This is a genomic window from Mesorhizobium sp. P3_A8, from assembly GCF_056402995.1.
The window spans coordinates 1-57,671 of the sequence record NZ_JBFUGI010000008.1 but is presented as its reverse complement, the minus strand read 5'-3'; the positions used below and the strand labels follow the sequence as shown (position 1 = coordinate 57,671).

Annotated in this window: 43 protein-coding genes (1 of these 43 running past the window's edge); 22 read left to right on the top strand and 21 right to left on the bottom strand. The window is 63.8% G+C overall.

From position 1 onward, the window contains the following. Positions 1–2,142: the 5' portion of a GcvT family protein gene (locus AC1DX4_RS19610; protein WP_477221858.1), read on the bottom strand. Its footprint begins 285 nt before the window's first position; only the first 2,142 of its 2,427 coding nucleotides appear in the window; its start codon is at positions 2,140–2,142; the stop codon falls past the left edge of the window. 57 nt (positions 2,143–2,199) lie between these two features. Continuing rightward, positions 2,200–3,738, bottom strand: a complete 1,539-nt coding sequence (locus AC1DX4_RS19605) for a trimethylamine methyltransferase family protein (RefSeq protein WP_477221857.1) — start codon at positions 3,736–3,738, stop codon at positions 2,200–2,202. Between AC1DX4_RS19605 and AC1DX4_RS19600 the strand changes: the two genes are divergently transcribed. Next, entirely contained in the window at positions 3,737–3,934 is a 198-nt protein-coding gene (locus AC1DX4_RS19600; protein ID WP_477221856.1) for a hypothetical protein, read from the top strand. The genes AC1DX4_RS19605 and AC1DX4_RS19600 overlap by 2 nt on opposite strands. A gap of 21 nt (positions 3,935–3,955) precedes the next feature. Further along, complete coding sequence (locus tag AC1DX4_RS19595) at positions 3,956–4,546, top strand: transglycosylase SLT domain-containing protein (protein ID WP_477221855.1); 591 nt, start codon at positions 3,956–3,958, stop codon at positions 4,544–4,546. Positions 4,547–4,559: 13 nt separating this feature from the next. On the opposite strand, the gene AC1DX4_RS19590 is transcribed toward AC1DX4_RS19595, so the two are convergent. The 6 genes from AC1DX4_RS19590 to AC1DX4_RS19565 all read right to left on the bottom strand — a co-directional run bounded on the left by AC1DX4_RS19590 (position 4,560) and on the right by AC1DX4_RS19565 (position 19,257). Further along, on the bottom strand, positions 4,560–6,881 hold the full coding sequence (locus AC1DX4_RS19590; protein WP_477221854.1) for a dipeptide ABC transporter ATP-binding protein: 2,322 nt from the start codon (positions 6,879–6,881) through the stop codon (positions 4,560–4,562). Positions 6,882–6,928: 47 nt separating this feature from the next. Beyond that, a complete protein-coding gene (locus AC1DX4_RS19585; protein WP_477221853.1) occupies positions 6,929–8,086 on the bottom strand; it encodes an ABC transporter permease in 1,158 nt (385 codons plus the stop codon). A gap of 12 nt (positions 8,087–8,098) precedes the next feature. Then, the gene (locus AC1DX4_RS19580) at positions 8,099–9,133 is read right to left on the bottom strand and encodes an ABC transporter permease (RefSeq protein WP_477221852.1); all 1,035 of its coding nucleotides are present in this window, start codon (positions 9,131–9,133) and stop codon (positions 8,099–8,101) included. A gap of 227 nt (positions 9,134–9,360) precedes the next feature. Continuing rightward, a complete protein-coding gene (locus tag AC1DX4_RS19575; RefSeq protein ID WP_477221851.1) occupies positions 9,361–11,019 on the bottom strand; it encodes an ABC transporter substrate-binding protein in 1,659 nt (552 codons plus the stop codon). Between the two features lie 253 nt (positions 11,020–11,272). Then, complete coding sequence (locus AC1DX4_RS19570) at positions 11,273–17,326, bottom strand: translocation/assembly module TamB domain-containing protein (RefSeq protein WP_477221850.1); 6,054 nt, start codon at positions 17,324–17,326, stop codon at positions 11,273–11,275. Between the two features lie 2 nt (positions 17,327–17,328). Then, the gene (locus AC1DX4_RS19565; protein WP_477221849.1) at positions 17,329–19,257 is read right to left on the bottom strand and encodes an autotransporter assembly complex protein TamA; all 1,929 of its coding nucleotides are present in this window, start codon (positions 19,255–19,257) and stop codon (positions 17,329–17,331) included. A 280-nt stretch (positions 19,258–19,537) separates the two neighbouring features. Between AC1DX4_RS19565 and AC1DX4_RS19560 the strand changes: the two genes are divergently transcribed. The 7 genes from AC1DX4_RS19560 (at position 19,538) to AC1DX4_RS19530 (ending at position 32,314) form a co-directional block, all read left to right on the top strand. Beyond that, positions 19,538–25,036, top strand: a complete 5,499-nt coding sequence (locus tag AC1DX4_RS19560; protein WP_477221848.1) for an alpha-2-macroglobulin family protein — start codon at positions 19,538–19,540, stop codon at positions 25,034–25,036. 105 nt (positions 25,037–25,141) lie between these two features. Next, on the top strand, positions 25,142–27,232 hold the full coding sequence (pbpC, locus tag AC1DX4_RS19555) for a penicillin-binding protein 1C (protein ID WP_477221847.1): 2,091 nt from the start codon (positions 25,142–25,144) through the stop codon (positions 27,230–27,232). A 211-nt stretch (positions 27,233–27,443) separates the two neighbouring features. Then, complete coding sequence (locus AC1DX4_RS19550; RefSeq protein ID WP_477221846.1) at positions 27,444–28,202, top strand: M15 family metallopeptidase; 759 nt, start codon at positions 27,444–27,446, stop codon at positions 28,200–28,202. A 220-nt stretch (positions 28,203–28,422) separates the two neighbouring features. Next, complete coding sequence (locus AC1DX4_RS19545; RefSeq protein ID WP_477221845.1) at positions 28,423–29,451, top strand: sulfate ABC transporter substrate-binding protein; 1,029 nt, start codon at positions 28,423–28,425, stop codon at positions 29,449–29,451. 80 nt (positions 29,452–29,531) lie between these two features. Continuing rightward, entirely contained in the window at positions 29,532–30,383 is an 852-nt protein-coding gene (cysT, locus tag AC1DX4_RS19540) for a sulfate ABC transporter permease subunit CysT (protein WP_475450021.1), read from the top strand. Next, on the top strand, positions 30,376–31,260 hold the full coding sequence (gene cysW, locus AC1DX4_RS19535; protein WP_477221844.1) for a sulfate ABC transporter permease subunit CysW: 885 nt from the start codon (positions 30,376–30,378) through the stop codon (positions 31,258–31,260). The genes cysT and cysW overlap by 8 nt, the downstream gene beginning before the upstream one ends. A gap of 13 nt (positions 31,261–31,273) precedes the next feature. Next, positions 31,274–32,314, top strand: a complete 1,041-nt coding sequence (locus tag AC1DX4_RS19530; protein WP_477221843.1) for a sulfate/molybdate ABC transporter ATP-binding protein — start codon at positions 31,274–31,276, stop codon at positions 32,312–32,314. A 15-nt stretch (positions 32,315–32,329) separates the two neighbouring features. Here the strand turns inward: AC1DX4_RS19530 and AC1DX4_RS19525 are convergent, their stop codons facing one another. Together AC1DX4_RS19525 and AC1DX4_RS19520 are read right to left on the bottom strand one after the other, a co-directional pair. Next, on the bottom strand, positions 32,330–32,728 hold the full coding sequence (locus tag AC1DX4_RS19525; RefSeq protein WP_477221842.1) for a PIN domain-containing protein: 399 nt from the start codon (positions 32,726–32,728) through the stop codon (positions 32,330–32,332). After that, complete coding sequence (locus tag AC1DX4_RS19520) at positions 32,728–33,000, bottom strand: antitoxin (RefSeq protein ID WP_477221841.1); 273 nt, start codon at positions 32,998–33,000, stop codon at positions 32,728–32,730. Before AC1DX4_RS19520 ends, AC1DX4_RS19525 begins: the two co-directional genes overlap by 1 nt. Positions 33,001–33,232: 232 nt before the next feature. On the opposite strand from AC1DX4_RS19520, the gene AC1DX4_RS19515 reads away from it, so the two are divergent. The 3 genes from AC1DX4_RS19515 (at position 33,233) to AC1DX4_RS19505 (ending at position 36,234) form a co-directional block, all read left to right on the top strand. Then, positions 33,233–34,219, top strand: coding sequence for a sulfate ABC transporter substrate-binding protein (locus AC1DX4_RS19515; RefSeq protein WP_475450017.1), 987 nt, complete (start codon positions 33,233–33,235; stop codon positions 34,217–34,219). Positions 34,220–34,469: 250 nt separating this feature from the next. Continuing rightward, positions 34,470–34,919, top strand: a complete 450-nt coding sequence (locus AC1DX4_RS19510) for an RrF2 family transcriptional regulator (protein ID WP_010910348.1) — start codon at positions 34,470–34,472, stop codon at positions 34,917–34,919. A gap of 292 nt (positions 34,920–35,211) precedes the next feature. Beyond that, complete coding sequence (locus tag AC1DX4_RS19505; protein WP_477221840.1) at positions 35,212–36,234, top strand: hypothetical protein; 1,023 nt, start codon at positions 35,212–35,214, stop codon at positions 36,232–36,234. Here the strand turns inward: AC1DX4_RS19505 and AC1DX4_RS19500 are convergent. The 9 genes from AC1DX4_RS19500 to AC1DX4_RS19460 form a co-directional block, all read right to left on the bottom strand. Beyond that, on the bottom strand, positions 36,229–36,777 hold the full coding sequence (locus tag AC1DX4_RS19500; RefSeq protein WP_477221839.1) for a gluconokinase: 549 nt from the start codon (positions 36,775–36,777) through the stop codon (positions 36,229–36,231). The genes AC1DX4_RS19505 and AC1DX4_RS19500 overlap by 6 nt on opposite strands. A gap of 2 nt (positions 36,778–36,779) precedes the next feature. Continuing rightward, the gene (locus tag AC1DX4_RS19495; RefSeq protein WP_155256506.1) at positions 36,780–37,766 is read right to left on the bottom strand and encodes an ABC transporter permease; all 987 of its coding nucleotides are present in this window, start codon (positions 37,764–37,766) and stop codon (positions 36,780–36,782) included. 14 nt (positions 37,767–37,780) lie between these two features. Beyond that, a complete protein-coding gene (locus AC1DX4_RS19490) occupies positions 37,781–38,761 on the bottom strand; it encodes an ABC transporter permease (protein WP_477221838.1) in 981 nt (326 codons plus the stop codon). Beyond that, positions 38,758–40,305, bottom strand: coding sequence for a sugar ABC transporter ATP-binding protein (locus AC1DX4_RS19485; RefSeq protein ID WP_477221837.1), 1,548 nt, complete (start codon positions 40,303–40,305; stop codon positions 38,758–38,760). The genes AC1DX4_RS19490 and AC1DX4_RS19485 overlap by 4 nt, the downstream gene beginning before the upstream one ends. Positions 40,306–40,387: 82 nt before the next feature. Then, a complete protein-coding gene (locus AC1DX4_RS19480; RefSeq protein WP_477221836.1) occupies positions 40,388–41,515 on the bottom strand; it encodes a sugar ABC transporter substrate-binding protein in 1,128 nt (375 codons plus the stop codon). Positions 41,516–41,823: 308 nt separating this feature from the next. Then, positions 41,824–42,852 (bottom strand): HTH-type transcriptional regulator GntR, encoded by a 1,029-nt coding sequence (gene gntR, locus AC1DX4_RS19475; protein WP_477222107.1) that lies wholly within the window; start codon positions 42,850–42,852, stop codon positions 41,824–41,826. A gap of 132 nt (positions 42,853–42,984) precedes the next feature. Then, entirely contained in the window at positions 42,985–44,214 is a 1,230-nt protein-coding gene (locus AC1DX4_RS19470; protein WP_477221835.1) for an MFS transporter, read from the bottom strand. 189 nt (positions 44,215–44,403) lie between these two features. Further along, positions 44,404–45,180, bottom strand: a complete 777-nt coding sequence (locus tag AC1DX4_RS19465; RefSeq protein WP_477221834.1) for a FadR/GntR family transcriptional regulator — start codon at positions 45,178–45,180, stop codon at positions 44,404–44,406. Between the two features lie 102 nt (positions 45,181–45,282). After that, on the bottom strand, positions 45,283–46,179 hold the full coding sequence (locus AC1DX4_RS19460) for an NAD-dependent epimerase/dehydratase family protein (RefSeq protein WP_477221833.1): 897 nt from the start codon (positions 46,177–46,179) through the stop codon (positions 45,283–45,285). Positions 46,180–46,297: 118 nt separating this feature from the next. Here AC1DX4_RS19460 and AC1DX4_RS19455 point away from each other — a divergent pair, with 118 nt between their 5' ends. Then, complete coding sequence (locus tag AC1DX4_RS19455) at positions 46,298–47,236, top strand: NAD(P)-dependent oxidoreductase (protein ID WP_477221832.1); 939 nt, start codon at positions 46,298–46,300, stop codon at positions 47,234–47,236. Between the two features lie 5 nt (positions 47,237–47,241). Here the strand turns inward: AC1DX4_RS19455 and AC1DX4_RS19450 are convergent, their stop codons facing one another. Next, entirely contained in the window at positions 47,242–48,024 is a 783-nt protein-coding gene (locus AC1DX4_RS19450; RefSeq protein WP_477221831.1) for a FadR/GntR family transcriptional regulator, read from the bottom strand. A gap of 186 nt (positions 48,025–48,210) precedes the next feature. Then, positions 48,211–49,200 (bottom strand): sugar-binding protein, encoded by a 990-nt coding sequence (locus AC1DX4_RS19445; protein WP_477221830.1) that lies wholly within the window; start codon positions 49,198–49,200, stop codon positions 48,211–48,213. A gap of 450 nt (positions 49,201–49,650) precedes the next feature. On the opposite strand from AC1DX4_RS19445, the gene AC1DX4_RS19440 reads away from it, so the two are divergent. The 9 genes from AC1DX4_RS19440 to AC1DX4_RS19400 all read left to right on the top strand — a co-directional run bounded on the left by AC1DX4_RS19440 (position 49,651) and on the right by AC1DX4_RS19400 (position 57,623). Continuing rightward, positions 49,651–50,391, top strand: coding sequence for an ATP-binding cassette domain-containing protein (locus tag AC1DX4_RS19440; RefSeq protein WP_475450007.1), 741 nt, complete (start codon positions 49,651–49,653; stop codon positions 50,389–50,391). Between the two features lie 36 nt (positions 50,392–50,427). Further along, a complete protein-coding gene (locus tag AC1DX4_RS19435; RefSeq protein ID WP_477221829.1) occupies positions 50,428–51,426 on the top strand; it encodes an ABC transporter permease in 999 nt (332 codons plus the stop codon). A 180-nt stretch (positions 51,427–51,606) separates the two neighbouring features. Continuing rightward, positions 51,607–52,434 (top strand): helix-turn-helix domain-containing protein, encoded by an 828-nt coding sequence (locus AC1DX4_RS19430; RefSeq protein ID WP_477221828.1) that lies wholly within the window; start codon positions 51,607–51,609, stop codon positions 52,432–52,434. Between the two features lie 120 nt (positions 52,435–52,554). Then, the gene (locus AC1DX4_RS19425; RefSeq protein WP_477221827.1) at positions 52,555–52,998 is read left to right on the top strand and encodes an SRPBCC family protein; all 444 of its coding nucleotides are present in this window, start codon (positions 52,555–52,557) and stop codon (positions 52,996–52,998) included. 11 nt (positions 52,999–53,009) lie between these two features. Next, positions 53,010–53,804 (top strand): FAD binding domain-containing protein, encoded by a 795-nt coding sequence (locus tag AC1DX4_RS19420; protein WP_477221826.1) that lies wholly within the window; start codon positions 53,010–53,012, stop codon positions 53,802–53,804. A 61-nt stretch (positions 53,805–53,865) separates the two neighbouring features. Continuing rightward, positions 53,866–54,348, top strand: a complete 483-nt coding sequence (locus tag AC1DX4_RS19415; RefSeq protein ID WP_477221825.1) for a (2Fe-2S)-binding protein — start codon at positions 53,866–53,868, stop codon at positions 54,346–54,348. Between the two features lie 11 nt (positions 54,349–54,359). Then, positions 54,360–55,727: a xanthine dehydrogenase family protein molybdopterin-binding subunit gene (locus tag AC1DX4_RS19410; RefSeq protein WP_477221824.1), complete on the top strand. Its 1,368-nt coding sequence runs from the start codon at positions 54,360–54,362 to the stop codon at positions 55,725–55,727. 1 nt (position 55,728) lies between these two features. Then, positions 55,729–56,733 (top strand): xanthine dehydrogenase family protein molybdopterin-binding subunit, encoded by a 1,005-nt coding sequence (locus tag AC1DX4_RS19405; RefSeq protein WP_023779827.1) that lies wholly within the window; start codon positions 55,729–55,731, stop codon positions 56,731–56,733. 8 nt (positions 56,734–56,741) lie between these two features. Further along, on the top strand, positions 56,742–57,623 hold the full coding sequence (locus AC1DX4_RS19400) for an AAA family ATPase (RefSeq protein WP_477221823.1): 882 nt from the start codon (positions 56,742–56,744) through the stop codon (positions 57,621–57,623). The last annotated feature ends 48 nt before the right edge of the window (positions 57,624–57,671 follow it).

The following is a 57,671-nucleotide window of genomic DNA, read 5'->3' as shown; positions in this document are numbered from 1 at the left end:
CTCGGCCAGTGCCGCCGCCTTGCCGATGAAATCCGCCTCCTTGCCATAGGCGACGAAGCGGTCGAGTCCGGCTTCCAGCGGCCCATAGATCGGCCGATATTCGCGTCCCCATGAGCCATAATTCTTCTCCAGCCTGAGCGCATTGAGCGCGCGCGAGCCGAACAGGCCGATGCCGAATTCTTCGCCCGCCGCCATCAGCGCGTTGAACGCCGCGCGCTGGTATTCCGGCGCCACCCAGATCTCGTAGCCGAGATCGCCGGTGTAGCTGACGCGGCCGACCAGGCACGGCGCCATGCCGATATCCATCTTCGCCACCGCCATGAACGGAAACGCCACATTGGAGACATCCGCGCGGCTGACCTTGGCCAGCACCTCCCGCGCCTTCGGGCCGGCAATCGCCAGGCCGGTGAGTTTGGCGCCCAACGCCTCGATGTGGACCGAGCCATCGCCAGGCAGATGCGCCTCGAACCAGCGCATGTGATACTGCTCGGCGATACCCGAGCCGGCGAGGAACCAGCCGTCAGGACCGAGATTGGCCAGCGTGAAATCGCCGATCAGCCTGCCGTCCTGCTTCAGCATCGGTGCCAGCGTCATGCGGCCAGGGTTCGGCAGTTTGCAGGCGAGCATCTTGTCGAGCCAGGCAGACGCCCCCTCGCCCGTCACCTTGTATTTGGCGAATGACGAGATTTCCGACAGGCCGACGCCATCGCGTACCGTTGCGACCTCCCTGGCGACATGAGCGAAGTCGCTTGAACGGCGCCAGGAGAACTCATCCTTGATGCCTTCCGGCGCATACCAGAGCGGCACTTCCAGCCCATAGGCGACGCCGAACTGCGCGCCCTTGGCCGACAACAGATCGTAGACCGGCGTTGTCTTGAGCGGCCGTCCGGCGGGCAACTCCTCGTTCGGGAAACGGATTGAAAAACGCCTGGAATAGTTCTCACGCACCTTGGCGTTGGTGTAGGCCATCGTCGCCCAGTCGCCATAGCGCGCCACGTCCATGGCCCAGATGTCGGCACCGGGATCGCCCTCGATCATCCAGTTGGACAGCGCCAGCCCGACGCCGCCGCCCTGCGAAAAACCGGCCATGACGCCACAGGCGACCCAAAAACCCGGCAGGCCGCGCACCGGCCCGACCAGTGGGTTGCCGTCCGGCGCGAAGGTGAAGGGCCCGTTGATGATTTGCTTGATACCTGTGTTCTGGAAGGCCGGGAAATGCCTGAACCCGACCTCAAGCGATGGCGCGATGCGGTCGATATCGGGCGCCAGCAATTCATGGCCGAAATTCCAAGGTGTCTGGTATTCGGACCATGGCTTGTTGGCTTTCTCATAGGTGCCCATCAGCATGCCGCCACGCTCCTGGCGCAGGTAGAGTTCACCGTCGAAATCGACGGCATGCATGATCTCTTCTCCGGTCTTGGCGTTCCAGGCGGCGACTTCCGGCATGTCTTCGGTGATCAGGTACATGTGCTCCATGGCCAGCACCGGCAGTTCCAGGCCAACCATGCGGCCGACCTCGCGCGCCCACAGGCCGCCGGCATTGACGACATGCTCGGCCACCACCTCGCCCTTGTTGGTAATGACGCGCCACAGCCCGTCGGGTCGCCGCACGATATCTTCGACCTTGGTGAAGCGTTCCACTTCGGCCCCAAGCTTCCGCGCGGCCTTGGCATAGGCGTGGGTGACGCCGGAGGGATCAAGATGGCCGTCCTCTTTGTTGCGGACAGCGCCGACGAATTGCTTGGGGTCGAGCAGCGGCATCAGTTCGGCCGCCTCCTTCGGCGAGATTTCCTCCAGCTCGATGCCGAGATAGCGGCCCTTGGCGACGACGCCGCGCAGCCAGTCCAGCCGCGCCTCGGTCGCCGCCAGCAGCACGCCGCCGGTCAGGTGCACGCCGGTCGCCTGGCCGGAAAGCTCCTCGATCTCCTTGTAGAGGTTGATGGTGTATTTCTGCAGCTTGGCGACGTTGGGGTCGCCATTGATCGTGTGCATGCCGCCGGCCGCGTGCCAGGTCGAGCCCGATGTCAGCTCATCACGCTCCAACAGCACCACGTCGGTCCAGCCATGGCGCGCGAGATGGAACAGCACGGAGCATCCGACGACGCCACCGCCAATGACCACGACCTTTGCATGCGATTTCATGGATTTTTCTCTGATATCAATGGATTGGATGGGGGAATGGATTCAAGACGGGAGGCGTCACGGTTCGCCCTGCCCGATCGCTTCCTTGCGCCTGGCGACATAGGCCTCGAGCGCTTCGCGCACGGCGACATCCATCGCCGGCTCGACATAGTCTTCCAGCGCCTTCTTCCACAGCCGCGTCGCGCGTGCCGTGGCGTCGAGGCTGCCGGCCTCCTGCCAGGCCTCATAATTCTGCCAGTTGGAGAGTATTGGCTGGTAGAAGGCGGTGGCGTAGCGCTCCAGCGTGTGCGGCTCGCCGAAGAAATGGCCGCCGGTGGGCACCGCGCCCAGCGCTTCGATGGCAAGCTCGGCCTCGTCGACCACGATCGGGCGCAGGAACTCCATCATGTGCTGGATCATCTCGACATCGATGATGAATTTTTCAAACGACGCCGTCAGCCCACCCTCCTGCCAGCCGGCGGCGTGGTAGACGAGATTGCCATGGCCGAGCACCGCGCCCCACAGCGCCATCAGCGTTTCATAGGCGCCTTGCGCATCGGCGGCGTTGGAGGCCGAACCGGGCGTGGTGCGGTAAGGCAGCCCATAGCGCCGAGCCAACTGCCCCGAAGCGACGTTGGCCTTGGTGTTCTCCGGCGTACCGAAGGCCGGCGCGCCCGACTTCATGTCGACATTGGAGGTGAAGGCGCCATACATCACCGGCGCTCCGGGACGCACCAGCTGCGTCAGCACGACGCCGAACAGCGCCTCGGCATTCTGCTGCGCCAAAGCACCCGCCAGCGTCACCGGGCTCATCGCCCCCATCAGCGTGAACGGCGTCACCGCCACCGACTGGCCGAACTCGGCCATGGTCATCAGGCCCTCGGCCATCATCTCGTCGAAGCGGCGCGGCGAGTTGACCGAGATGATGGTGGCGATACCGGGATCGTCGCGCAGCTGGTCCAGCGTCAATCCGCGCGCGATCGCCATCATCTCGATGCCGTCCAGCGCCCTGCCCCGGCCGATCGCCGAGACATGGAAGCTCTTGTCGGTCAGCGTCAGATTGGCGAAATAGGTGTCGAGATGGCGCGAGTTGGCCGGCAGCTCGACCGGCGCGCAGACCTGGTTGCCGAGCATGTGGACGCAGTTGAAATGCTGCGCCAGCCGAGTGAGATCCGCATAGTCGCGCAGATTGCCGGCGCGGCGGCCGCGCTCCATGTCGTGCACATTGGGTGGCCCGGCAACCAGCGTGAAATTGATGGTGTTGCCGCCGAGATGGATCGTGTTGGCCGAGTTGCGTGGTGTCAGCGTGTAGGTGGACTGTGTGGTCTTCAGCGCCGCGTCGACCATGCCGCGATCGATGCGCACGTTTGCTGTGGCGTGATCGACCCTGGCACCCGCCTTCTCGAACAGCGAGAGCGCCCGCGGGCTCATCACCTCGATGCCGAAATTTTCCAATATATGCATCGACGCCTGGTGGATCGCCTCGATCTGATCGGGCGCCAGCAACGCCATCGGTGGATAGGGATTGGTCACCCGCCTTTGCGGCAGTTGCGGGATCGGCACTGGCCCCCGGTTGCTGGTGCGCTCGGCGCCGCGCTTGCGTCTTGGTTCGTTCATGCCAGGCATCAAAGCCTTGGCAAACCGGGCAAGCTGTCAGAAATACGCCGTTTACAGGCGTGATTTTAGCCACGGCGGCATTTATGCAGTTTCATTTTATAAAAGGCGACAAGAAGAGTCGGAATATCAATACGGCATTTTGCCGAGCACTCGTGCCGACGAAGCGTTAACGGACGCAGCAAGATTCCTTTTATGATTTCGGCCTATTGCTCATCCCATGCGTAGGTCGAGTTTTAGTAAAATTGTAGCGGTTGGCGTTCTGCTGGCATTGTCGGCCTGCGCCACCGCGCCCAGCCACATCAACAATGTCTGTGCCGTCTTCGACCAGAATGACGGCTGGTTCGACAACTGGCAGTCGGCTGCCGAACGCACCTCGCAGAAATACGGCATCCCCGTGCCCGTGCTGATGGCGACGGTGCGCAAGGAATCCGGCTTCAAGAGCAACGCCCGGCCGCCGCGCACCAAGCTGCTCGGCTTCATTCCGTGGAAGCACGTCTCCACGGCCACCGGCTTCTCACAGGCGCTGGACGGCACCTGGTCGCAATATCAGCGCGAAACCGGCAATTGGGCGGCGCGGCGCACCAAGTTCGCCGATGCCGTCGATTTCGTCGGCTGGTATCATTCCAAGACGGCAGACACGTTCGGCGTCGCCCGCAACGACACTTACAATCTCTACCTCGCCTACTATCTCGGCTGGACCGCCTATGGCCGCGGCAATCGCGGCGATGCCGGCGTGCAGGGCTACGCGCGGGCGACCGACAAGATGGCCCGCGACTACGCCGTCCAGCTACAGCAATGCGAAAACTAGCACCCTTCCCGGTTTAGTGCCGCCTTGTCGTATCTTTCGGCTTCTTAACACCGGTTTCGGAAGCCTCGTCGACTACTTTGTTGCGACGGGCTCGCATCCCAGCCTGGCCCTGCTCCACGGCCTCGCCGATCTCGTCCGCTTCCGCGGTCGACGCTTTGCCACGCGGACGGTTGGGCGCTGTTCCTGTCGAAACCGGGCCGCTGCCATGCGGCGCATCTTCCGGCACGCCTTCATGGGCAGCGTGCTCCTTGTCGAACTTGATCACCGGCTCCATCGTCGCCAGCACGTCGTCGGACAGCCAGCACAGGCTCATATGGCCGTCGCCGAGGTGCTTGACCGGCGGCACCTTGGTCTCGCACAGATTGTCCGGCACCAGCTTCTTGTAGCCGCAGCGTGTCTGGAACGGGCAGCCGGACGGCGGGTTCATCGCCGAGGGGATGTCGCCTTCGAGCACGATGTGTCGCTTCACCACGCTGGTGTCGGCGATCGGGATCGCCGACAAAAGCGCCTCGGTATAGGGATGATAGGGCGGCGCGAAGATCTGGTCAGTCGTGCCTTGCTCGACGATGTAGCCGAGATACATGACGACGACGCGGTCGGCGATGTAGCGCACGACCGACAGATCGTGGCTGATGAACAGCATCGTCGTCTTGTTCTTGCGCTGGATGTCCATCAGCAGTTCGGTCACCGCCGCCTGCACAGACACGTCGAGTGCGGAGACCGGCTCGTCGGCCACCACCACCTTGGCGTCGCCGGCAAAGGCGCGTGCCACGCCGATGCGCTGCTTCTGGCCGCCAGACAGCTGGCGCGGCTTGCGCGTCTCGAAGGCGCGCGGCAGCTTCACCAGGTCGAGCAGTTCCAGCATCCGCTTGCGCCGATCAGCAACCGTCTTGCCGACATTGAATTTCTCCAGCGTGCGGATGATCTGCGAGCCGACCGAATGGCTGGGGTTGAGCGTGTCGAAAGGATTCTGGAACACCATCTGGATCGACGACACGGTTTCGACACTGCGGCTCTCGATGCCGGTCGACTGGATCTGCTTGTTGCCCAGCGTCACCGTGCCGGCACTGGCCGTCTCCAGGCCGAGCAGCACCTTGGCCAATGTCGACTTTCCGCAGCCGGATTCGCCGACGATGGCGACGGTCTCGGATTCGCGCGCCATGAACGAGATCGTCTCGTTGGCCTTGACGACGCGGCCTTCACTCGAGCCGAACACCTCGCTGCCGCCGACCTTGTAGTATTTCCTCAAATCCTCGATCTTGAGCACCGGCGCGCCGGGCACAACGCGCTCATTGACCTTCTTGGCGCCGGGCGGCAGCGCTTCCCAGTCGATCTCGTTGAAGCGCACACAGCGCGAGAAATGGCCCTCGTGGCCAGCGACCTCGATCATCGGGATCTCGGCGGCGTTGCAGACGCCCTCGACGAAATGGTGGCAGCGCGGGCCGAAATTGCAGCCCTTCGGCCGCTCATGCGGCAGCGGCAATTGCCCCGGGATGGAGATCAGCGGCCGCGAATTCTTGTCGGCGCCAGGCAGCGGGATCGAACGGAACAGCCCTTGTGTGTAGGGATGGCGCATCCGGTCGAACACGTCCTTGATCTTGCCGGTCTCCACCGCTTCGCCCGAATACATCACGGTGATGCGGTCGCAGGTTTCCAGGATAAGGCCGAGATTGTGCGACACGAAGATCATCGAGGTGCCGAACTTCTCGCCGAGCCCCTTGACCAGTTCGACGATACCCGCTTCCACCGTCACGTCGAGCGCCGTCGTCGGCTCGTCGAGCAGAAGCAGCGCCGGCTTCGACAGCAACGCCATGGCGATGACGATGCGCTGCTGCTGGCCACCGGAGAGCTGGTGCGGATAGGAGCGCATCATGCGCTCGGGGTCCGGAAGCTTGACCGCGCGTACCATGTCGAGGGAGCGTTTGTAGGCCTCCTCCTTCGACACCTTGTCGTGGATCAGAGGCACTTCCATCAGCTGCTGGCCGACCTTCATCGCCGGGTTGAGGCTGGCCATCGGCTCCTGGTAGATCATGGCGATCTTGTTGCCGCGGATGGCGCGCAGCTCCTCGTCGGACAGCTCGCCCATGTCCTTGCCCTGGAACTTGATCTTGCCGCCGACGATCTTTCCGATGTTGGAAAGGTCGCGCATGATGCCGAGCGACACGGTCGACTTGCCGCAGCCGGATTCGCCGACGATACCCATCGCCTCACCCGGCATGACCGTGCAGGAAAAATCCATGACGGCCGGTATCTCGCCCTTGCGGGTGAAGAAGGAGATCGACAGGTTCTCGATCTCGATGATCGGCTCTGCGGGATTTCGAACTGCCTCGTTCATGGGTCGCTCCAATCCAATTTTACCAGATGCGGGCCGAAGCCCGTCAATCAGTCTTTCATCGATTGCTCACGCAACGAGTCGGCCAGGAGGTTGAGCCCCAGCACGAACGACATCAATGCGATCGTTGGCGGCAGCGCCGGGTGGATGAAGGAGCGCAGCAAGCGGCTGGCGTCCTTGATCGCCGTGCCCCAGTCAGGACTTTCCGGCGCCAGGCCGAGGCCGAAATAGCCCAACGTACCGAGCAGGATCGTTGTGTAGCCGATGCGCAGGCAGGCATCGACGATCAGCGGTCCGCGCGCATTGGGCAGGATCTCCCACAGCATGATGTACCAGGGCGATTCACCGCGCGTCTGCGCCGCCGCCACATAGTCGCGCGTCTTGATGTCCATAACCAGGCCGCGCACGATGCGGAACACGCCGGGGCTGGAGGCGAACACCACCGCCACGAAGATGTTGAGCTGGTTGGGATCGATGTGGACGATGTGCAGCGGGTCCTTGTCGAACACCAGGCCGAGATAAATCCAGCCACCGACAATCAGGGTGATGCCGAGCAGGATGTAGATCCGGTCGGGCCGGTTCTTGTAGCGCGTCCAGAACAGCACGCTGAAGAAGATGATCGGAAACAGGAAGAACACCCCGGCCATGGCATAGGGGATTGGCGTGTCCATGATGCCCGGCGTCACCAGCAGGTAGAACAGCAGGATCACCGGGAAGGCCAGCACGAGGTTGGCCAGGAACGACAGCACGGTGTCGATCTTGCCGCCATAATAGCCCGCCGGCAGGCCGAGCGTGATGCCGACCATCAGCGCGAAGCCGGTCGCCGCCGGCGCGATGATCAGCACGATCTGGCTGCCATAGACCATGCGCGAAAACACGTCGCGCGCAAGCTTGTCGCCGCCGAACAGATAGACCAGACCTGACTGCGGCTCGACCGCGCCCGGCAGCACGTCCTTCATCACGGGGATCTGGGCCAGCGGATCAAAGGGCGAGATGGTCGCCGCGAAGATCGCCGTGAACAGCCAGAACAGGCAGATACCGACACCGACGATGCCGACGCCGCTGTCGAACAGCTGGCCGTAGAGCGCGAGCTTCTTCTTGTAGGCGAAGCTCGCCCCCATGACGATGATGAGCGCGATCCAGACCGGCCAGAAGCGCGACAGCACTTCGAGAACGACGGTGAAGGCACTGATATATTGGACCTGCATCCGCTTCGCCCCCTACTGAACTCTGATACGCGGATTGAGAAACGCGTAGCCGACATCGGAAATGAGCTGCGTGATCAAGACGATGAACACCGAGACCAGCGAGCAGCCGAGCAGCAGGTCGATGTCGTTGTTGCCGGCGGCCTCGACCAGCGTGTAGCCAAAACCCTGATAGCGGAACATCACCTCGACGATGACGACGCCGGTGAGCAGCCAGGGAAACTGCAGCATGATGACGGTGAACGGCGCGATCAGCGCATTGCGCAGCGCATGTTTGACCACCACGCTGCGGAAGGAGAGACCCTTCAACCGGGCGGTGCGGATATATTGCTGCGTCATCACCTCGACCATCGAGGCGCGCGTCATGCGGGCGATATAACCGATGCCGTAGATCGCCAGCGTCATGACCGGCAGCGTGAAATTGTAAAAGGTGATGCCTTGGCTCGCCGACGCGGCCGAGCCGTTCAGCCAGCCAAGCCAGGAGGCGAAGATCACGGTGAAGATGACGCCCGACACATATTCGGGTGTCGCCGTCGACGCGATCGAGGCCACCGACAGCACCCGGTCGGTTCGCGAACCCTCGCGCATACCGGCCAGGATGCCGATCAAGAGCGAGATCGGCACCATCACCACCAGCACCCAGAACATCAGGATGCCGGTCGCGCCAAGTGCCGGGAACAGCTTGGAGGCGACCGTTGCCTTGAACTTGGTCGAGCAGCCGAAATCACCCTCGAAAACGCCGGCGAAGGTCGGCACGATCGGATCATTGCAAAACGAGAAACGCTGCGCCGGCTTGCCGGTCGCCGGATCGGTCACCGGCTGCTTGGGCATGACGCCCAGCCATTGCCCATAGCGGACGAAGAAGTTCTGCCGGTAGCCATGCCCGGCCAGCCAGCTCTCGAGCTGCTCGGCCGACGTATGCATTTCGGTCTGGCTGATCGCCAGCTTCTTCAGATTGGGCTCAAGGTTGATCAGGAAGAAGACGACCATGGTCAGGCACAGCATCGTCAATGCCATGGTGCCAAGACGCCTGATAACGAAGGAAAGCATGGCGGCCCCCTGCCGATGGGTTGGGGTTTGAGCCGGCTATGAAAGCCAACCCTGCCGTGACCGGCGAGGCTGGCCGTCAAACAGGCCTTCGGATGCGATCAACCCTGTTTTTGTTGCATGACCTTGCCCGGGAGTCCGCAACTTTTTTAGAGAAGCGCGGACCAACGGGGACAGATGATGCAAACAGCAGGGAAAGAGGCTGACGCCCCTTTCCCTTGTCGGTGCGATCAAGCCTGGTCGAGCCAGATCTTGCCGTAGTCGCGCTCGAAGGTCGGGTGCATCTTGTAGTTCTGCACCGCCTTGACCGAGTGGCTGTAGAGCTTGCGCCAGTAGGGTTGGATAATGATGCCGGAATCCTGCAGGATCTGCTCGATATCCTTCATCATTTCCTTGCGCTTGGCGGCGTCGGCAACGGCGAGCGCCGCATTGAGCTTGGCATCCCACTCGGGGTTCGACCAGCCAGCCTCGTTCCAGGCCTCGCCGGTGCGATAGGCCAGCGCCAGAACCTGGACGCCGAGCGGCCGCATGTTCCAGTTGGTCATCGACAGCGGATACTTCAGCCAGTCGTTCCAGAACGTCGAACCCGGCAGCACGGTGCGCTTCACCTTGATACCGGCGTCGCGCAACTGGGCGGCGATCGCATCGCCGGTGTTCTTGTGCCAATCCTCGTCGACGGTGATCAGTTCATGTTCGAAATCGGCCTGCCCGGCTTCCGCCATCAGCGCCTTCGCCTTGGCCGGATCACGGGCAACCTTGGGCAGCTCGTAATATTCCGGATGGATCGCGCAGACATGGTGGTTCTCGGCGACCGAACCGGCATTGCCGTAGCCGAGCTGGAGGACGACGTTGTTGTCGACCGCAAGCTGCAGCGCGTTGCGCACCTTCTGGTCGCCATAAGGCTTGTTGTTGACGTTGGTGCGGCAGACGATAGTCGAGGCGGTGACGACCTCGGACTTGACCAGGTCCATCTTGTCGAGGATCGAGACATAGTCGGCCGAGGTCTCGAAATTGGTGTGCACTTCGCCTGCTTCGAAAGCGCTGACCATGGCTGCCGGATCGGTGCCGTAGTCAATGAACTCCAGGCCATCGAGGAACACTTCGCCGTCCCACCATTTGTCGTCGGCGCGGCGCTTGTAGACCACTTTCTGGCCGACATCATAGGAGACGAGTTCGAACGGGCCGGTGCCGATCGGGCAGGCCTTGAAGTCACCGCCCTTTTCGTCGAAGGACTTGTGGACGATGAGAGCAACATAGTCACAAATGCCGGGGATGATCGAGATGTCGGGCTTGGTGAGCGACAGCTTGACGGTCATGTCGTCGACCTTGGTAACCGCGCCTTCACGCAACTTGCCCGTCTTGTCGTCGAACAGCGTGCCAAGACGGCCGGGCATGGAATTGCCTTCGGCGGCCTTCTCGCCCCAGCGGTTGAAGTTGTGCACCACGTCATCGGCGGTGAAAGCATCGCCGTTGTGCCAGGTCACGCCCTTGCGCACATGCAGTATGTACTGCGTGGCGTCGTCGTTGACGTCCCAGCTTTCAAGCAGATAAGGGCGGAACGTGTATTCGGTGGTGTACTTGACCAGTGGCTCAAGCGCCTGGCGCTCGGCATTGGCGATTTCCGACCAGTCGGCCTTGCGTGGGTCCTTCGGATCCTTGATCCACTGGGCGATCTTGAGAGTGCCGCCCTTCTTGCCCTTTACCTCATCCGCCTTTGCCGGCGTCGGATCGGCGAGACCGAGCAGGCCATAGGCCATCGCCGTCGAGGCGCCGAAGACGCTGGCGAGCGCCAGGAATTCGCGGCGATCGACATTACCTGCCTTGGCTTCTTCGGCCATGGCCAGGATGTGATCCGGAACGCTGTCGCCATTACTCTTATAGATTGTCATGACTAACTCCCATTGTTGGCTTTCCGCCGATTAACATTCCGCATCCAGGCCATGATGTCAAAGACGGCTTGGATTGGGAACATGTTAGCGAATGTGCAACTTTGAAAAGGGAGCGGTACGCGCGATAGCGACAGTCTTGACGCAAAATTGCTAGTGCGCCCAGATTCCGCCAGAATCTACTCAGGGCGATTAAACTGAGACTTTTGCACTGGTTACGACAGCGCCAGTCCGGGCCATGGTGGAGGGCCAGCCCTCAATATTCTTTTTCGTAGAAGATGCCGCCCTTGGCCTCGCCGGCATCAGTCGCCTCGCCGCGCAACTTGACGCCGCGCCCGACATTGAGGTCGATGGTCGCCTTGCCCGAACCCGGCTTGTCGCCCTTCTGGATGGTCACATAGGTGCGGTCGTTTAGATACTTGCCGGCCGAGACCGCCGTGCCGCCCTGGTCGTCGGTGGTGACATCGAGATCGTCGACGCCGATGGCGCTGCGCAGGTTCTCCAGCAGCGACGTCGAGCCGCCGACGCCGGCCAATTGCCCGGCCGCTTCGGCCAGCTGCGCGATCTGCAGCGGCGACAGGTTCGACATCGAGCGACCGAAGATTAGTTGCGCCAGCACCTCGTCCTCGGGCAGCGCCGGCACCGATGAGAAGGTGAATTTCGGATTGGTCGCCTCGCCCGACACGACGATGGTGACGGTGGCGCCGGTCGTCGTCGTGGTCGCGGTCAGGTTGAGGTAGGGCACCAGCGAGCCGGAGAAGCCGACGGTACCCTCGGTGAAGGTCAGCCGCTTGCCGAGGATCGACAGCCGCCCGCGCTGCAGGGTGAAGGTGCCGACGGCCTGCGGCGACGAGGCCGGGCCGGTCAGCTTGAGCGAGCCGCCGAGCTCGGCATCGACGCCCCTGCCCTGGATGAATATCTGATTCGGCGCATTGACGGTGACGTCAAGCACAAGCCCGCTGCCGCTGCCCTTGCCGCCGGCCGTCGCCGGCCGCAGCGCCTTGTCCTGCGCCTTGACCGCGCCTGGCGCGTTCTTGTGCTTGACGTCGAGCGCCGAGAGCGAGCCCGGCAATTTGTCCGGAACCGTAATGACGGTCTTGGCGAGGTTGACGGTGCCGGCAATCACCGGTGCCGATGTCAGCGGCCCCTTGATCGTCAGGTCGCCGCCAAGATTGGCGGTCACCACGCGCCCGTCCGTATAGCGGCCGTCGGTGAGCTTGATCGACAGGTCGGCCGGAAAACCTTGCGCCGGGTTGATGCCGACCGTGCCACTGGCCGACAGGCTGCCGCGCGTCGACAAGGTTCCGGTGAGCCGGTTGATCCTGGCGACGCCGCCGCCGATCGAGACATCGGCTGTGAGATCGTTGACGGCGAGCCCCGAGCGCGCATCCACCAGCCGCGCACCCGAGGTGCTGATGCTGCCGCCGATGCCGGGCGATGTCGCCGGACCGCGCACCTGGACATTGACATTGGCGGTTCCCGTCAGCGCCAGGCCTTGCGCGGCCAGCTTCTGGCTGAGCATGCCGAACGGCACGGCGCCGTTGAAGTCGAGCACCAGCGCCGGCGTACCTGCCGTCGTCACCGTGCCGCCGCCCTTGAGACCAAGTCCGCCGCCATCGCTGAGATTGGCGTTGAAGGTCAGCTTGTTGCCGGCAAAGGTGCCGGACGAGGAAACACTCACTGCGCTAACACCGGCGCCTCGGGTCTGCGATGTCTGCACGCCGGCCGCGTCAATATTGAAGGCAACGGCCGGACTGGAAGGCGCGCCGGTCACCTTGACCGTGCCGGAAATCGAACCGGCGGCATCGAGGCCAGGCGAGAAACTGTTGGCGAGCGACATCGGCACCCGCGCCAGCGTCGCGTTGATGTCGAGCGCCTGCCCGACCTTGCCGGTCACCGTCGCCGTGCCGCCGCCGAGATTGAGCACCAGCCGGTCCAGCGACGTCGTGCCATTGGCGATACTGATCGTCGAAGCCTGGGCGATGGCCGCCTTGATGCCCTGGACGGTCGCCTGGCCGGAAGCAAGCTCGATGGTGGTGGTGCCATTGGCCACCTTCACCCGGCCGGCGGCCTTGGCCGGAATGCCCTTGACCGTGGCGCCGCCGGAAAAGCCGGTCCAGTCGCCGTCGCGCTTCAAATCGACATCGATGCCGCTGATCACGGTGCCGCCCGATGTCACCGTGTCGGCGCGGATCTTGCCCGAGATCACCGGAGCGGCAAGATAGTTGGCGATCAGCGCGTCGATGGAAACGGCCTTCGCCTGCAGGTCGCCGCGTGTGATCGAACCGGTCGCTGCCTTGATGGCGACCTGGGGTGCCGCGCCGTTTTTCGAGAAGGCGATCGTGCCGCGCACATCGCCTTCGGCCTTTTCCAGCGCCAGCGCGGCGAGCGGCCCGATGTCGGGCAGGTCGAGCGAGATCGTGCCTTCCGGCACGAACTTGTCGTCCAGCGCCAGATCGCCGGAGATCTTGTTCTTGCCCAGCGATAGAAGCAGGCCATTGATGGCGCTCTTGCCGTCCGCCGTTGCCAGCACAGCGCTGCCTTGCAAGGCCTGTCCCGCGACATTGCCGGTCAACTGCACACTCGCCGCTGGATTGGCGGCATCGGCCTTGCCGGTTGCCGTGAGCTTCAGTCCGGTGATCTCGCGCTCCGCCACCAGCAGCCGATCGCTGTTGATGGTCAGCGACAGATCAGGTGCGATGGCCGGCCCCTGTGCATTGAGCGCGAAGGCAATGGCGCCCTTGGCGTCCTTGGACAGCAGCGAGATGTCGCTCAGAGCGCCTTTGATGTCGGCGGCCAGCTTGTTGTCGGCAAGGCTCGCTTGCCCGCCGGCCGTCAAAGCGCCAGAGGTCAGCTTCAATCCATCTATATTGATACTGCCGTTGGGGTCGCGCTTCAGCGTGGCGCTGATCTGCGCGCGTTCGCCGAGCATGCCGCGCGCCGCCGCCGGCAAGGCCGATGATGGGGCATCCGCACTCAGCTTGAGATCGATGGTGCCGTCGCGCAGTGACACCTGGCCGGCGACCTGGCTGTTGAGCGCATCGCTCTTGAGCGAGCCGCTGTCGATGGCGACGCCGTCCGATGTCAGCCGGGCATTGAGCGCGGCCGTGACCTTGCCGGCGATCAGCGGCGCGATCGCGGCATTGTCGAGCCCGACCTTGTCCACCGACACCGTGCCCGAAACCGGTCCAGCGCGGTTCTTGAGGTCGAAAGCGTCCGAATGCAATGCCAGGGCAAGTCCTTCCACCTTGGCCGGGCTGGTGGTGACCGAAGGCAGGATCGCGGAGACATCGAGGCGGGCCTGCGTGCTCTCGCCCGCCACCTTGGCCGACAAGGACCGGACCTCGATCTTCACCGGGCTCGCGGCACTTCCGAACGTCAGCGGCAGGCTGGGGCCGGATGAGGTGAGATCCAGTGCAAAATCGCTGGCGCCGTTCGGATTGATGGTGCCGGTGGCCGTGCCGGAAATCTTGTCACCGGACAGCGTCGCATGGTCGAGGGCGACGCCGCCGGCCAAGGTATAGGTGCCGGCCGCATCGACCGCGAGCGGCCCGAGCCCGGCCTGGCGGGTCTGGCTGGTTTCGACGCCGGCAAGCTGCGCATTGAACCGAACCTCCGGAGCAGCCGGCATTCCCTTAACTTGCGCCGTGCCGCCGAGCGTACCCACTGCATCGAGGCCGGGCACGAAATCATTGGCAAGCGCCGCCGGCAGCGCCGAGAACTGTGCTGCAAGATCGAGCGTCTGGCCGGCGCTGCCCGATAGCGTCACCGTGCCGCCGCCAATGTCGAGCGCCAGCTTCTCGATGCTGGTGGTGCCATTGGCGATGGTCAATGTCGAGGCTTCAGCGATTGCCGCCTTGATGCCGCGGACCGTGGCTTCGCCCGAAGCGATCTCGACGCTGGTGGTGCCCTGGGCGATCTTGACCCGACCGGCAGCGGTCGCTGGAATGCCCGCTATGGTGGCGCCACCAGTGAAATTGGTCCAATCGCCGTCGCGCTTCAGGTCGACGCCGATGCCGCTGATTTCGGTGGCGCCCGAGGTGACCGAGTCAGCCTTGATGGTGCCCGAGATTGCCGGCGCCTTGAGATAGTTGGCGATCAGCGCGTTGACGGCGATGGTCTTGGCCGTCACCTCGCCGCGCGCAATCGACGTGCTCTTGGCATCGATGGTGACCGACGGCGTCTCGCCGTCCTTGGCAAAGCCGATGGTGCCGTTGATATCGCCGGTCACCGCCTGGCCGGCCAGTGCCGCTAACTGGTCGATGGCGGGTGCGGCCAGCGTCAGCGTGCCCAAAGGCATGAACTTGTCGTCCAAGGCCAAGTCACCCGAAACCTTGTTGTCGCCAAGCGAGACCAGAAAGCCGTTGATCGAGCGCTTGCCCTCGCTCGTCACCAATGCCGCCTTGATGTCCAGTGGCTCGTCGTTGACGGTCCCGGTCAGCGAAACATCGGCCGAGGGGCTTACTATGTCGGCCTTGCCGCTCGCCGTCAGCTTGATCGCCTTCACCGTGCGGCCCGAGGCTGTCAGGCTGTCGCTGCCGGCGGAGACGCTGAAATCCGGGGCCGAGCGCGGGCCGCTTGCCGTCAGGGCGAAATCGACACCGCCGGCAACCGGCACGCCGACCATCGGCGACAGCACCGAGACGTCGCCCAGCGTGYCCTTGATGTCGGCCTGGATGTCGCTGCCTTGTGCGCTGGCGGTGCCACTGGCGCTGAGCGAACCGGAGGTCAACGAGATCGAATTGGCGGCAAAGGAGCCCTGCGGATCGCGCGTTGCGGCGGCTGAGAATTTCACCCGCTCGCCGAGCACCGAGCTGATCTGCGGCGGCAAGGCGGTCGACACCGCATCGGCATTCATCTTGAGCTGCATAGAGAGATCGGCAAGCGCCACCGTCATGGTCAACGAGGCGTTGAGCGCATCGGAGCGCAAAGTGCCCTGGTCGATGGTGATGGCGTCCTTGCTCAGCGATCCGCCCAGATCGACATCGACCTTGCCGGTGATTAGCGGCGCCAGCGTCGCCACGTCGGTCTTCAGCCCACCCGCCGTCAGCTTGACGGCAAACGGCCCGGCGCGGTTCTGGATGTCGAAGCCGTCGGAATGGATCTGCGCCGCCAGATCGTTCAGCTGCGTGCCGCCCGCGACCACCGAAACCAGCGCGGCACCAATGTCGATGATCGGCGCCTTGCCGTCGCCAAAGGCGCGGGCGGTGATGTTCCGGATGACCACCGTGATTGGCTGTGCCGCATTGCCCACGATGATCGGCACAGGTGCGCCCTTGGCGGCAATTTCAACCGAGAGATCGCTGGCGCCGGCAGGGTCGGCGATGCCGGCCGCGGTGCCATGGATCGCATCGCTTTCGATGTTGGCGTGGTCGACGCTGATGCCGCCGGCCGATGTCGCGGTGCCGGCGACATCGAAGCTGGTCTTGCCGGCAAACAGTGGCCTCAGATTTTCCGGCAGGAAAGGCGCGAACTCGCCATCGCCCTTGGCCTCGACGTGATTGCCCTTGTCGGTAAGTTGATGACGGCCCGTCAGCTGGGTGACGATCTTGCCGTCGACCGTGAAGGTGGCGATGCCGTTCCAGTTGGCAAGCGGCCCCGTGCCCGAGACGGCTATGTCTACCGGCGGCGCATCGGGCAGCTTGAGCAGATTAGCAATGATGCCGCCTGCTGGCTCGGAAGCCTTGAGGTCGAGGTCAAGCCTGTTGTCATCAGGCGCAAAGTGGATCTTGGCGTCGACATTGCCTTGCTTGCCGTCATGGCGGGTGACGTTAAGTGTGGTCTCGACCGCCAGCGGCGCGGCATCGGCCTTGAGCATCCCCTTGGCGGCGAGTTCGGCAATGCCGCTGCCGGCCAGTTGCTGGCCAAGCGCGATTTCCGGCAGGTCGATCTGCTTGATGTCGATGGAAACCGGCAGCGTCGTCGTGCCGCTCTGCGCCGGCGGCTGCTGACTTGCCACCGGCAGCCGTGCGAGTTCGATGCGCTCGGCCGCGATGCGGTCGGCGCTGAAGCTTTTCGACAAGAGCGAAAGCGGCGACCAGTCGACGGCGACCTTGCGCGCCACCAGCCAGGCGCCTTGGCGGTCTTCCAGCACGACATGGTCGACGCTGAGGTTACCCGACCAGATGCCGTCAATGCCGCTGACGGTGATCTTGCGGTCGTCGGTTGAGGCGAGCCGCGAGATGATGCCGGAGAGATTGTCGCGTCCGCGCTCGGTTTTGGTCAGCACGACTAGCGCGCCGATGGCGCCCGCGACCACGATCAGCAGCGTGTAGAGGACAATGCGAAGGATGCGCCGGACCGTTTTCATCGTCAGAATGCCTGTCCGATGCCGGCATAGATGCCGAAACGCGGGTCACCGGGATCGCGGTTGAGCGGCACGGCGGCATCGATGCGCAGCGGCCCGAACGGCGTCACATAGCGCAGGCCTACGCCGGCGCCGACCTTGACGTCGGAGAAATTGGGCACCGACTTCGTCGACACCGTGCCGGCGTCGACGAACGGCACGATGCCGATCGTGTCGGTGACGGCGATGCGCATTTCGACCGAGGTCTCGAAGAAGGACAGGCCGCCGATCGGCTGTCCGTTGAAGTCTTTCGGGCCGATGCCCTGATAGGCATAGCCGCGCACCGAACCGCCACCGCCGGAATAGAAACGCCGGTCGGCCGGAACATTCTGCAACCCGGTGCCGACGATCGAGCCGGCGGCGACGCGCTCGGCCAGCACGAACTTCGAGGCTGTATCCAGCGACTGATAGGCCGATCCCTCGCCCCTCAGCTTGAGGAAGGCCGCACCATTCATGATGTCATAGCTCGGTTCGGCATAGGCCAGCACCCTGAAGCCGCTGGTCGGGTTCAGCCGGTTGTCGCGGTTATCGTAGACATATTGCAGCGGAATGCTGGCGATCAGGTACTTGTGCTTGCCGAAGGCGTCGTGGATCCGAGAGTAGTCGAGCGCGACCTCGGCCGAGACGGTCTGCTTCTTGTCGAGTTCATAGGACAGGCCGGTGCTGCCCTTGATCGAGAAATGGTCGTAGGCGTCCGGATGCTCGAGCACGGTCTTCACACTGGCAAAGAATTTCGATGCCGGCCCGATCACGCCGGGTTTCTCGAACATGATGCCGGCATTGTAGTTCAGATCGGACAGATTGTTGCTGCCGATGCCGCTAATGGCGCCGTCGATGCGCAGCTTTTCGGCGTGACCAAACAGGTTGCGGTGCCCCCAATAGCCTTCCAGGCCAAGGCCCTCGGTGTTCGAGAAAGTGCCGCCCAGCCCGAAATAGCGCGGCTTGCGCTCGCTGACCTGAACGCCGATCGGAATGTTGCCGTCGGCGTCGAGCTTGTCGGCTTCCTTGAACGTCACGCTGTTGAAGACCTCGAGCGCCAGCAGCCGGTCGCGCGCATCGCTGATCTCCTGCGGCGAGTACTGCTTGCCGCGCTTCAGCCCGGTCATGTATTCGGTGAAGTCGCGGTCGACCTTCTCCGTGCCTTCCACCGTGGTCGCGCCATAGCCGGCGACCGGTCCGGCGGCGACAGTCAGCGTCACGTCGAGCGTCGAGGTGGCATGGTCGGCGACGATCTGCCGGTCGGTAACCTTGGCCAGCGGCCTGCCCTGCTCCTTCAGCGTCCGCACGATCAGCGCCTCGGCCTTGAGCACCGCGCCGGACCCAGCGTCGCCGCCTGATATCAGGCCGTAATCGGCGCTCATCAGCCCCGCCGCGTCGCCTTCCAGCCTGATGTTGCCAAGCGTGAATTTGGGCCCTGCGGCGATGACAATCGCCACTGGAATCGGCTGCGGGCCCTTGAATTCGGCGTCCGGCGGCAAGTCGTCGAGCGGCTTGCCGTCGATGGTGATGGTGACCACGCCTTCATAGCGGGCATCGGCATAAAGTGCGGCGACCAGCTGTTCACGATCGCTTCGCGCCTTGGCCATCAGCCCGAGCGAGCCTGAGACCGGCCGGTCCTCATCGCCTTTCAGTGCCGAGGTGTTTTCAAGCTTCTTGACCAGGGCCTTGTCTGCATCGGGCGCAGTGATGGTCACGGCATAGCGCAGCGGATCGACGATATCGGCGTCCTCGTCGTTGGACGATCCCCACAGCTTGATGCCGAAAAGCTCGAAAGCGGCGGCTGGCTGTGATTCGGCGGCCAGCGCGCTCGCGCACATCATGGCCAAAAGCAGGGCGCGCGGAAGAACGCGCCCTGGCGCGGTCCTTCCTGACATCTGCTTTTCATGCGCCGGCATTAAGACAACCTAGGTTACAAAACTAAAATTGGAATGAAGTTCTGAAGCGCTCGTAAAGGGGCCACAATCCAATTGTCTGAAATAGGACGGGCTTGGAATTCACACCTTCTGCGTTTCCGCAAGAATGCGTGATCCCCTGTCCCGTGGAGGTTACTGTTCGCATACCGGTCCTTGGCCGGGAAATAAACCGTTGGCAGGCGGAACCTGCCGCGTTCGCGCGTTGACAAGCTTGACTGAAGCTTGAACATGCCCGGACGTCTGCACTTGTCTGGAGGGTGTTATGGCAATGCGCGCGGCTCGTGGTCTGTCTATCCTTATCCTTCTTTTCCTTGCCTGGGCCAATGTCTTAGCCTGGAACAGCGTCGCGCAAGCGGCCGAAGCCCGGCGAATCGCAACAACAGACAATTCCGACTATTTCGGCTTTGATCTCAGATCCGACCAGAATGTCACCCTCGACCAGTGCAAGACGACATGCCTTGGCGATCCGGCCTGCCGCGCCTTCACCTACAACACCAAGGCCAAATGGTGTTTTCTCAAATCCGACTATAACCAGCTGAAGCCCTTCAGCGGCGCGGTTGCGGGCAAGATCGTCAACATTGACGGCGATCCCGATATCGGCGCGCCGCCGGAACTCGCCTTCTTCCCCAACTGGATGGCCGACCAGGCCCAGCAGTACCGCAACAAGCTGCTTGGCCCCGCTTTTGACAAGCCGACCGAAGGCATGGCGGCCCTGATCAACGCGGCCGAGCAGGCCGTTTTGACCGGTGACCATCGCTCCGCCATGCAGAAATACGAAGCCGCTGTCTCGGTGATGCCCGATGACGGCCAGCTCTGGCTCAATCTGGCGCGCGAAACCCTTGCCGTGCAGCCCGCAGCCAGCACCGCGGAAGTATCCACTTTCCCGATGAACGGCACTTCCGCTGCCTTCAACGCCTATAAGCTTTTGCGCACCACCAAGACGCGCGCCGACGTGCTGGCGCTGCTCGGCAATGGCCTCGACAAGCGCGATCTCTACCGTCCTGCCCTGCAGGCCTATGAGGCGAGCCTTGCGCTTGTCACCTCGCCGGCTGTCCAGGCCGATTATGCCGACCTCAAGGCCCGCAAGGGTTTCCGTGTCGTCGACCACAGCGTCGATGCCGACACCAGCGCGCCGCGCATCTGCGCACAATTCTCCGAGGAACTGGTCAAGACCGGCGTCGACTATGCGCAGTTCGTCACTGTCGACAACGCGCCGCCCAAAGGCGTCGAGGCCAAAGACAAGCAGATCTGCGTCGAAGGGCTCGAACACGGCCAGCATTATGATGTCACCTTCCGCGCCGGCCTGCCGGCGGCCATTGGCGAAGTGACCGCCGCTCCCGTGGTGCTGTCGATCTATGTGCAGGACCGCGCCCCATCCGCCCGCTTCACCGGCGACAGCTTCGTGCTGCCGGCCGGCGCACGCCGCGGCATTCCGGTCGTCACCGTCAACATGAACGCCGCCCAGATGAAGCTCTACCGCATCGGCGACCGCTCGCTGGCGCAGCTTCTGTCGGGCTATCAGTTCCTGCACCAGCTCGACAGCTATGACATCTCCAACATTTCCGAGCAGATGGGCTCGCCGGTCTGGCAAGGCCAGCTCGACATCGTCAACGACCTCAACAAGGAGGTCACCACCTCCTTCCCCGTCGACGAGGCGGTGCCGCAGCGCAAGCCCGGCGTCTATGTGCTGACCGCCCAGCCGGTCAACGATAAGAGCGACGACTATGGCTCGATGGCCACGCAATGGTTCGTCGTCTCCGACATCGGCCTGTCGACCTATACCGGCCAGGATGGGCTCAATGTCTTTGCCCGTTCGCTGGGCTCGGCCAAGCCGATTGCCGGCGCCGAACTGACGCTGGTCGCCCGCAACAACGAGGTGCTCGGCACCGCGACATCGGATGCCGACGGCCACGCCGTCTTCAATCCCGGCCTGACACGCGGCGACGGCGGCATGGTGCCGGCCGTGCTGATGGCCAAGCAGGGCGACAATGATTTCGTCTTCCTCGACATGTCCAAGGCCGGCTTCGACCTCTCCGACCGCGGCGTCACCGGGCGCGCGGCGCCCGGCGCGCTCGACGTCTATGCCTGGACCGAACGCGGCATCTACCGCGCCGGCGAGGATGTCCATGTCGCCGCCCTTGCCCGCGATGGCGCGGCCAAGGCGGTCGAGAACCTGCCGCTGACCTTCATCTTCTCGCGCCCAGACGGCGTCGAAGACCGCCGCATCGTCAGCGACGGCGCTTCGGCCGGCGGCCATGCCGTCGACCTGCCGCTGGAACCCAACGCCATGCGCGGCACCTGGTCGGTGTCGATCTACACCGATCCCAAGCAGCCGGCGGTCGCCAGCCAGATGTTCCTGGTCGAGGATTTCGTGCCGGATCGCATCGAATTCGACATGAAGGCCGACAAGCAGGAAATCGAGCGTGGCGAAACCGCCAACATCAACATCGACGGCCGCTTCCTCTATGGCGCGCCGGCGGCGGGCCTGGCCCTGGAAGGCGAGTTGACGCTGTCGACGGCGCGCGACTGGGACCGCTTCCCCAACTTCTCCTTCGGCCTCGCCGACGAGCAGTCGGCGGAGCCCACGGTCACGCCGCTGACCAACCTGCCGGTGGTCGGCGATGACGGCAAGGCGACCTTCCCGGTTACCGTCGACCAATTGCCCTCGACCACCAAGCTGGTCGACGGCAAGGTGACGGTGCGCATGCGTGAAACCGGCGGCCGCGCCATCGAGCGCTCGCTCAACATCGGCATCCGCCCGCAAGGCCATATGATCGGCATCCGTCCGGATTTCGCCGATGGTGAAGTGCCGCAGGGCGGCACGGCCAAATTCAGCCTGATCGCGGTCGATCCCTCCGGCAAGCGCGAGGCGCTGAAAGGCGCGCAGTGGACGCTGGTCAAGGTCGAACGCAATTACCAGTGGTACCGCTCCAGCAATTCGTGGAACTACGAGCCGGTCACCCTCACCAAGTCGATCGCCAACGGCCAGATCGACCTCAACGCCGATGGCGACGCCACCGTCTCCGTGCCGGTCGACTGGGGCCAGTACCGGCTCGAGGTCGAAACCTCCGATCCAGAGGGACCTGCGACCAGCTATGAGTTCGACGCCGGCTGGTATGTCGCCTCGACGACCACCGAAACGCCCGACGGCCTGGAAATCGCCCTCGACAAGGACAATTATGCCGCGGGCGAAGTGGCCAAGCTGAAAGTCTCGCCGCATTTTGCCGGCGAACTTCTGATCAATATCGGTTCCGACAAGCTGTTGAAGACCATCACGGCGACCGTGCCGGCCGGCGGCAGCACCGTCGACATTCCGGTCGGCGACGACTGGGGCGCCGGCGCCTATGTCACGGCAACCCTGTTCCGGCCGGGCGATGCGCAGGAAACGCGCATGCCGGCCCGCGCCATCGGCGTGAAATGGCTGACGGTCGATCCGGGCGCCAAGAAGCTCGCGGTTACGCTGACGCCGCCGGACAAGACCATGCCGCGCCAGCAGCTGTCGATCCCGGTTTCCGTGGCCGGCGTGCAGCCGGGCACCAACGCCTATGTCATGGTTGCCGCCGTCGATGTCGGCATCCTCAACTTGACCAACTACAAGGCGCCGGACCCGGAGAACTGGTTCTTCGGCCAGCGCATGCTGGGCATGGAGATACGCGACATCTATGGCCGCCTGATCGATGGCTCGCTCGGCACCACCGGCAAGCTTCGGACCGGCGGTGACGGCGCCAACATGCAGGCGCAAGGCAGCCCGCCCACCGAAAAGCTGGTCGCCTTCTTCTCCGGCCCGGTCCAGCTCGACGCCGACGGCAAGGCACGGATCGACTTCGACATCCCGCAGTTCAACGGCACCGTGCGCGTCATGGCCGTCGCCTGGACCAAGGAAGCGGTCGGCCATGCCCAGTCGGATGTCATCGTGCGCGACCCGGTGGTCATCACCGCCGGCCTGCCGCGCTTCCTGGCGCCTGGTGATGCCGCCGTCATGCGGCTCGACGTGGCCGACACGGACGGTCCGGCCGGCGATTATGCCTTTTCGATCGACACGACGGGCGACCTGTCGACCGGCGACAAGCCCCTGCCCCAGAAGCTGACGCTCGCCCAGGGCAAGCGCCAGACGCTGACCGTGCCGCTGATCGCAAAGACGCCGGGCAATGCCTCGCTCACCATCAAGCTGGCGCATGCCGACGGCACCAAGGTCGAGCAGACGCTCTACGTGCCGGTGCGCCCGGCGCAATTGCCGGTCACCACGCGCCTTGTGGTCGACCTCAAGGGCAATGGCGGCGCGCTGCGCGTCGACAAGGAGCTGCTGGCGGCAAGCCTGCTTGAGGGTGCCTCCGTCAGCGTCGGCGTTTCGCAGGCGGCAGCCTTCGACGTGCCCTCGCTGTTGATGACGCTCGACCGCTACCCCTATGGCTGCGCCGAGCAGACCACCAGCCGCGCCATGCCGCTTCTCTACGTCAATGAGATGGCGTCGGGCGTCGGCATGGAGAGCGACCCCGACCTGCACGGCCGCATCCAGGATGCCATCTACAAGGTGCTGAGCTACCAGTCCTCGTCTGGCAGCTTCGGCCTGTGGGGTCCGGGCTCCGGCGATCTGTGGCTCGACGCCTATGTCAGCGAGTTCCTGACCAGGGCGCGCGAGCAGAAATACGACGTGCCGGCGCTGGCCATGAACCAGGCGCTGAGCAATCTGCAGAACTCGCTCGGCTACGACCAGAGCGTACAGGACCGCGGCAGCGAGATCGCCTACGCCCTCTACGTTCTCGCCCGCAACAAGAAGGCCTCGATCGGCGACCTGCGCTACTACGCGGACACTCAGCTCGAAGCCTTCACGAGCCCGATGGCCGTTGCCCAGCTGGCGGCGAGCCTTGCGCTCTACGGCGACACGCAGCGCTCGGAGGCGACGTTCAAGACCGCGCTGCAGCTCGAAAAGTCGCAAACCGACTACGACTGGTACCGCTCCGACTACGGCTCGGCGCTGCGTGACGGCGCGGCGATGCTGTCGCTGGCGGCGGAATCGAAGCCGGTGTCGACGATCGTGCCGGAGCTGATCAAGCTGGTGACCAGGGAACGCGCCGAAGTGCGCTGGACCAGCACCCAGGACGATTCCTGGATGCTGCTGGCGGCCCGCGCGCTGAAGGAAGGCAATGACTCGATCACGCTGACCGTCAATGGCGCGCCGCATTCGGGCGGCTATTCCAACCAGGTCAACGGCTCCGAACTGGTCGACAGCCCGCTCGAAATCGCCAACACCGGCAAGACCCCGCTGCAGGCCGTCGTCACCACCGTGGCGTCGCCGATCCAGCCCTTGCCGGCCGGCGGCGACGGCTTCACCATCGACCGCACCTACTACAAGCTCGATGGCACCGAAGCCAATGTGACGGAGGCCACCCAGAACGAACGTTATGTCGTCGTGCTCAAGGTCACCGAACAGAACAGCTGGCCGTCGCGCCTGCTGGTCACCGACCTGTTGCCCGCCGGCTTCGAGATCGACAATCCCGGCCTGGTCTCCAGCGCGCAATTGACGAACTTCTCCTGGCTGGCGCAGACCGACGCCGCCCATCTCGAATTCCGCGACGACCGTTTCGTCGCGGCGTTCAACCCGGCCGATGGCGAGCACGACCACAATCTGACGCTTGCCTATGTCGTGCGCGCCGTGACGCCGGGCACCTACGCCCATCCGGCGGCAACGGTGGAAGACATGTACCGGCCGCAATTTTCGGCCCGCACCGCCACCGGCATGATGGAGATCAAGGCGCCGTAAGGCACCTGTCGTGACGATCATGCAAATGGCGATTGCGCAGACGACAGTTCCCTTCTCCCCGTTCTACGGGGAGAAGGTGCCGGCAGGCGGATGAGGGGCAGCGCCATGCTCTCCAGAAAATTTCTCCGTCGAACAGGCATCGCCGCCGCCTCCCTGGTGGGTTTTGCGGCGGTCGCCACAGCTACCTTGTGGGAACTCGACCGCGCCTTCCCGCCGCCACTCCCGGCGACGTTGACGGTCTCCACCGAGGTCCAGGACCGCGACGGCCAGTTGCTGCGCGCCTTCGCCACGCCGGACGGCTACTGGCGGCTGGAAACCCGGCTCGACCAGGTCGACAAGCAGTTCGTCGACATGCTGGTCACCTATGAGGACAAGCGTTTCTGGGATCATCAGGGCGTCGACGTGCTGGCGCTTGGCCGCGCCGCGGGGCAGCTCATCACCAGCGGCCACATCGTCTCCGGCGGCTCGACCCTGTCAATGCAGCTTGCCCGCCTGATCGAGCCGCGCGAAAGCCGCAGCCTCGGCTCCAAGATCAAGCAGATGCTGCGCGCCATCCAGATCGAGCGGCGGCTGTCCAAGCGCGAGATCCTCGAACGCTACCTGACGCTGGCGCCCTATGGCGGCAACCTCGAAGGCGTGCGCGCCGCTTCGCTCGCCTATTTCGGCAAGGAGCCGAAGCGGCTTACCGTCTCGGAAGCCGCCCTGCTCGTCGCCCTTCCCCAATTGCCGGAAAAGCGCCGGCCCGACCGCAATCTCGGAATCGCCCACGCCGCCCGCGACCGCGTGCTGACCCGCATGGTCTCATCAGGCCTGATCGGCGAACGCGAGGCGGCCCGCGCCGCGCTCGACGACGTGTCGGGCCTGCGCCGCACTTTGCCGGCGCTCGCCGCGCACGCCGCCTATGCGATGCTGCCCAGGGCCGTTCCCGGTCAGCCGCTCAAGCTGACGATCCGCAAAAGCGTCCAGCAGGGGCTGGAACAGGTGGCGCGCGATGCCGCCATCAAACTTGGACCGCGTCTCTCCGTCGCCATGGTGCTGGCCGACTCCCGCACCGGCGACATTCTGGGCGAAGTCGGCTCGGCCAATTTCTTCGACGCCAGCCGCTCCGGCTGGATCGACATGACCAAGATCGTGCGCTCGCCCGGCTCGACGCTGAAACCGTTCATCTATGGCCTCGCCTTCGAACAGGGACTGGTGGCGCAGGAAACGCTGATCGAGGACAGCCCAGTCGATTTCGGCGGCTACCGGCCAAAGAATTTCGACATGGGCTATCAGGGCGATGTCTCGATCCGCCAGGCGCTGCAACTGTCGCTCAACGTGCCGGCGATCCGCGTGCTCGACGCGGTCGGCCCGGCGCGGTTGACGGCGCGCTTCCGCCAAGCCGGCGTCAACCCGATCCTGCCGATCAACGAAGCCCCGGGCCTGGCGATAGGCCTCGGCGGCGTTGGCGTCACGCTGCGTGACCTCGTCCAGCTCTATACGGGGCTCGCCAATGGCGGCAAGACGCACACGCTGCATGATGGCACCGAGCCGGCCAATGCCGAACGCACCACCGCCACCATCCTCAACGAGCAGGCGAACTGGCAGATCATCGACATCTTGTCGGGGGTAAAACCGCCGGAAGGCGCCTTGCAACGCGGCATCGCCTACAAGACCGGCACTTCCTACGGCTATCGCGATGCCTGGTCGGTCGGCTTCGACGGCCGCTATGTCCTGGGTGTCTGGGTCGGCCGTCCCGATGCCGGGGCGGTCCCGGGCCTCTCCGGCTATGTCTCGGCCGCCCCTATCCTGTTCGAAGGCTTTGTCCGCTCGGGCCTTGCCACCGTGCCGCTGCCGGGCAAGCCGCCCGGCGCCTTCACCCCCAAGCGCGAGGATCTGCCGGTGACGCTCGCCCGCTTCGGCGCCGGCGCCGACGGGCTGGTGCAGGCAACGCCGACCGAACCCGCCCCGACCATCATCTTCCCGCCGGACGGCGCCCGCGTCGACCTTGCCACAAACTCCGCCGACGCCACGCCGCTGGTGCTGAAACTGCAAGGCGGCCGTGCGCCCTTCCGCTGGCTGGCCAATGGCAAGCCACTGGCTGGTATCGACCGCCGCCGCACCGCGACCTGGCAACCGGACGGTGCTGGCTACTCGACACTGACCGTGATCGACGCGGCGGGGCGGGCGGCGAGCGTGAAAGTCTTCGTTGAATAGACCGAGCCAAGCGATTCTGCGCGTTGGCATTCTACAAGGTCAGCCGATAGCAGGATACTTACCCATGCCTGTTCCGAGGCACCCCCCTCTGGCCTGCCGGCCATCTCCCCCGCAAGGGGGGAGATCGGCAGCTCCGGCGTCTAGTCCACTTCTACAATGGTGGAGATTGGCGAAAGCGGCTGAGCGCTCAATCTCCCCCCTTGCCGGGGAGATGTCTGGCAGGGCAGAGGGGGGTGCCTCGCGCAGACCTCGACTGTCGGCAGCCTCAGCCCTGGCAGCAACGATCCTTGTCGCGGCAATCCCTCTCCCCGTTTCCGCCGATCCCCTCCCCGCCGGCTTCGTCCGCCTCGCCGATATCGCCCCCTCGATCCGCCAGGACATCCGCTACGCCGGACCGGACGATTTCCTCCACCGCAAGGTGAGCGGCTACGACGCACCGGTCTGCATTCTCACCTTGCAGGCGGCGCAAGCCCTGGCTGGCGTCCAGCAGGCAATTGCCGTGAAAGGCCTGACACTGGTCGTGTTCGACTGCTACCGCCCTGCCCGAGGCGTCGCCGACATGGGCAAATGGACACGAGAGGGCGGGCCGCCCGATCCGCAATGGTACCCGAAGGTGCGGCGTGGCGACCTCATCGCCAAGGGCTATGTCGGTGAACTGTCAACCCATTCGCGCGGCTCGACCGTCGATGTCGCGATTGCGCAGGTCGACGGTCCATCCGTCTCCAAGCCGGCCTGCGGCGCCATCGATGCCGATACGCTCGACTTCGGCACCGGTTTCGACTGTTTCGACCCAATGAGCGAGACGTCGCACCACCCGCTCGGCAGTGAAGCGGCGGCAAACCGCAAGCTGCTTGTCGCCGCCATGCGTACCGCCGGCTTCAAGAACTATGCCCGCGAATGGTGGCACTTCACGCTGGCAGACGAACCGTTCGCCAAGGAGCGTTTCGACTTTCCCGTTACCGCCGAGTAATTCGCGCCATCGATTCCCTGCGGCCTTGCCCCGACACCTCACATTTCTACATAGGTCAGCTAGCGGCGTGGATTCGCTGCGGTCGCGCGCAGCGGAAGATATTTCTACAGGATGAAAAATTTCGTCGAAGATTTTCTCCAATGGGGCAAAAAAGGCAACATTCGATGCATCTAATTTCTATCAATTCGGTAGATTTGGCGCGGGTTCAACGGAGGCAGAAATGACCAAACCTCATTTCAGGAAACTGCTCGGCGCACTGGTCGTCACATCGGTTCTATCAGGCACGCTCGGTTTCGCGTTTGCCGACACCACCATCCTCAACGTGTCCTACGATCCGACACGTGAGCTCTACAAAGCTTATGACGAGGCCTTTGCCGCGCACTGGAAGGCCGAGACCGGCGAGACGGTGACCATCCAGCAGTCGCACGGCGGATCGGGCGCCCAGGCGCGCGCCGTGATCGACGGCCTCGATGCCGACGTGGTGACGCTGGCGCTTGAGGGCGACATCAACGCCATCGTCTCGAAGTCGAAGAAGATCAACCCCGACTGGCGCAAGAAATTCGAAAACAATTCAGCACCTTACACCTCGACCATCATCTTCCTGGTCCGCAAGGGCAACCCCAAGGGCATTCACGACTGGAGCGATCTGGTCAAGGACGGCGTCCAGGTGATCACGCCGAACCCCAAGACTTCGGGCGGCGCCCGCTGGAACTACCTCGCCGCATGGGCCTACGCCAACGCCAATGATGGCGGCGACGAGGCCAAGACCAAGGAATTCGTCGGCAAGCTCTACGCCAATGCCCCGGTTCTCGACACCGGCGCGCGCGGCTCGACCGTGACCTTCGCGCAAAAGGGCATCGGCGACGTGCTGATCGGCTGGGAAAACGACGCCTATCTGGCACTTAACGAATTCGGCGCCGACAATTTCGAGATCGTCTATCCGCCGACATCGATCCTGGCCGAGCCGCCTGTGGCCATTGTCGACGCCAATGTCGACGCCAAGGGCACGCGCAAGGTGGCCGAAGCCTATCTCGGCTGGCTCTATTCCAAGGAAGGCCAGACGATTATCGCCAAGAACCACTATCGCCCCGCCAAGCCCGAACTGGTCGCGCCGGCGGATATTCCGAAGACGCCTGACATCAAGCTGATCTCCATCGACGACCCGCTTTTCGGCGGCTGGAAGAAGGCACAGCCTTATCATTTCGGCGACGGTGGTATATTCGACCAGATCTACAAGCCGGCCCAGTGAGGTTCGGCAGTCCCGAGGAAGCCCGCGAATGGGCTTCTTCGGCAAGTCTGGTTGAGTAAGAAGGGACAATCCAGAACTCCATGACCACAGCACCCGCGCAGGCGGGGTGGCGATTCAGGCAGCCGAGTGTCATTCCGGGTTTCGGATTGACGCTCGGCTTCTCGCTTGCCTACCTCACCCTCATCATCCTCATTCCGCTTTCCGGGCTGGTCTGGCGCTCGGCCTCTCTCGGCTGGGCTGAATTCTGGGCGATCGCCAGCGACCGCCGGACCCTCAACGCGCTGGAAATCAGCTTCGGCACCGCCTTCCTCGCGGCGATCGTCAATGTCGTCTTCGGCACGCTGGTCGCCTGGGTGCTGGTGCGCTACCGCTTTCCCGGCCGCCGCATCGTCGATGCCATGGTCGACCTGCCCTTCGCCCTGCCGACGGCGGTGGCGGGCATTGCGCTCACCACGCTCTATGCGCCGAACGGCTGGATCGGCAAATTGCTGATGCCGCTCGGCATCAAGGTCGCCTACACGCCGCTTGGCATCGTCGTCGCACTCGTCTTCATCGGCCTGCCCTTCGTCGTGCGCACGGTGCAGCCGATCATGGAAGAAATCGACAAGGAAGTGGAGGAAGCGGCCGCCACGCTTGGCGCCAGCCGCTTCCAGATCATCACCCGCGTGCTGTTTCCGGGCCTGGCGCCGGCCATCATCACCGGCTTTTCGCTGGCCTTTGCGCGCGGCGTCGGCGAATACGGCTCGGTCATCTTCATCGCCGGCAATCTGCCCTACAAATCCGAGATCGCACCGCTTCTGATCGTCATCCGGCTGGAGGAATACAACTACCCGGCAGCGACCGCGATCGCGGCGATCATGCTGGCTCTGTCGTTCGTCATGCTGCTGGTCGTCAATCTCGTGCAGACATGGAGCCGCAAGCGCTATGGCTGATCCCGAGATCAAATCCTACGAACCCTACCATGAGAGCCGCTCGGCGGCGGTGACCGAAAGCCGTCCGGCGCAGGCCGTGCTGATGGCGATTGCCTTTGCCTTCCTCGGCATCTTTCTGCTTTTACCGCTCATCATTGTCTTCCATGAGGCGCTGGCGAAAGGCATCGGTGCCTATACGCAAGCGCTGGTCGAACCGGATGCGCGCTCGGCGATCCACCTGACGCTGCTTGTCGCGGCGATCTCGGTGCCGCTCAACGTCGTCTTCGGCATCTCCGCCGCCTGGGCGATCGCCAAGTTCGAGTTCAAGGGCAAGGCATTTCTGACCACGCTGATCGACCTGCCTTTCTCGGTCTCGCCGGTCATTTCAGGCCTGGTCTATGTGCTTTTGTTCGGCGCTCAAGGGCTGCTCGGAGCGTGGCTGAAGGGACATGGCATCCAGATCCTGTTCGCCGTGCCGGGCATCGTGCTGGCCACCGTCTTCGTCACCTTCCCCTTCGTCGCCCGCGAACTGATCCCGCTGATGCAGGAACAGGGCAATGGCGATGAGGAGGCAGCACTCTCGCTCGGCGCCAATGGCTGGCAGACCTTCTGGTACGTGACGCTGCCCAACATCAAGTGGGGACTGCTCTATGGCGTGCTCCTGTGCAACGCCCGCGCCATGGGCGAATTCGGCGCGGTGTCCGTGGTTTCGGGCCATATACGCGGCCTGACCAACACCATGCCGCTGCACGTCGAAATCCTCTATAACGAGTACAACGCGGTCGGCGCTTTCGCCGTCGCCTCACTGCTTGCCGGGCTGGCACTCGTCACGTTGGTCTTGAAAACACTGCTCGAGATGCGCTACGGCGCCGAGCTTGCCGCGACGCGCGGACATTAGCAGAGGGATTTGTATGGAAGTTCGCGTTGCCAACGTGCGCAAGGAGTTCGAGCGGTTTCCGGCGCTCCACGATGTGTCGCTCGATATCAAGTCGGGCGAGTTGATCGCGTTGCTGGGGCCATCCGGCTCCGGCAAGACGACGCTGCTCAGGCTGATCGCCGGGCTGGAGCGGCCGACCCGTGGAAAAATCTTCTTCGGCGACGAGGACGCTTCGCAGAAGTCGATCCAGGAGCGCAATGTCGGCTTCGTCTTCCAGCATTATGCGCTGTTCCGGCACATGACCGTGGCCGACAACATCGGCTTCGGCCTGAAAGTCCGGCATGGGTCCTCGCGGCCGCCGGCTCAGGAAATCCGACGTCGCGCCTCCGAGCTTCTCGACCTCGTCCAGCTTTCGGGGCTTGAAAAGCGCTATCCGGCGCAGCTCTCCGGCGGCCAGCGCCAGCGCGTGGCGCTGGCACGCGCCATGGCGATCGAACCCAAGGTGTTGTTGCTCGACGAACCGTTCGGCGCGCTCGATGCGCAGGTGCGCCGCGAACTGCGCCGCTGGCTACGCGAGATCCATGACCGCACCGGCCACACCACCGTCTTCGTCACCCACGACCAGGAAGAGGCGCTGGAACTTGCCGACCGCGTCGTGGTGATGAGCCAGGGTCGCATCGAGCAGGTCGGCACCGCCGACGACATCTACGACACGCCGAACTCGCCCTTCGTCTATGGCTTCATCGGCGAATCGAGCTCGCTTCCCGTCAAGGTCGAGCATGGCGAGATCTGGCTCGCCGATCGCCCCATCGGGCTGTCCGCGCCGCATGCGCCCGAGGGCGACGCGACGCTGTATTTCCGCCCGCACGATGTCGAACTGCTCGATGGCTGCAGCGGCTGCATCGCCGGCACGGTCGCCGCCAGCCGCCGCGTTGCCGGCACGCGGCGCGTCGAACTCGAGATCGGCGGCGAGCGCCAGCGGGTCGAGATCGAACTGCCAGTCGACCATCCGGCGGCGCAGAAGAGCCGGGTAGCCTTCCGACCGGGGCGTTGGAAGCTGTTCCCGGCGGCTTGATCCTCGGGTCAGGCGCTATTCCAGCCAGTTCTCGACCTTCAGCTTCCGTATCCGGGTGAACTCCCCGATGTTGGCGGTCACCAAAATGGTGCCCAGCACACAGGCGTGAGCGGCAATAAAAAGGTCATTGTGGCCAATGGGTTGACCAACGGACTCCAGCTCGGCGCGAAGTGCGCCGTACTCGGCATCCACTGGCACATCGAGCGGCAAGACAGGGATCTCAGCCAAAAGGTCCTCGACCTTCTTGAGCAGCTTGGTCGACCCTTTCCTGGCGCAGCCATATCTTAGCTCCGAGGCAACGACGATGCTGGTGCACACAGCGGCGTCTCCCTCACGCACCATTGCAATGGCGGCCTTGCCCGCCGGGTTTCGGATGATGTCGCTGATGATGTTCGTATCCAGCATGAACCGCATCAAAAAATGTCCTCGGACTGGACCGGCGCATCTTTGATCTCGGGGAAGTCGTCCTCAGGACCGAGCGGTGGCTCCTTCGCCCATTGGGCGAGCAACGCCGTCAGGCCGGGCTTGCGGACCGGCTCGATGATCAAGCGGTCGCCTTCACGGCTGATCAGGACCTTGTCACCCGAAAGCTCGAACTCGACAGGAATGCGCACCGCCTGGCTGCGGTTGTTGCGGAAGAGCTTGGCCTCCTTGGGTGGCGTTGTTGAACGACGATGCTGGGGCATAACGATCTCCCTTTGTATATGCCATATGTATATGCCAAAAGGTGCCACAAGGCAAGGAACAGAAAAACCCAGGCTGAAGCGAAAGTCATCTGGAACAGAATTCTAAGGACCGGCAGTATTGTTCACATCTTTTCTCGCGGCGAGGCTGCGGAACCGTCGTGCATGCCTCGCCCTGCCCCATGCCTCACGGCTATTGTCAGCCATTAACGCATTGCATCCGGAGCCCGTTTTTATGAAGCGATTTTTCCTTGGCGTTGCCACTGTCGCCGGCCTGTTCCTCGCATCCTCCCAAGCCTGGTCCGCCGACAAGCTGCTCAACGCCTCCTATGACGTCGGTCGCGAACTGTTCGTTCAGGTCAACAAGGCCTTCGTCGCCGGACATCCGGGCGTCACCATTGACCAGTCGCATGCCGGTACCTCGGCGCAGGCGCGCGCCATCGCCGAGGGCCTGGGCGCCGATGTCGTCACCTTCAACCAGGTCACCGACATCGATTTCCTCGTCAAGAAGGGCCTCGTCTCCGCCGACTGGCAGAAAGACTTTGCCAACAACGCTTCGCCCTTCTATTCGCTGCCTTCGTTCCTTGTCCGTGCGGGCAATCCCAAGCACATCAAGGACTGGAACGATCTGGTGCGCGACGATGTGCAGGTGATCTTCCCCAACCCGAAGACGTCGGGCAATGCGCGCTACACCTATCTGGCGGCCACCGCCTACGCCAAGGAAGCCTTCAAAGGCGATGATGCCAAGGTGAAGGAGTTCATCACCAAGCTGTTCAACAACGTGCCGATCTTCGACACTGGCGGCCGCGCCGCGACCACCACCTTCGTGCAGCGCGAGATCGGCGACGTGCTGATCACCTTCGAGTCCGAGACGCGCGGCATCCGCAAGGAGTATGGCGACGACAAGTTCGAGCAGGTCACGCCCTCGGTCAGCCTGCTGGCGGAATTCCCGGTGGCCATCGTCGACAAGGTCGCCGACGAGCACGGCACCCGCGATCTGGCCAAGACCTACCTCGATTTCCTCTACACGCCCGAGGGCCAGGACATCCTCGCCCAGAACGGCAACCGGGTACGTGACGCGGCCGTCGCCGCCAAATACAAGGCCGACTTCCCGGAGGTGCGCCTGCTGACGGTGGAAGACGTCTTCGGCGGTTGGGACAAGATCCAGAAAGAGCATTTTGCCGCCGGCGGCCTGCTCGACCAGGCCTATGGCAGCCGCTGACGGCTACAGCATACAAAGAATAGATGATGGAAAGCCGGCAACAAGCCGGCTTTCTTCGTTTTTGCCGTCAGTCATGGCGAATGCGGCACCATCCCGGCAAAACGTTACAAAGAATCAACGCGTTTGTGCCTAACGTGCCATTTGGCGTCTTGTTTTCGCGAAATGCCTTCGCGCGGCGAAATCGTCATTATTTGCACACAAACAGCCGCCAGATGCGAGGTGGTTGGGGCTTCAACGGGTTGACTCGGGCATGCTGACAAAAAAAGGCAAATACGGCCTCAAGGCCCTCGTGCATCTTTCCAGTCTTCCGGTTGGCCAATTGGCTTTCGTCAACGACATCGCGGTCGCCAACAACATCCCGAAGAAATTCCTCGACGCCATCCTCGGCGAATTGCGCAATGCCGGCTTTGTGCAGAGCCGCAAGGGCAAGGAAGGCGGCTATCGCCTCGCCCGCCCGGCCTCCGAGATCAAGATCGGCCATGTCGTGCGCGTGCTGGACGGGCCGCTGGCGCCGATACCCTGCGCCAGCCGCACGCAATACCAGCGCTGCGAGGATTGCGACGAAGCCACCTGCCAGGTCCGGCACATGATGCTGGAAGTGCGCCAGGCGATCGCCGAGGTGCTGGACAACCGCAGCCTCGCCGCCATGCGGGATGCCGACAACGACGATTTCCCGGTCGAGCTGTCGTCGCAAATCTAATGCATGTCGCCCAAAAGTGACCTCGGTTTTGGGAGAACGACATGCATAACAACAAAGATCTAAAGCGCGTAGCATGACGTGCTTTAGATCGACGGCTGGCGATCGGCGTTCATCACTGTAAGATTGCGCAATGCGCGCAGGCGCATTGCAGCAACAGGAACGGATGGACGCCCGCTGGATGAGGCTGTCGAAGTTCGCGAGATCCCGAAAAACTGCTCGTAGGCCGACCGCCACGGCCAGGTTCCAGACTGAGATCATCGCCGACGTCCCGGTCCCGGAAAGGGCTGAGGACGTGCGCTTCTTCAGCCGCAAGGTCGTGCACCCTGGCAGGGTGCGCCGGCTCTCGAACCAGGACCTGCGCGAAAGCCTGATGGCCGTGTTCTACGTCGTGGTCGCGGCCTCAGTGCCGGTGCGCTGGTGGGCGTCGATCTGCGATCGGATGTCCAGGCTTCGCCTGAAACGCCATATGCGCAAGCAATTTCCGGCCTATGCCGCCGCGACGCGCGCTGTGCTTGGCAACGGCATCGACGCGCGCAAGCTGTTCGAGGCATTGCTCGCGTCGCGCCACCGCCGCCGGCTGCAGCTTGCCGCGCATCTGGTCGCCAAACGCTGGTCACCAACGATCCGGCTGGAAGGGGTCGAGGGGCTGCAGGCTGCCCTGCAACGTGGCCGCGGCGCCATCATCTGGTGCGATCAGTTCACCTCGCAGACCATCTTCGGCAAGCGTGCCCTGCATGAGGCGGGCATCGAAGCGCATCAGGTGAGCGTCAACACCCACGGTATTTCCGAATCCGCGTTCGGTCTGCGTTTCCTGAACCAGCCGCTGGTCAAGGTCGAGAATCGCTACCTCAAAAGCCGCATCGTCTTCGAACGCGACGACGCCTATCAGGTCACCATCCGCATCCAGAAAATCCTCAGAGGCAATGGCGTGGTGCTGATGACCAACAACATCCACGCCGGCTCGACCTTCACCGAAGTCGCTTTGGGCGAGAACGGCTGGACACATCTTGCCTCGGCCCCGGCGAATTTTGCCGCGAGGGGCAAGGCGGCGCTGTTTGCCATGTCGACCTTTGAGACCCTTCCCTTCCGCGAATACAGGGCCGTCATCAGCCCGGAGCTGTTGCCGGCTGAAGCGGAGATGGGACGAGACGGTGCCAAGGACATGGTGCTGCAGGCACGCTATATCCTGCTCAAGCGCGACCGGCTGCTCGAAGCGCTGAAACTGTTCCCCGAACAGATGCTGATCTGGTCCGGCGGCCGGCGAATGACGGAAGCCTCGGATGACGCCCTGACCGGCGACGATATCGGCTCATGACCTGGCCAGCAGCCGCATCGCGTCGGCAACGACATCGGCAACGGGACGAGTCGCGTCGATTGTCAGGGCCCGCTCATCCCTCCCAGGCGGCTCCAGGATGGCGAACTGGCTGTCGACCAGGCTTGCCGGCATGAAATGGCCCTTGCGGCTGGCAACGCGCCGCCGCGCGGTGGTGGGATCGATCTCCAGATAGAGGAAGACGATGTCAGCGCAAAAACCGCGCAGTCGGTCGCGGTAGCTGCGCTTCAGCGCCGAGCAGGCCGCGACCACGCTCTGCCCTTTGCCGAGCGACGCAGCGATCCGCTCGCCGATCGCGTCGAGCCAGCCTTCGCGCAACCGGTCGGTGAGCGGCTCGCCGCTGGCCATGCGCGCCACGTTTTCCGGCGGATGGAGCCGGTCGCCCTCGATGAAGACGGCGTTCAGCGTGGCCGCCAGCGCGATACCGACAGCCGACTTGCCGCAGCCGGCGACCCCCATCACCACGATGGCCGGAGATGCCGAACCAGGAACGCCCACCAGCGCCTGCACTGCCTTTTCGTCCACGGTCAGCGGCTTGCCGGCGCGCGGCCGTAGAGCAGCAGCATGGCGACGATGACGACGCCATAGATAATCTGCCGCCCCGCCTCCGGCATCTGCATGACCGACAGGATGGATTGCAACAGCGTGATCAGGATGACGCCGGCGACGGTGCCGAGATAGGACCCGCGCCCGCCGAGGATCGAAGTGCCGCCAAGCACCACGGCGGCGATCGACGGCAAGAGATAGGCATCGCCCATCGACTGCGCCGCCTTCGAGGCATAGCCGGCCAGCAGCACGCCGCCAAAGGCGGACAGCCCGCCGGAGACGGCGAAGGCGATCATCACCACACGCCTTGTGTCGATACCCGAGAGATAGGCGGCGCGCTCGCGGTTGCCGATGCCATAGACGGTGCGGCCAAAGCCGGTGCGGGTCAGCACGAACACCATCGCCGCACCGATGACAGCCCAGATGATGACCGCGTTGGGCACGCCCGGAATGGTAAAACCCGTGGCGAGATAGCGCATGGCGCGGGTCGCCGAATCCTGGGGCGAGAAGCCGCCGGTGTAGACCACCATCAGCCCTTGCGCGACGGCGTTGGTGGCGAGCGTGATGATCATCGAGGGAATGCGCAGATAGGCGACGCCGATGCCGTTGACGACGCCGATCAGCACCCCGCAGAAGATGCCGAAAGGGATGGCCAGCGCCACGCCGACCGGACCGTAGGCGGCGGCCGCGCAGGCCATCATCGCGCCTGCGGCCACCGACCACGGCACCGACAGGTCGATCTGACCGAGCAGGACGACCAGCATCATGCCGGTGGCAATGACGCCGAGGAACGAGGCCACCTTGAGCTGCTGCAGCAGATATTCAGGCGACAGGAAGCTTCGGGAATAGAGGCTGCCGAGGAACAGCAACAGCACGATACAGGCGAATGCCGTCAGCACCGCCGGATCGGCGCGGCGGATGAATTTCGGCATGCGGCCGGCAATGCCGCCGTCGCTCTTCCCAACCATCGGCGTCGTTTCGCTCACAGGAACCACTCCAGCCGGTTGCGGACCCGAAACAGGGCGAAGGCGCCGAGGCTGACCGCGATCAGCAGGATAACGCCCTGGAACAGCGGCTGCCAGAGCGGATCGAAATCGAACACGAACAACAAATCGCCGATGGTGCGGAAGGCGAGTGCGCCGAAGATCGCGCCGATGGCGCTGCCCTTGCCGCCGAACAGCGAGACGCCGCCCAGCACCACGGCGGCGATGGAAAACAGCGTGTAGGCGTTGCCGCTGGCATAGGCCGCGTCGCCCGTATAGGTGAAGAAGGTCAGGAACAGCCCGCCGATCGCCGCCAGCAGCCCGGCCAGAGTGTAGGCGGCGAATTTGCCCCGCCTTATCGGTACGCCGGACATATAGGCCGCCGTCTCCGACGATCCCGCCGCGTAAGCGGCCCGCCCAAGCACCGAGCGGCTGAACGGCACCCAGATCACCAGCACGATGGCGAGCAGCACGACGAGGCTCGCCGGCACCACGCTGAACACACGGCCGGTCAACGCATCGGCCAGATCCTCATTGACCGAACCGCCCGGGAACGGCCGCAGCAGAAGACCGATGCCGTAGAAAACGGCTCCGGTGGCGATGGTGGCGACGATCGGCTGCAGCCGTCCGTAGATGACGATGGCGCCGTTGATGGCGCCGCACAAAAGACCGACCGCCAGCACGGCGATGACACCGAGCGTCGTCTGCATCGGCGTGCCCACCACCAGCCAGGAGGCCAGGCAGTTGGTGAGGAGAAAAATCATGCCGACGGACAGGTCAATGCCGGCGGTGATCACCACCAGCGTCTGCGCCATGGCGACAAAGGCGAGCAGCACGCCCTTGTTCGCCGCCGTCTGCACCACATTGGCGGTGAAGCCGGCCGGATGGTTCGATGTGTAGATGACGAACATGACGATGAAGATGCCGAGCGCCAGCAGCGTTCCGCGTTGCTCGGCCAGCCAATAGCGCCAATCTTTCACGCACTTGCTCCCAGGCCCACCGGGCTCTCCTCGCCATGGATGTTGAGGGCGCTTGAAATCAGCGCCCGCTCGGTGATCTCGGCGCCGACCAACTCGCGCTTGACGGCGCCGTCATAGAGCACCAGCACGCGGTCGCAGCAGCCGATCAGCTCGTCATAGTCGGTCGAATAGAACAGGATCGCCGCCCCCGCGTCAGCGAGCTTGCGCATCAGCTGGTAGAGCTCCTGCTTGGTGCCGACATCGATGCCGCGCGTCGGATCGTTGAGCAGGATGATGCGCGGCTGGCGCATCAGCCATTTGGCGATGACCACCTTTTGCTGGTTGCCGCCAGACAGCGCGCCGACCGGAATGTCGAGCCCCGCCGTCTTGATCGCCAGAAGGCCGACCATGTCGTCGATCAGCCGCTGTTCGGCGGCGCGGTCGATGACGCCACCCCGCGACAGCCGGTCCAGCGCGGCGAAGGACAGGTTTTCGCGCACCGTCATCGGCAACATCAGGCCTTCGGTCTTGCGGTCCTCTGGAATGAGCGCCATGCCGATACCGTCCTCGCGGGCAGCAGCGGGGCTGGCGATCTTGACCGGCTTGCCGTCGATAAGGACCTGACCCGACAGGCCACGCAGCACGCCGAAGAAAGCCAGCAGCAATTCGCGCTGGCCCTGGCCGTCGAGGCCGCCAAGGCCGACGACCTCGCCGGCCCTGACCGTCAGCGAGATATTGTCGAGCCGGTCAGTCCAGGACAGCTTGCGGGCTTCAAGCCTGGGTGCGGCTGTGGCTGGCACCGCCGCCGGCTTGGGCGGAAAAATATGGCTGTATTCGCGGCCGATCATCAGTTCGACCACCTCATTGTCGCTCTTGGAGCCGGCCTTGTAGCTGGCAACGTTACGGCCGTTGCGGAACACTGTGCACTGATCGGCGAGTTCCGCGATCTCATTCATGCGATGCGAGATGTAGAGCAGCGCCAGCCCTTCTGAGCGCAGCCGCTTCAGCACGCCAAAAATGTTCGAGACATCCGCCGCGGCGAGCGCGGACGTCGCCTCGTCCAGGATCAGGATGCGCGGCTTCCTGGCCAGCGCCTTGGCGATCTCGACCATCTGCCTTCTTGAGAGGGGAAGATCCTTCACCAGCGCCAGTGGATGGATGTCGGCCGCGCCCGCGCGGGCAAGAGCTTCCTCCGCGATGCGGCGCTGCGCCTTGCGGTCGATCATGCCGAAGCGTTTGGGCGGGTCTGATATGACGATGTTGTCGGCGACGCTGAGTTCGGGAACCAGCGACAGTTCCTGGAAGATGCAGACGATGCCGGCCTTGTTGGCGGCAGCCGGCGAAGCGAAGCTCACCTCGCGACCATCCAGCATCATGCGGCCTTCGTCGGCCGCGACGACGCCCGCCATCACCTTGATCAGCGTCGATTTGCCGGCGCCGTTTTCGCCAAGGATAGCGTGGATGCTGCCGGGCGTGACGACAAGCTCCGCCTTTTCCAGCGCCCGCACGCCGCCATAGCGCTTGGATATGCCTTCCATCTGGAAGAGCGGAACCGCAGCGTCCATCGGCCCTCCCGAGGCACTTTGACGACCAGAGATATCGAGTGGCCGGCGCCGTGGGGGGATCCCACGGCGCCGAGTGTACAGCCTACTGGTCAGCCTTGGTCTGACCCATGATTTCCTGCGCTGTGAAATTGATGCCGCAGGTCGGGAAGGAATTGCCGACGAAGAAATTGTCGGACTGGTCGGGGAAGAAGTCCTGACCGGCCTTGAAGTTGGGATCCTCGACGATCGCCAGCGGCAGCTTGACCGACTGCGGGACGACATTGCCTTCAAGCGCTGCGATCGCAGTCTTGATGGCAACCGCCACCTGCGCCGGGCCGGTACCGGCTGACGAGCATTTCAACCCGTCGGCTGCATGGGCGGCGCAGAATTTGCGGAAGCCGTTCTCGGTCTCGCCGCCGAACGGCACGAACGGATGCTTGGCATCGATCATCGCCTGCACGATGCCGGTGTCGCCGCCCTGTCCCGTGACGGCGTCGAAGGGGCCGTTGGTGGCGATTGCATCGGCAGAAGCCTTTTGCGCAACGCCGTCATCCCACTTGCCGACGACCTCGGTGACGGCCCATTTCTTGCCGGAGGCGTCGAGAGCCTCATGGATGCCATTATGGCGGTCGGTGTCGACCGATGTGCCGGCAACGCCGCGCACCTCGAGCACCTTGCCGCCGTTCGGCACATGCGAGACCAGCCATTTGCCCCACAGTTCGCCAAGACCCTTCTGGTCGACGTTGACGTTGATGGCGTCCTTGGTGTCGAGAATATTGTCGAAGGCAACCAGCACGACACCGGCTTCCTTGGCGCGCTTGATCACCGGCCCGAAGGCGGTCGGGTTCTGCGCGTTGACGACGATCGCGTCATAGCCGGAATCGATGAAGTTGTTGATCGCCGAAATCTGCGCCGGCACGTCTTCGCCGGTCGAGACGACCTTGAATTCCTTCAATTTCGCCGCAACGTCCTTCTGCGCCGCATAGGCCTTCGCGGTCTGCACCATCTGGATACGCCAGGTGTTGGCGATATAGCCGTTGGCGAGCGCAATGCGGTATGGGCCGGCCTTCTTGGGGAACTTGAAGAACAGCGTGTCCGCGGCCCAAGGTGCGAAGCAATCCGGCTCGGCAGCCGGGCCCTTGACGACTTCAGGGCCTGCGGCAATCGCCGACGAGCTCAACATGACGAATGCAGTGGCGGCAACGATGCCACCAACAAGTGACTTGATCATCGATAATCCTCCCGATTGCAGTTCTGATTTGTCTGTTCAGTTTTTATGAAATTTTCGCGTTTCCGGCTGGCCCCTCCGCCTTGCCCAGTCACGCCTGCCAGGTGCTGAAGACCTCCGCGATCCCTCCCCTTACCGCCCCCTTCAGCCAGGTGAAATCTATCATATTATCCATAATAAACAAGCTTGAGCTGTTGCTTATGTATAATAAACAGGCTCGGCGTCTAAGCGACGATGCCGGTCCAACGAAAATGGTAGCGCTACCATGACGTTGTGTAAAGCGCCATTTGCGGGCGATCCCGAAAGCGCGTTCAGCGCGCCGTGCTCTCGCGGCGCTTGAGCTCGAAGCCAAGGTCGACGATCCGCTCCTGCGGCCGGTCGCCAGCGATTGCCGCCAGTGCCATGGCGACGGCGCGCCTGCCAATTTCGTAGCGATAGGTGCGGATGCTGGTGATGGAGGGAAAAGCCACCTGCATCATGTCGAGATCGTTGAAGCCGACAATGCCGATCGTCTTCGGCACGTCGATCGCGGCCCGATGGCACTCGAACAGCACGCCGAGCGCGATGTCGTCATTGTTGCAGAACACGCCATCGAGCGTCGGCATCTTGGCCAGTGCGTCGCGGAACAGTTCGCGGCCGAGCGGCACGCTGGACAGTACCGGCGTGGTGGTGACCAGGCGCGGATCGAACAGGCCGGCTTTTTCCATCGCCGCGCGATAGCCGGCAAGGCGCCGCTGCGAGCGTGGGTCCATGCGCGCGCCGATGAAGCCGATGCGGCGATAACCCGCCTCGATCAGGTGCTCGGTCGCCGTCCTGCCGCCTTCGAGATGCGAGAAGCCGACCAGCATGTCGACGGGATCGGGCCCGGTCTCCATCACCTGCACCACAGGGCAACCGGCATTTTCCAACAGTTTTCGCGAGGTTGGCGTCTGGTCAATGCCAGCGACGATGAGCGCTGCCGGCCGCTGCGAACCGAACACCTGTAAGAGCCGCTCTTCCTCGAGGCCGGAATAATGCGTGTTGCCGAGCTGGATGCGGAACGGGCTGTCCGACAGGCTGTCGTAGATGCCGCGTACCACCTCGGCGAAGACGTTGTTGGTGAGCGACGGCACCAGCACGCCGAACACCTCGGCGCGCGCCGAGGCCAGCGCCCGCGCATTGGGGTCCGGCACATAGCCGAGTTCGTCGACGGCGGCCTGGATCTGGCGGCGCAAATCCTGGCTGACGCGCTCCGGCTCGCGCAGCGCGCGCGACACGGTGATGGCCCCAACGCCGGCCTTGCGCGCGACATCCGATATGGTCGGGCGACCGCCACCCCGGCGCGAGCGCGGCTTGATCAAGGCCACTGCCCGCTGCCGCCGATGCGCACCTGCAATACGATCATCTCAGCTGTCGCCATCTCACCGGCCTGTTGCCGCACCCCTGGGCCTCTGGGGTCGCGCAGTGCCTGCCCGTTGTCAAGCCGAGGTGCCTCAGGCTGCCATGACTGCCCTGTCCCTTGCCTTCCACATGAACAGCCCGACGGCCAGTATGTTCAGCAGATTCCAGGCGATGCCGTTGAGGAAAGCGGCAGCGTAGGAACCGGTCAGGTCGTAGATCCAGCCCGACATCCAGCCGCCGATCGCCATGCCGAAAATCGTCGCCATCATGACGATGCCGATACGCTGGCCGGCCTCCTTGGCAGGCAGATATTCGCGCACGATGATCGCATAGCAAGGCACGATGCCGCCTTGCGACAGGCCGAACACCAGCGACACGACATAGAGCGAGGCGAGACCGTCGAATGGGATGTAAAACAACAGCGACAGGCATTGCAGCACCGAACCGATGATCAGTGTTTTCGCGCCGCCGATGCGATCGGCGATAAAGCCGGAGGCAAGCCGGCTGACGACGCCAGCCGCCATCATGATCGACAGCATGTCGGCGCCATGCGCGATGCCGTAGCCGAGATCCATGCAATAGGCGACGATGTGCACCTGCGGCATCGACATCGCCACACAGCAGCCGAGGCCGGCGACGACCAGAAGCACCTGCAATGCCGCAGGCGACATCGGAATCGGCTGCACTGGCCGGCTTCCCGGCGAGCCGGCGGCTGCCGCATCCGGGGCACCGCGGCGCAGCAGCAGTACCAGCGGCACCATAGTGACCAGGCAGAAGATACCGATCGCCGCATAGGTGAAGCGCCAGCCTTCCGCCTTGATCAGAGTCGGCATGATGGTCGGCCAGAGCGCGCCGGCGAGATAGTTGCCGGCAGCAGCCGCAGTGACCGCGACGCCGCGCCGGCGGTTGAACCAGTGCGAGATATCGGCGATCAGCGGCCCGAAGATCACCGACGTGCCGACACCGATCAGCATCCCTTGCGCAAGGGTGAATTGCAGGATCGAGGTCGACAGCGCGGCAAGCAGCAGGCCGGCCGAAAGCGCCACGGAAGAGATCAGCGCCGGGATCCAATAGCCCATGCGATCGATGGCGCGGCCGACCAGCACGTTGCCGGCGGCAAAGCCCACCATGGTCGCGGTGTAGGGCATGGATGCCGCCGCGCGGTCGACACCGAACTCGGCTTGCACGGCGGGCAGCACCACGACGACGGCCCACATGCCGACCGCCCCGATCGTGGCCAGCACCATCGAGATGGCCAGCCGCATCCAGGCATAAGAGCTGTCGATGCCGGGGCTGGCCTGGCTCAAATCGGTTCGGGTCAAAGGCGTTTCCTGTCGGCGGTCTCGAAAACCGGCCGCCGTTTGCGCCACTATCGGCACATTCTCAGGAAGCAGCAGCGCCACGGCGGGCAAATCCGTGGCTCCAGACCCTAACTATGTGGAAAGACCTTCCGCCGGAATCCCCCGCAAATAGCCGGAGCAATCATGGCGTGCTGCTGGCTGATTGGTTGTCTAACGCGACTTGATCACGTGGTCGGTATTGGCCAGCAACTTCCGCACCGCGGCGCGCGCGGCGTCCGGCCGCTGCAGGCGGATGTTCTTCTCGATCGCCTCATGCAGCTTCTGCGCATGATTGAGATCGTCGACGGCCCGCGTCGTATAGGCGAACAGGTGATCGAAGGCGGATTCGATCAGCACGCCAAGCGGCACCAGAAGGTCGTTGCCCGATGCGCGCAGGATGGCGAGGTGGAAGCGCGTGTCGGCGCGGGTGCGCTCCTGCAGGCTGGTCGCTGCCCCCATCTCGCGGCAGGCCTGGCTGATCTCGGCCATCTGCTCGTCGGTTCGCCGCATGGCGGCGAAGGCGGTCGCCTCCGGCTCGATGATGTGACGAAATTCCTGCACCGTCTTCAGGAACACCTCGCGGTCGGGCGACGTCGCGTACCAGGCGAGCACGTCGCGATCGAGCAGGTTCCAGCGCTCCTTCGGCTCGACCCAGCTGCCGATCTTCGGGCGTGAGGCCAAAAGGCTCTTGGCCATCAGCATCTTGATCGCTTCGCGCACCGCCGAGCGGCTGACGCTGAAGGTCTCCGACCACTTTGCTTCATTGGGCAGGATGGTGCCGGGCGGATAGTCGCCGCGCACGATCCGCAAGCCAATCTCGCTGGCCAGCGACGTGTGCACGCTGGCGCCCGGAATGCGCGCCACATCGGCTCGGCGAACACCGGACGGGCGCTCGGCGGCAGCCGCCTTTTTCGGCGATTTTTCCTTGTTCGGCTTCGCGTCCCGCATACGCTTCAGAAAGGCCGGTTTACGGAAGCTGTCAAGCACCACCGAACGGTTGGGCCGCAAAGCCCGCCGCTATGCACAGCCCAGCCGCATTTGTCCGCCCGCTCAGGCGGTTTTGACGTATTTGCGCCAGCTGTGCTCCGGGCGGAAACCCAGCATGTCGCGTGCCTTGCGGTTCGACAGCAGCGTCTCGTATTCGCCGAGTTCGGCCTTGACCGGCACGTTGGGATAGAACCGCTTCAGGAGTTCAGCCGTCGGCAGATCGGACGAGGTGTCGTCATTGGCGGCGTTGAACACTTGATAGCCGAGCCCGTCCTTCTCGACGGCGCGCAGCGTGATCTGGCCGAGATCGCGCGCATCGACATAACTCCAGGCGATACGCTTGCGGAAACCGGCATCGGCGAACCATTTCGGGAACAGCGAATATTCGTGCGGCTCGATGACATTGCCGATGCGCAAGGCATAGATATCGGTGCCATTGCGTTGCGCGAAGGCACGCGCGGTCTTCTCGTTGACGATCTTGGACAGCGCATAGCTGTCCATCGGGTCGACGTCATACTCTTCATCGAGCGGGAAATATTTGGGGTCGCGCGGCTCGTTGGCGAACACCAGGCCATAGGTCGTCTCGCTGGAGGCGATGATCACCTTGCGGATGCCGAGCTTCACCGCTGCCTCGATGACATTGTAGGTGCCCATCGCATTGATGCGGAACACCTCATTGTCGGGCGTGATCATGATGCGCGGGATGGCGGCGAAATGCACCACCGCGTCCACCGGCTGCGGCCGCAGCGATGGGTCGAATTCATGCAGGCCCATATAGCTCGACAGCGCGTTGAACACCTGCCCGCTGTCGGTGATGTCGGTGATCAGCGTGCGCACCTTGGGATTGTCGAGCGGCTTGGTGTCGATGTTGAGCACCTGGCAGCCCTGCTCGACAAGATATTGCACGACATGACGCCCAGCCTTGCCGCTGCCGCCGGTGAACATGATCCGCTTCGTCATTCTGGTCTCCATGACAGGCTCTGGAATTCCCGTCTATTGTCAGACAATATTGCTTTCTGCAACCGCATATGGCTAAACAGCAGCGCAATTATCGATAATCCGGGATAGGACAGACGACATGAACACCTCCGCCACGCGCGAAAAGATCGGCTTCATCGGCCTTGGCCTGATGGGGCACGGCATCGCCAAGAACATCGTCGACAAGGGCTATCCCCTGACATTCCTCGGCCGCAAGAACCGCAAGCCAGCGGAAGATCTGCTGGGTCGCGGCGCCAAGGAGGCAGCGACGTCACGCGATGTCGCAGCGGCATCTGATATCGTCTTCATCTGCGTCACCGGTTCGCGCGAGGTCGAAGCCATCATCCGTGGCCCCGGCGGACTCAAGGAAGGCTTGAAAAAAGGCTCGGTCGTCGTCGATTGCTCGACTTCCGATCCAGTTTCGACCGTGGCGCTCGCCGCGGAACTGAAGGAGATCGGCGTCGATTTTGTCGATGCGCCGCTCAGCCGCACGCCGAAGGAAGCCTGGGAAGGCACGCTCGACGCCATGGTCGGCGCGCCCGATACTCTCTTTGCCCGGGTCAAGCCGGTGATCGAAACCTGGGCCGGCCGCATCGTCCATATCGGCGACACCGGCGACGGCCACCGCATGAAACTGCTCAACAATTTCATCTCTCTGGGCTACGCCGCCATCTATTCCGAGGCGCTGGCGCTGGCCGAAAAGGTCGGCATCTCGCCGCCGCGTTTCGACAGCGTCATCCGCAACGGCCGCATGGATTGCGGCTTCTACCAGACCTTCATGCGCTGGACGCTGGAGGGCGACCGCGACGCCCACAAATTCACCATCGCCAACGCCTTCAAGGATCTGACCTATCTGGAGTCCATGGCAGGTGCCGCCGGCATCGCCAACCCGCTCGGCAATGCCACCAAGAATTCCTTCGCCGGCGCCCACGCCACCGGCCCGGCCGAACAGTTCGTGCCGATGCTGGCAACGCACATCGCCAAGGTGAATGGGGTGGACCTGATGCCGACGAAGGACGGTAAGAAGCAGACGATCTGAGAGCCCTACCGCCGCCTGCTTCCGATCCCCTCATCGGTGTCGGCGAGCAGCTTGTGCACGGCGTTGCGCGCCGCCGCGGGGCGCTGCAGGCGGATGGCCTTCTCGATCGCTTCATGCAGTTTCTGCGCGCGCCGCTGATCGCCGACCTGGCGCGTGGTGAAGACGAAGAGATGGTCGAGTGCGGATTCGATCAGCACGCCGAGCGGCACCAGCAGGTCGTTGCCCGACGCCCGCAGGATGGCGAGATGAAAGCGTGTGTCGGCGCGGATGCGCTCCGGCAGGTTCGCAGCCTCGCCCATCTCGCGGCAGGCCAGGCTGATCTCGGCCATCTGCTCGTCGCTGCGCCGCATGGCGGCAAAGGCGGAGGCTTCCGGTTCGATGATGTGGCGGAATTCCTGCACGGTGCGCAGGAAGGCTTCGCGGTCGGGTGCGGTCGCGTACCAGGCAAGCACGTCGCGGTCGAGCAGGTTCCAGCGCTCCTTCGGCTCGACCCAACTGCCGATCTTGGGGCGCGATGCCAAAAGGCTCTTGGCCATCAGCATCTTGATCGCCTCGCGCACCGCCGAGCGGCTGACATTGAAGGTTTCGGCCCATTTGGCCTCATTGGGCAGGATGCTGCCGGGCGGATAGTCGCCGCGCACAATCCGCAGACCGATCTCGCTGGCGAGCGAGGCATGGACGCTGGACCCGACAAAGTGCGCCGCATCCGCCCTGCGCACGACCGCCGGATTGCGGTTGGCTTGCGTCTTGGCCCGGCTGGATTGTATCTTTGCCTTCTCGTCCGGCATCCACGTTCCAATAGGTCGGCCGCCTGTCACCCGGATTGATCCGGAGTTGCACGGTGCCGATCCCGTTGCCGAAAATCCAAACTCTGGACGCGTCAAGGCCGGAGCCTGTTGCCCCTCGCCACGGCGCCAAGTTCAAGAATTCAATGGGAACGGGGCGCCCGTTGCCGAGCGCCCCGAAATCGCAAGCTACTTCTGGATGCAGGTGTCGACCGTATCCTTGGTGCACTCGTCGAGGCCGGTGAAGACCGGATCGTCGACCTTCTTGCCTTCGATCAGCTCGATCATCACCGACGGCGCCTTGTAGCCCATTTCAAAGGGCCGCTGGCCGACCAGCGCGGTGACGAGGCCGTCCCTGGCGATCGCCACCTCGTCGCCGATCGTGTCGGCGGCACCGATGACGAAGTCGTTGCTGGCTATCCGGTCCTTCAGCGGCCCGAACAGATCGCGATAGGGCTGCGGCGCGCCGAACAGCGGCCAGCCGCCCATGATGCCGAAGGCGTCGAGCTTGGGGTTGGCGGCGAGGATATCGGTCATCGCCTGAACGCCCTTGGCGCCATCGTCATTGGTGAACACCGGGCAGCCGGCGACTTCCGTCCAGCCGCCTTCGCCGGCAAGTGCCGCGAGGCCGTCCTTGCCCGACAGCGCGTCACGCATGCCTTGCGCGCGACGCAGGATGTTGTCGGCCGCGGGATTGCCTTCGATGGTGCAGATCGTACCGCCGTTCGGCTTGCCCTTCTTGATGTACTCGCCGATCTTCTTGCCCATCAGATAGTTGTCGGTGCCGAGATAGGTCTTGCGAAGTGCGGCATCCTCCTTGGCGAGGTCGGCGTCGATGGTCATGATCGGGATCGTCGGGTTGGCGGTCTTGATCGTCTGCGCGATCAGCGGCGCGTTGGACGGCGAAATCGCCATCGCCACTGTATCCGCCTTGCTCAGCATATCCTGGACGATCTGGGCCTCGCCGGCCTCGTCGGAAGTCGATGCCGGGCCGGTGTAGAAGCATTCATACTCCGAGCTGGCGTTTTCCTTGTTCCACTTCTCGCAACCCTGGTGGATGGCCTCGAAGAACGGATTGTCGAGACCTTTCACCACGATGACGAGCTGCTTCTTGGCCAAAGCCGGCCCGGCGCCCAGCGCCATGGCGGCGACGGCGGCAAGCAAAACTGTTTTCCTCATGTCAGTCCTCCCTTGAAAACAGACGGACACGGCGTGCCCGCCACACAAATCGGCCTGAACGCGAGATGGCAGAGCGAATGCTCGTGTCACCAGGCAAGGCCGATAAGCATTTTCGTATGCGACCGGACCGGCAGCGCCGATACAATCGATGATCTCCCGCCGACCCCGCCGTCAATCATGACTTGGGGACCGGCAAATCTTCCTCCGAGTCTCAGCTAATAACGGCGAGGCGCCAACGTCAATTGCTATTTGTCCTACAAAACGGATTTTTTGGAACCGCGCTCCACTATTCGTCCGACAATTACCCTTTTCCTATTCATCGGACAATTGACGCCCGCACAAGCATTTGCGTAAATGCCTGATATCGCTGTTTCCGGGAGGAGCTGGAGAAGCGATGCTAGGGCGCGCCTCCAGCAGGTGCGCAGCAAGGCATGGGGAGGCAACAGGCTGGTGGCGGTTCTCGAACTCACCAATATCTCGAAGCATTTCGGCGCCATCCAGGCGGTCAACGACGTGTCGCTGTCGATCGAGCCCGGCCAGGTCGTCGGCCTGATGGGCGACAACGGCGCCGGCAAGTCGACACTGGTCAAGATGATCGCCGGCAATTTCCGGCCGAGCCATGGCTCGATGCGCATGGACGACAAGGAGCTGATCCTGCACAAGCCGGTCGAGGCGCGCCAACACGGCATCGAGATCGTCCACCAGGACCTGGCGCTCTGCAACAATTTGACCGCTGCGGCGAACGTCTATCTCGGCCGCGAATTGCGGCGCGGCGTCGGTCCGTTCCGCATTCTCGACTATGCCACAATGTACAAGCGCGCCGGCCAGATCTTCGCCGAACTGAAGTCCGAGACCCGGCCGCGCGACCTCGTCAAGCAGATGTCCGGCGGCCAGCGCCAGGCGGTGGCAATCGCCCGCACCAGGCTGTCGCAGGCCAAGATCGTGCTGATGGACGAGCCGACGGCGGCGATCTCGGTCAGGCAGGTCGCCGAAGTGCTGAACCTGATCCGCCGGCTGCGCGACCAGGGCATATCAGTCGTGCTGATCAGCCACCGCATGCCCGACGTCTTCGACGTCGCCGACCGTGTCATCGTCATGCGGCGCGGTCGCAAGGTGGCCGACAAGACGATCGCGTCGAGCTCGCCCGAGGAAGTCACCGGGCTGATCACCGGCGCCATCGAACAGGTTTGATTTTCAAGCATTTTCTCTATGGGGTAAAGGTCGACGATGGCACTGACAATTGACCAGCCGATCGTGCAGAAGCAGCAATCCTTGCTGGCAAGGATGTTCGCCAGCCAGACCTTCTGGGTGGTGATCGCCGTCATCCTCGCCTGCATCTTCCTGTCATTTGCCACCGACGCCTTCGCCACCTCGAAGAACCTCTACAACATCACCCGCAACATCACCTTTGTCGCCATCATCGCGCTCGGCATGACCTTCGTCATCATCACCGGCGGCATCGACCTGTCGGTTGGTTCGGTGCTGTGCCTGTCGTCGATGGTGCTGGCCGTCACCATGCATGCCGGCTACTCGATCGAGATCGGCATCCTGGCGTCGATCGCCACCGCGCTCGCCATCGGCGCCTTCAACGGTATTCTGATCGCCTATATCGGCTTTCCACCCTTCGTGGTGACGCTTGGCATGCTGTCGATCGCCCGCAGCCTGGCCATGGTCGCCTCCAACAACACCGTCGTCTTCCAGTTTGGCCCGGACCACAACAAGCTGCTGGCGCTTGGCGGCGGTGCCTGGGTATTCGGCATCGCCAATCCGGTGCTCTACACCATCATACTGGCGCTGATCACCGGTTTTACCCTGCGCTGGACCAAGTTCGGCCGCCACATCTTCGCCATTGGCGGTAATGAGCACGCGGCAACGCTGACCGGCGTCCCGGTGAAGCAGATCAAGGTCGCGGTCTACATGATCTCGGCGCTGGCGGCCGGCATTGCCGGCATCATCCAGACCGGGTGGCTGGGCGCCGTCACCACCAATCTCGGCACCGGCATGGAATTGCAGGTGATCGCCGCCACCGTCATCGGCGGCGCCAATCTGGCCGGCGGCGTCGGCACCGCCTTCGGCGCCATTGTCGGCGCGGCCCTCATCGAGGTTATCCGCAACAGCCTTGGCTTGCTCGGCATCAACGCCTTTTGGCAAGGTGTCTTCATCGGCGGCGCCATCCTGCTTGCCGTGCTGTTCGACCGCATCCGCAATTTCAGGCGCAGCGATTGAAGCGCCTTTCCTTCTCCCCGTGTGGGAGAAGGGGAAACCTATCGCTCAGTCTGAAAATCGGCTGATGCGGCTCGCCACGGCTGCCGGCCAACAGCCCATGCCTTGACGGAGACCGAAAACCGGCCGCACTATCCTCGATGCAGGCGAAGGGAGGCCAGTCGTCTGCGGGAGGTAATACCCATGACGGACGCGATCAGGCTCTACTGGGGCCGGTTCGGACATGTTTCTGTCCTGAATGTCGCAAGCGACTTCGTCACCCATGCCCATGTCGAGGCACATCTGATCATCTGGCTCGAAGGCACTGCCGGCGAGATGACCATCGGCCGCGAAACGGTCAAGCTTGGGCCTTACACCGCCGCCGGCATCAATTCCTTCCAGCCGCACAGCCACGTCCTGTCGCAGAACGGCAGGCCCGGCCTGTTCCTCGCCTTCTACATCGATCCCGACTGGGCGCGGCGTCGCCGTGACCTGCCCTCCTCCGCGCCGCTGTTTTCGCAGGCAGCGATCACGCTGGAGCCCTGGCTGCATCAGGCCGCCGCCAGCCTGCTTGACCATCTGACCGACAATGAAAGCGTCGACGATATCGCCAATTACGAGATCGAGCGCTTCATCGATTCGGTCCTCGACGCCGCCGATGCCTCGGCGCCGCACGAGGCGCGCATCCGCATCATCACCATGCAGGATTTCCGCGTCCGCAAGGCAATCCAGCTGATGAAGGCCAATGTCTGCGAGCGCATCTCGTTCGACGACGTGGCGCGCAGCGTTGGCCTGTCGCGGCCGCATTTCTTCGCTCTGTTCAAGGAACAGACCAATCTGACGCCAAACGTCTACTGGAACACGCTGCGCATGGAGGAAGCAGTGCGGCAGCTGCAGTGGTCGCAGGAGCCGCTGATCTCGGTCGCCTGCAATCTCGGCTTCACCACCCAGGGCAATTTCTCGCGCTTCTTCCGCGACCATGTCGGCGTACCGCCGACGCTTTACCGAGAGGCCGCACGGGTGAATGCCTGAGCCGGCCTGCCGAGTCCGCTTTTTCAGACTCCTTGATACGCGCACAAGACGCTTTGATAAGCGTCGCCCTGACCGCCGCCCTACCCTTGCCCAGCTGTCGCATTCGCAAGGGAACGTCCTATGGCAAAAGTCACCATCTCCAGCGTCATCGACGCGCCGGTCGAAAAGGTCTGGGCGCGCATACGCGACTTCAACGGCCTGCCGGGCTGGCATCCGCGCATGGTCGAGAGCCATATCGAGGAGGGCAAGGACGCTGGCGCGATCGGTTGCGTTCGCAATTTCGAGCTCGCCAGCGGCGCGCGCATCCGTGAAAAGCTGCTCGACTTCTCCGATGAGAATTTTCTCGTCAGCTACTCCATCCTGGAAACGCCACAGCCGCTCACCAACCACAAGGCGACGCTGCAGCTCAGGCGCGTCACCGATGGCGACCGCACCTACGCCGAATGGACCGCCAGCTTCGATGCGGCACCCGAAGAAGCCGACAAGATCGCCGCCGGCATGGGCGCCAATGTCTTCCAGGGCGGCTTCAACGCCTTGAAGAGCCATTTTTCCGACCAGAGCTGAAGGAGCGGGCCATGACGCTTGCACTCCAGACTTTCGCAACGGTGAAAGATGCGAACGCGGCACTGAAAGCCCAGGGCACGCGCTATCTCGGCGGCGGCACGCTGGTCGTGCGCGCGGCCAATGAAGGCGATGTCTCGGTCTCCGGCCTTGTCAGGTCGACCGATCCGGCCCTGTCGGCCATCGCGGTCGCCGGCGGCAAGGTCCGCATCGGCGCCTCGGTGACCATGGCGGCGATCGCGGGCCATCCCGACCTCGGCACGCTCTCCAAGGCCGCACGCGCCGTCGGCGGCCCGGCAATCCGCAACATGGCGACCGTCGGCGGCAATCTGTTCGCGCCGGCGCCTTATGGCGACTTCGCCGTTGCCTTGCTGGCGCTCGATGCCACGGTCGGCACCGAGGATGGAGAGACATCGATCGGTACCTTCCTGGCCGGGCGGGACGGCAGCCGTGCCATCGTCATTTCAGTCAGCTTCACGCTGCCGAAGGTCGACAGCTTCCGCTTCCTGAAAGTGTCGCGGGTCAAGCCCAAGGGCGTCTCGGTGCTCAGCATCGCCGCCGTTCTGGAACAGGCTGCCGACGGCACCGTGTCCTCCGTGCGGATCGCGCTTGGCTGCATGGCCGACCGGCCGGTGCGCGCCAAGGCGGCGGAAAAGGCGCTCAAGGGAAAGTCGCTCGACCAAAACGGCATCGCGGCAGCGCTGGCCGCCGCCACCGAAGGCATCGCGCCCATCACCGATCCGATCGCCAGCGCCTGGTATCGCGCTGAAGTCCTGCCGGTCCATCTCGGCCGGCTGCTGCTGACCTGAAATCAACCGTTGGGGGGCGCGCGTCTGTCCGATCCGTCGGACAGGCGCGCAAGGAGGAAACATGGCGAAGGTCCCGGTTCAATTCACGCTCAACGGCTCCGAGAAAGCCGAATTCATCGACAGCGGCACCACGCTGCTCAACGCCTTGCGCGACAAGATCGGCGACACCTCGCCGAAAGGCGGCTGCCACCAAGGCACCTGCGGCGCCTGCTCCGTTATCATCGACGGTGAGCTCCGGCTGTCCTGCCTGACGCTGGCTGAAACCTGCAATGGAACAACAATCACCACGACGTCGGGATTGTCTGAAAGTGGCGTCCTGCATCCCTTGCAGCGCGCCTTTCTCGACACCTTCGCCACGCAATGCGGCTTCTGCACCCCAGGCATGATCATGGCCGCCAAGGTGCTTCTCGACCACACGCCCAACCCCAGCCGCGACGAGGTGGTGGAGGCACTGTCGGGCAACATCTGCCGCTGCACCGGCTACGAGCCGATCATCCAGGCGGTGCTCACTGCCGCCCGCGCCAATTCGCAGAACGTGGCCTGAGGGGAAACAATATGGAATTGCGCAAGAACTACTTCGCCGATGTGCGCAAGGACGATCTGCACGAGATCGGCCAGCCGAGGCCGCGCTCGGATTCACCCGGCCATGTCACCGGCAAGACCGCCTTTTTTGCCGACCGCAACTTTCCCGGCATGCTGCACCTGAAGATGGTGCGCAGCCCGCACCATCACGCCCGCATTCGCTCGATCGACACATCGGAGGCCGAGAAGCATCCGGGCGTCGTCAAGGTGCTGACCGCCAAGGACGTGCCGCACAATGTCTACACCATCCTGATCCTGATTCAGATCGGGCCGGAGGACGAGACGGTGCTGGCCGACGGCAAGGTGCGCTGGAAGGGCGAGGCCGTGGTGGCGGTGCTGGCCGAGACCGAACGCGCCGCGCAAGAGGCCGCCGCCAAGGTCAAGGTCGACTACGAGGTGCTGCCGGCCGTCTTCGACATGGAGGAAGCGCTGAAGCCCGGCGCGCCGCTGGTCAACGAATATCACGGCCAGAACTATTACCTCTATGACAGCGGCGAGTGCCGCAAGGTGCGCTTCGGCGATGTCGAGGCGGGCTTTGCCGGCGCAGACCACATCCTTGAACAGAGCTACCAGTCCTCGCCGATCGAGCATGCACCGACCGAGACCACCGGCTGCGTGGTGGCGCCCGAGGGCAATGACCGCTTCACCTGCTACACCAACACACAGGCGATGTTCTTCACTCTCGACAACGCCTCGATCATCTTGCAGATGCCGGGCAGCAAGCTGCATTTCGTCGGTGGCACCGTCGGCGGCGGCTTTGGCGGCAAGGTCGATGTCATCGTCGAGCCGATCGCCATCCTCGGCGCCAAGCTGACCGGCCGCCCGGTGTCCTTCATCTACAGCCGCGAAGAGGAGATGCAGATCTCGTCACCGCGCGCCGCCGAAAAGGTCGTCATCAAGGACGGCGTGATGAAGGACGGCCGCATCATCGCGCGCAAGGTTACCGGCTACACCGATGCCGGCGCCTATTCGCGCCACTCGCCCTATGGCGCGCAGAAGGGTGCCGGGCACTATCCCGGCCCCTACACCATCCCCAATGTCTGGATCGACACCTACTGCGTCTACACCAACCGCACGCCGTCGTCGGCCATGCGCGGCTTCGGCGTCACCATCGGCGACTTCGCGCTGGAGGTGCAGATGGACAAGCTGGCGCGGCTGATCGGCATGGACCCGCTCGAATTCCGCTTCATCAACGCCTATCGCGACGGCGACATGAAGGCGCATCGCCAGCCCACCGAGGGCGCAGCCTTGATCGAATGCATGCAGGAAGCCTCGCGCGCCGCCAATTGGCCGGTGGCGGAGAAATACATGGCGATGTCCTCCTATGTGAAGGGAGCTTGAGATGGCGATCCGGCGCGGACGCGGCGTTGCCGCGATCAACTATCCCACCGGCATGAATCTCGGCGGCGACCCGACGCAAGCGCTGGTGCATTCGACACCGACCGGCAATTTCATGGTGACTTTGTCCTCGGTCGATCTCGGCCAGGGCATGAAGCAGATCATGGCGCAGATCTGCGCCGAGACGATCGGCGTGCCGACCGACCGCGTCGTCGTCGACACCGCCGACACCGACACAGGTCCGCACTGCATGGGCACGTTTGCCTCGCGCGGCACGCACCGCGCCGGCAATGCCGTCATCCAGGCAGCCAAGGAAGCGCGCCAGGTGATGCTGGAAGTGGCGGCGGAAGAGCTGGAGGTGAATGCCTCCGACCTCGAGACCGATGGCCAGGGCAACATACTGGTCAAGGGCGCGCCGCAAAAATCGATCTCGATCTTCGATGTCGCGCTGTCGGCGCATTTCAAGCGCGGCCGCTCCATCTCAGGCCGCGGCATGTTCCTGATTCCGCGCTCCTATCCGGAGAAAGAGACCGGCGCGATGAAGCCGTCGACCTGCTACGCGCATGCCTGCACCGTGGCCGAAGTCGAGGTCGACGACGAGACCGGCGAGGTCACCGTGCTGACGGTCAAGAACGTCTTCGAGATCGGCCGCGCGCTGAACCCGAAAATGGTCGAGCAGCAGCTCGTCGGCGGTTCCTGGATGGGTATCAGCCACGCGCTCTACGAGACGACCGAGCCCTATTATCCCAACCGCGACCATGGCGGCACCGACTTCAACCAATATCTGATGCCGGGACCTGGCGATCTCGCCGAGACCGAGATCATCGTGCTGGAGCGGCCTTCGGCTGATGGGCCTTACGGCGCCAAGGGACCGGGCGAAATGTGCGCCAATCCGCAAATCCCCGCCGTCGCCAATGCCGTCTTCGACGCCGTCGGCGTGCGCATCGACACGCTGCCGATCACGCCGGAGCGCATTTTGCGCGCGCTCAAGGCGCAAGCGGCGAATTGAGAGACAAGATGTCTGGAGTGAATGCAGAGACTGTCGCGACCTCGCCGGAGGCGGTGGCGCAGCATCTCGCCGCCTCGCGCTATCTGGCTGACGACAGCCTGGCCACCGCCATCTTCCTGGCCATCAGGCTCGGCAAGCCGCTGCTGCTCGAAGGCGCGCCGGGCGTCGGCAAGACGGAAGCGGCCAAGGCGATCGCCCAGCTGCTCGGCCGCGATCTCGTGCGGCTGCAATGCTACGAAGGCATCGATGCCGCGCACGCGCTCTACGAGTGGAACTACCAGCGCCAGCTGCTCGCCATCCGCCATGCCGGCGAACACGAAATCGACATCTATGACGACCGTTTTCTCATCGCCCGGCCGCTGCTGCAGGTGCTGCGCGCACCGGAACAGCGCGTGCTGCTGGTCGACGAGATCGACCGTTCCGATCACGAATTCGAAGCGCTACTGCTGGAGTTCCTCTCCGATTTTCAGATCAGCATTCCCGAACGCGGCACCATCCGCGCTGCTGCGCAGCCGATCGTCATCCTGACCTCGAACCGCACCCGTGAGCTCGCTGAGGCATTGCGGCGCCGCTGCGTCTACCACTGGATCGGCTATCCCGACGCCGAGCGCGAGGCCGCCATCATCATGCTGCGCGCCGGCGATGTGGCAGAGGCCACCGCGCGCGCCGTGGCGGCAGCCGTACAGAGCATTCGCGCTAGGCCGCTGGCCAAGCCCCCCGGCATCGCCGAAGCAGTCGAATGGGCCAACGCCGCCACCATCCTCGAAAAGGGCGGCAGCCCGTGGCCCGAAGCCTTCCGCCGCGCCATCGGTGTGCTGATCAAGGATGAGGAGGATTTGTCCTATATCGCGCCGGAGCTTGGCCGGATTGTCGAGGAGGCGCTGGCGTGATGCGGGATCTTAGCGACCGCTTCTCCCCGTTCATTCCGCAACGCTGGC

Bases quoted from the DNA above. Each gene is read 5' to 3' on its own strand.
- AC1DX4_RS19600 (WP_477221856.1), top strand. From the start codon at position 3,737: ATGCCAGGCATCAAAGCCTTGGCAAACCGGGCAAGCTGTCAGAAATAC.
- AC1DX4_RS19605 (WP_477221857.1), bottom strand. From the start codon at position 3,738: ATGAACGAACCAAGACGCAAGCGCGGCGCCGAGCGCACCAGCAACCGG.
- AC1DX4_RS19595 (WP_477221855.1), top strand. From the start codon at position 3,956: ATGCGTAGGTCGAGTTTTAGTAAAATTGTAGCGGTTGGCGTTCTGCTG.
- AC1DX4_RS19590 (WP_477221854.1), bottom strand. From the start codon at position 6,881: ATGAACGAGGCAGTTCGAAATCCCGCAGAGCCGATCATCGAGATCGAG.
- AC1DX4_RS19585 (WP_477221853.1), bottom strand. From the start codon at position 8,086: ATGCAGGTCCAATATATCAGTGCCTTCACCGTCGTTCTCGAAGTGCTG.
- AC1DX4_RS19580 (WP_477221852.1), bottom strand. From the start codon at position 9,133: ATGCTTTCCTTCGTTATCAGGCGTCTTGGCACCATGGCATTGACGATG.
- AC1DX4_RS19575 (WP_477221851.1), bottom strand. From the start codon at position 11,019: ATGACAATCTATAAGAGTAATGGCGACAGCGTTCCGGATCACATCCTG.
- AC1DX4_RS19565 (WP_477221849.1), bottom strand. From the start codon at position 19,257: ATGCCGGCGCATGAAAAGCAGATGTCAGGAAGGACCGCGCCAGGGCGC.
- AC1DX4_RS19560 (WP_477221848.1), top strand. From the start codon at position 19,538: ATGGCAATGCGCGCGGCTCGTGGTCTGTCTATCCTTATCCTTCTTTTC.
- pbpC (WP_477221847.1), top strand. From the start codon at position 25,142: ATGCTCTCCAGAAAATTTCTCCGTCGAACAGGCATCGCCGCCGCCTCC.
- AC1DX4_RS19550 (WP_477221846.1), top strand. From the start codon at position 27,444: ATGTCTGGCAGGGCAGAGGGGGGTGCCTCGCGCAGACCTCGACTGTCG.
- AC1DX4_RS19545 (WP_477221845.1), top strand. From the start codon at position 28,423: ATGACCAAACCTCATTTCAGGAAACTGCTCGGCGCACTGGTCGTCACA.
- cysT (WP_475450021.1), top strand. From the start codon at position 29,532: ATGACCACAGCACCCGCGCAGGCGGGGTGGCGATTCAGGCAGCCGAGT.
- cysW (WP_477221844.1), top strand. From the start codon at position 30,376: ATGGCTGATCCCGAGATCAAATCCTACGAACCCTACCATGAGAGCCGC.
- AC1DX4_RS19530 (WP_477221843.1), top strand. From the start codon at position 31,274: ATGGAAGTTCGCGTTGCCAACGTGCGCAAGGAGTTCGAGCGGTTTCCG.
- AC1DX4_RS19525 (WP_477221842.1), bottom strand. From the start codon at position 32,728: ATGCGGTTCATGCTGGATACGAACATCATCAGCGACATCATCCGAAAC.
- AC1DX4_RS19520 (WP_477221841.1), bottom strand. From the start codon at position 33,000: ATGCCCCAGCATCGTCGTTCAACAACGCCACCCAAGGAGGCCAAGCTC.
- AC1DX4_RS19515 (WP_475450017.1), top strand. From the start codon at position 33,233: ATGAAGCGATTTTTCCTTGGCGTTGCCACTGTCGCCGGCCTGTTCCTC.
- AC1DX4_RS19510 (WP_010910348.1), top strand. From the start codon at position 34,470: ATGCTGACAAAAAAAGGCAAATACGGCCTCAAGGCCCTCGTGCATCTT.
- AC1DX4_RS19495 (WP_155256506.1), bottom strand. From the start codon at position 37,766: ATGGTTGGGAAGAGCGACGGCGGCATTGCCGGCCGCATGCCGAAATTC.
- AC1DX4_RS19485 (WP_477221837.1), bottom strand. From the start codon at position 40,305: ATGGACGCTGCGGTTCCGCTCTTCCAGATGGAAGGCATATCCAAGCGC.
- AC1DX4_RS19480 (WP_477221836.1), bottom strand. From the start codon at position 41,515: ATGATCAAGTCACTTGTTGGTGGCATCGTTGCCGCCACTGCATTCGTC.
- AC1DX4_RS19465 (WP_477221834.1), bottom strand. From the start codon at position 45,180: ATGCGGGACGCGAAGCCGAACAAGGAAAAATCGCCGAAAAAGGCGGCT.
- AC1DX4_RS19460 (WP_477221833.1), bottom strand. From the start codon at position 46,179: ATGACGAAGCGGATCATGTTCACCGGCGGCAGCGGCAAGGCTGGGCGT.
- AC1DX4_RS19455 (WP_477221832.1), top strand. From the start codon at position 46,298: ATGAACACCTCCGCCACGCGCGAAAAGATCGGCTTCATCGGCCTTGGC.
- AC1DX4_RS19450 (WP_477221831.1), bottom strand. From the start codon at position 48,024: ATGCCGGACGAGAAGGCAAAGATACAATCCAGCCGGGCCAAGACGCAA.
- AC1DX4_RS19445 (WP_477221830.1), bottom strand. From the start codon at position 49,200: ATGAGGAAAACAGTTTTGCTTGCCGCCGTCGCCGCCATGGCGCTGGGC.
- AC1DX4_RS19435 (WP_477221829.1), top strand. From the start codon at position 50,428: ATGGCACTGACAATTGACCAGCCGATCGTGCAGAAGCAGCAATCCTTG.
- AC1DX4_RS19430 (WP_477221828.1), top strand. From the start codon at position 51,607: ATGACGGACGCGATCAGGCTCTACTGGGGCCGGTTCGGACATGTTTCT.
- AC1DX4_RS19425 (WP_477221827.1), top strand. From the start codon at position 52,555: ATGGCAAAAGTCACCATCTCCAGCGTCATCGACGCGCCGGTCGAAAAG.
- AC1DX4_RS19420 (WP_477221826.1), top strand. From the start codon at position 53,010: ATGACGCTTGCACTCCAGACTTTCGCAACGGTGAAAGATGCGAACGCG.
- AC1DX4_RS19415 (WP_477221825.1), top strand. From the start codon at position 53,866: ATGGCGAAGGTCCCGGTTCAATTCACGCTCAACGGCTCCGAGAAAGCC.
- AC1DX4_RS19410 (WP_477221824.1), top strand. From the start codon at position 54,360: ATGGAATTGCGCAAGAACTACTTCGCCGATGTGCGCAAGGACGATCTG.
- AC1DX4_RS19405 (WP_023779827.1), top strand. From the start codon at position 55,729: ATGGCGATCCGGCGCGGACGCGGCGTTGCCGCGATCAACTATCCCACC.
- AC1DX4_RS19400 (WP_477221823.1), top strand. From the start codon at position 56,742: ATGTCTGGAGTGAATGCAGAGACTGTCGCGACCTCGCCGGAGGCGGTG.